Annotated in this window: 46 protein-coding genes (2 of these 46 cut by a window edge); 41 read left to right on the forward strand and 5 right to left on the reverse strand. The window is 32.6% G+C overall.

Going from position 1 to position 57,671, the window contains the following annotated elements; genetic code table 11:
* On the reverse strand, positions 1-1,432 hold the 5' portion of the coding sequence (gene porX, locus AC4FQ3_RS02665; RefSeq protein ID WP_471733318.1) for a T9SS response regulator signal transducer PorX. The gene continues 122 nt to the left of window position 1, outside the view; 1,432 of the gene's 1,554 nt are visible here — the first part of the coding sequence; it begins with the start codon at positions 1,430-1,432; its stop codon lies off the left edge, out of view.
* Positions 1,433-1,651: 219 nt separating this feature from the next.
* On the opposite strand from porX, the gene AC4FQ3_RS02670 reads away from it, so the two are divergent.
* From AC4FQ3_RS02670 to AC4FQ3_RS02775, 22 genes are all read left to right on the forward strand, one after another.
* Entirely contained in the window at positions 1,652-2,881 is a 1,230-nt protein-coding gene (locus AC4FQ3_RS02670) for an HD domain-containing protein (protein WP_491180763.1), read from the forward strand.
* Between the two features lie 39 nt (positions 2,882-2,920).
* Entirely contained in the window at positions 2,921-3,964 is a 1,044-nt protein-coding gene (gene lpxD / locus AC4FQ3_RS02675; RefSeq protein WP_073394158.1) for a UDP-3-O-(3-hydroxymyristoyl)glucosamine N-acyltransferase, read from the forward strand.
* The gene (locus AC4FQ3_RS02680; protein WP_491180764.1) at positions 3,957-5,345 is read left to right on the forward strand and encodes a bifunctional UDP-3-O-[3-hydroxymyristoyl] N-acetylglucosamine deacetylase/3-hydroxyacyl-ACP dehydratase; all 1,389 of its coding nucleotides are present in this window, start codon (positions 3,957-3,959) and stop codon (positions 5,343-5,345) included. The genes lpxD and AC4FQ3_RS02680 overlap by 8 nt, the downstream gene beginning before the upstream one ends.
* Before the next feature lie 72 nt (positions 5,346-5,417).
* The gene (gene lpxA / locus AC4FQ3_RS02685; protein WP_029270176.1) at positions 5,418-6,203 is read left to right on the forward strand and encodes an acyl-ACP--UDP-N-acetylglucosamine O-acyltransferase; all 786 of its coding nucleotides are present in this window, start codon (positions 5,418-5,420) and stop codon (positions 6,201-6,203) included.
* Between the two features lie 149 nt (positions 6,204-6,352).
* Positions 6,353-6,919, forward strand: coding sequence for an elongation factor P (gene efp, locus AC4FQ3_RS02690; RefSeq protein ID WP_042567042.1), 567 nt, complete (start codon positions 6,353-6,355; stop codon positions 6,917-6,919).
* Between the two features lie 137 nt (positions 6,920-7,056).
* Complete coding sequence (locus AC4FQ3_RS02695) at positions 7,057-7,986, forward strand: UDP-3-O-(3-hydroxymyristoyl)glucosamine N-acyltransferase (protein ID WP_491180765.1); 930 nt, start codon at positions 7,057-7,059, stop codon at positions 7,984-7,986.
* A gap of 1 nt (position 7,987) precedes the next feature.
* On the forward strand, positions 7,988-8,350 hold the full coding sequence (locus AC4FQ3_RS02700; protein WP_042567040.1) for a nuclear transport factor 2 family protein: 363 nt from the start codon (positions 7,988-7,990) through the stop codon (positions 8,348-8,350).
* 84 nt (positions 8,351-8,434) lie between these two features.
* Positions 8,435-9,307, forward strand: coding sequence for a succinate--CoA ligase subunit alpha (gene sucD / locus AC4FQ3_RS02705; RefSeq protein WP_007808093.1), 873 nt, complete (start codon positions 8,435-8,437; stop codon positions 9,305-9,307).
* Between the two features lie 139 nt (positions 9,308-9,446).
* Complete coding sequence (locus AC4FQ3_RS02710) at positions 9,447-9,875, forward strand: hypothetical protein (RefSeq protein ID WP_073394161.1); 429 nt, start codon at positions 9,447-9,449, stop codon at positions 9,873-9,875.
* A gap of 123 nt (positions 9,876-9,998) precedes the next feature.
* Positions 9,999-13,418 (forward strand): T9SS type A sorting domain-containing protein, encoded by a 3,420-nt coding sequence (locus tag AC4FQ3_RS02715; protein ID WP_491180766.1) that lies wholly within the window; start codon positions 9,999-10,001, stop codon positions 13,416-13,418.
* Positions 13,419-13,679: 261 nt separating this feature from the next.
* The gene (locus tag AC4FQ3_RS02720) at positions 13,680-14,288 is read left to right on the forward strand and encodes an RNA polymerase sigma factor (protein WP_491180767.1); all 609 of its coding nucleotides are present in this window, start codon (positions 13,680-13,682) and stop codon (positions 14,286-14,288) included.
* 90 nt (positions 14,289-14,378) lie between these two features.
* Positions 14,379-15,488 carry a FecR family protein gene (locus AC4FQ3_RS02725; protein ID WP_491180768.1) on the forward strand — a complete coding sequence of 370 codons (1,110 nt, stop codon included), beginning with the start codon at positions 14,379-14,381 and terminating at the stop codon, positions 15,486-15,488.
* A 203-nt stretch (positions 15,489-15,691) separates the two neighbouring features.
* On the forward strand, positions 15,692-19,420 hold the full coding sequence (locus AC4FQ3_RS02730) for a SusC/RagA family TonB-linked outer membrane protein (RefSeq protein ID WP_491180769.1): 3,729 nt from the start codon (positions 15,692-15,694) through the stop codon (positions 19,418-19,420).
* A 12-nt stretch (positions 19,421-19,432) separates the two neighbouring features.
* Positions 19,433-20,908, forward strand: a complete 1,476-nt coding sequence (locus AC4FQ3_RS02735) for a RagB/SusD family nutrient uptake outer membrane protein (protein WP_491180770.1) — start codon at positions 19,433-19,435, stop codon at positions 20,906-20,908.
* Positions 20,909-20,926: 18 nt separating this feature from the next.
* Entirely contained in the window at positions 20,927-21,787 is an 861-nt protein-coding gene (locus AC4FQ3_RS02740) for a substrate import-associated zinc metallohydrolase lipoprotein (RefSeq protein ID WP_491180771.1), read from the forward strand.
* Positions 21,788-21,797: 10 nt separating this feature from the next.
* Positions 21,798-23,144, forward strand: a complete 1,347-nt coding sequence (locus AC4FQ3_RS02745; RefSeq protein WP_491180772.1) for a DUF4302 domain-containing protein — start codon at positions 21,798-21,800, stop codon at positions 23,142-23,144.
* Between the two features lie 568 nt (positions 23,145-23,712).
* Positions 23,713-23,889, forward strand: a complete 177-nt coding sequence (locus tag AC4FQ3_RS02750) for a hypothetical protein (RefSeq protein WP_491180773.1) — start codon at positions 23,713-23,715, stop codon at positions 23,887-23,889.
* A gap of 254 nt (positions 23,890-24,143) precedes the next feature.
* Positions 24,144-24,890 carry a 3-oxoacyl-[acyl-carrier-protein] reductase gene (gene fabG, locus AC4FQ3_RS02755; RefSeq protein WP_491180774.1) on the forward strand — a complete coding sequence of 249 codons (747 nt, stop codon included), beginning with the start codon at positions 24,144-24,146 and terminating at the stop codon, positions 24,888-24,890.
* An 80-nt stretch (positions 24,891-24,970) separates the two neighbouring features.
* On the forward strand, positions 24,971-26,998 hold the full coding sequence (locus tag AC4FQ3_RS02760; RefSeq protein WP_491180775.1) for a hypothetical protein: 2,028 nt from the start codon (positions 24,971-24,973) through the stop codon (positions 26,996-26,998).
* Between the two features lie 45 nt (positions 26,999-27,043).
* Positions 27,044-27,829 (forward strand): hypothetical protein, encoded by a 786-nt coding sequence (locus AC4FQ3_RS02765; protein ID WP_042567028.1) that lies wholly within the window; start codon positions 27,044-27,046, stop codon positions 27,827-27,829.
* A gap of 5 nt (positions 27,830-27,834) precedes the next feature.
* On the forward strand, positions 27,835-28,731 hold the full coding sequence (locus tag AC4FQ3_RS02770) for a LysR family transcriptional regulator (protein WP_491180776.1): 897 nt from the start codon (positions 27,835-27,837) through the stop codon (positions 28,729-28,731).
* A 75-nt stretch (positions 28,732-28,806) separates the two neighbouring features.
* Positions 28,807-29,784, forward strand: coding sequence for a YeiH family protein (locus AC4FQ3_RS02775; protein WP_491180777.1), 978 nt, complete (start codon positions 28,807-28,809; stop codon positions 29,782-29,784).
* Positions 29,785-29,916: 132 nt separating this feature from the next.
* Here the strand turns inward: AC4FQ3_RS02775 and AC4FQ3_RS02780 are convergent, their stop codons facing one another.
* Positions 29,917-30,789, reverse strand: a complete 873-nt coding sequence (locus AC4FQ3_RS02780; RefSeq protein WP_491181009.1) for a hypothetical protein — start codon at positions 30,787-30,789, stop codon at positions 29,917-29,919.
* Between the two features lie 240 nt (positions 30,790-31,029).
* On the opposite strand from AC4FQ3_RS02780, the gene AC4FQ3_RS02785 reads away from it, so the two are divergent.
* Positions 31,030-32,028 (forward strand): zinc dependent phospholipase C family protein, encoded by a 999-nt coding sequence (locus tag AC4FQ3_RS02785; protein WP_491180778.1) that lies wholly within the window; start codon positions 31,030-31,032, stop codon positions 32,026-32,028.
* Between the two features lie 190 nt (positions 32,029-32,218).
* Here the strand turns inward: AC4FQ3_RS02785 and AC4FQ3_RS02790 are convergent, their stop codons facing one another.
* The gene (locus AC4FQ3_RS02790) at positions 32,219-34,312 is read right to left on the reverse strand and encodes an LTA synthase family protein (RefSeq protein ID WP_491180779.1); all 2,094 of its coding nucleotides are present in this window, start codon (positions 34,310-34,312) and stop codon (positions 32,219-32,221) included.
* A gap of 191 nt (positions 34,313-34,503) precedes the next feature.
* Between AC4FQ3_RS02790 and AC4FQ3_RS02795 the strand changes: the two genes are divergently transcribed.
* The 11 genes from AC4FQ3_RS02795 to hisIE all read left to right on the forward strand — a co-directional run bounded on the left by AC4FQ3_RS02795 (position 34,504) and on the right by hisIE (position 45,209).
* Positions 34,504-35,169 carry a response regulator transcription factor gene (locus AC4FQ3_RS02795; RefSeq protein WP_471733310.1) on the forward strand — a complete coding sequence of 222 codons (666 nt, stop codon included), beginning with the start codon at positions 34,504-34,506 and terminating at the stop codon, positions 35,167-35,169.
* Positions 35,170-36,549 (forward strand): sensor histidine kinase, encoded by a 1,380-nt coding sequence (locus AC4FQ3_RS02800; RefSeq protein ID WP_491180780.1) that lies wholly within the window; start codon positions 35,170-35,172, stop codon positions 36,547-36,549.
* Positions 36,550-36,878: 329 nt separating this feature from the next.
* Positions 36,879-37,736, forward strand: a complete 858-nt coding sequence (gene hisG / locus AC4FQ3_RS02805) for an ATP phosphoribosyltransferase (RefSeq protein ID WP_042567020.1) — start codon at positions 36,879-36,881, stop codon at positions 37,734-37,736.
* Positions 37,737-37,838: 102 nt separating this feature from the next.
* Entirely contained in the window at positions 37,839-39,122 is a 1,284-nt protein-coding gene (gene hisD, locus AC4FQ3_RS02810) for a histidinol dehydrogenase (protein WP_491180781.1), read from the forward strand.
* Positions 39,123-39,242: 120 nt separating this feature from the next.
* Entirely contained in the window at positions 39,243-40,292 is a 1,050-nt protein-coding gene (gene hisC / locus AC4FQ3_RS02815; RefSeq protein WP_491180782.1) for a histidinol-phosphate transaminase, read from the forward strand.
* Between the two features lie 281 nt (positions 40,293-40,573).
* Positions 40,574-41,710 (forward strand): bifunctional histidinol-phosphatase/imidazoleglycerol-phosphate dehydratase HisB, encoded by a 1,137-nt coding sequence (gene hisB / locus AC4FQ3_RS02820; protein WP_491180783.1) that lies wholly within the window; start codon positions 40,574-40,576, stop codon positions 41,708-41,710.
* An 82-nt stretch (positions 41,711-41,792) separates the two neighbouring features.
* Complete coding sequence (gene hisH, locus AC4FQ3_RS02825) at positions 41,793-42,383, forward strand: imidazole glycerol phosphate synthase subunit HisH (RefSeq protein WP_491180784.1); 591 nt, start codon at positions 41,793-41,795, stop codon at positions 42,381-42,383.
* Between the two features lie 89 nt (positions 42,384-42,472).
* Positions 42,473-43,198, forward strand: coding sequence for a 1-(5-phosphoribosyl)-5-[(5-phosphoribosylamino)methylideneamino]imidazole-4-carboxamide isomerase (gene hisA, locus AC4FQ3_RS02830; RefSeq protein WP_491180785.1), 726 nt, complete (start codon positions 42,473-42,475; stop codon positions 43,196-43,198).
* 107 nt (positions 43,199-43,305) lie between these two features.
* On the forward strand, positions 43,306-43,617 hold the full coding sequence (locus tag AC4FQ3_RS02835) for an NIPSNAP family protein (RefSeq protein ID WP_491180786.1): 312 nt from the start codon (positions 43,306-43,308) through the stop codon (positions 43,615-43,617).
* A gap of 99 nt (positions 43,618-43,716) precedes the next feature.
* Positions 43,717-44,472 (forward strand): imidazole glycerol phosphate synthase subunit HisF, encoded by a 756-nt coding sequence (gene hisF, locus AC4FQ3_RS02840; protein WP_042567012.1) that lies wholly within the window; start codon positions 43,717-43,719, stop codon positions 44,470-44,472.
* A 137-nt stretch (positions 44,473-44,609) separates the two neighbouring features.
* Complete coding sequence (gene hisIE, locus AC4FQ3_RS02845; protein WP_317043529.1) at positions 44,610-45,209, forward strand: bifunctional phosphoribosyl-AMP cyclohydrolase/phosphoribosyl-ATP diphosphatase HisIE; 600 nt, start codon at positions 44,610-44,612, stop codon at positions 45,207-45,209.
* 291 nt (positions 45,210-45,500) lie between these two features.
* Here hisIE and AC4FQ3_RS02850 read toward each other — a convergent pair whose 3' ends face one another.
* The gene (locus AC4FQ3_RS02850) at positions 45,501-46,199 is read right to left on the reverse strand and encodes a carbohydrate-binding family 9-like protein (RefSeq protein WP_491180787.1); all 699 of its coding nucleotides are present in this window, start codon (positions 46,197-46,199) and stop codon (positions 45,501-45,503) included.
* Positions 46,200-46,357: 158 nt separating this feature from the next.
* Between AC4FQ3_RS02850 and AC4FQ3_RS02855 the strand changes: the two genes are divergently transcribed.
* From AC4FQ3_RS02855 to AC4FQ3_RS02865, 3 genes are all read left to right on the forward strand, one after another.
* A complete protein-coding gene (locus tag AC4FQ3_RS02855; protein WP_491180788.1) occupies positions 46,358-48,013 on the forward strand; it encodes a M1 family metallopeptidase in 1,656 nt (551 codons plus the stop codon).
* A gap of 157 nt (positions 48,014-48,170) precedes the next feature.
* Positions 48,171-49,826: a M1 family metallopeptidase gene (locus AC4FQ3_RS02860; protein ID WP_491180789.1), complete on the forward strand. Its 1,656-nt coding sequence runs from the start codon at positions 48,171-48,173 to the stop codon at positions 49,824-49,826.
* A 314-nt stretch (positions 49,827-50,140) separates the two neighbouring features.
* The gene (locus tag AC4FQ3_RS02865) at positions 50,141-50,323 is read left to right on the forward strand and encodes a hypothetical protein (RefSeq protein ID WP_463461055.1); all 183 of its coding nucleotides are present in this window, start codon (positions 50,141-50,143) and stop codon (positions 50,321-50,323) included.
* Positions 50,324-50,418: 95 nt separating this feature from the next.
* Here the strand turns inward: AC4FQ3_RS02865 and AC4FQ3_RS02870 are convergent, their stop codons facing one another.
* A complete protein-coding gene (locus AC4FQ3_RS02870) occupies positions 50,419-51,963 on the reverse strand; it encodes a hypothetical protein (protein WP_491180790.1) in 1,545 nt (514 codons plus the stop codon).
* 155 nt (positions 51,964-52,118) lie between these two features.
* Here AC4FQ3_RS02870 and AC4FQ3_RS02875 point away from each other — a divergent pair, with 155 nt between their 5' ends.
* From AC4FQ3_RS02875 to ilvB, 4 genes are all read left to right on the forward strand, one after another.
* Positions 52,119-53,294, forward strand: coding sequence for a 2-isopropylmalate synthase (locus AC4FQ3_RS02875; protein WP_463461053.1), 1,176 nt, complete (start codon positions 52,119-52,121; stop codon positions 53,292-53,294).
* A gap of 97 nt (positions 53,295-53,391) precedes the next feature.
* Positions 53,392-54,510 (forward strand): 3-isopropylmalate dehydrogenase, encoded by a 1,119-nt coding sequence (gene leuB, locus AC4FQ3_RS02880; RefSeq protein WP_491180791.1) that lies wholly within the window; start codon positions 53,392-53,394, stop codon positions 54,508-54,510.
* A gap of 266 nt (positions 54,511-54,776) precedes the next feature.
* Positions 54,777-56,450: a dihydroxy-acid dehydratase gene (gene ilvD, locus AC4FQ3_RS02885; RefSeq protein ID WP_042567005.1), complete on the forward strand. Its 1,674-nt coding sequence runs from the start codon at positions 54,777-54,779 to the stop codon at positions 56,448-56,450.
* A 154-nt stretch (positions 56,451-56,604) separates the two neighbouring features.
* Positions 56,605-57,671: the 5' portion of a biosynthetic-type acetolactate synthase large subunit gene (gene ilvB, locus AC4FQ3_RS02890; protein ID WP_042567222.1), read on the forward strand. Its footprint extends 622 nt past the window's final position; the window shows 1,067 of its 1,689 coding nt (coding positions 1-1,067); its start codon is at positions 56,605-56,607; its stop codon lies off the right edge, out of view.

Genomic DNA, 57,671 nt, shown 5'->3' on the forward strand with positions numbered 1-57,671 from the left:
AATCATTTTTGGCAAAAATAAACGAACTGCTCATATTTATTGCAGGCAAACCAATTTTTTTAGGTTCTTTGACTACATAAACATCTTTTTGCTCGTAAGTCAAACTACGTCCCGTTTTGTAACGCAAATTTAAACTTGTATTTTTATCTCCAACAACTTTTGAAGGGTTTTTTACATTGATCGTTCCGTGATCTGTAGTCAGGATTAATTTGAAACCCAAAAGTTGAGCTTGTTGAATAATCTCTAATAACGGTGAGTTTTTAAACCAGCTCAATGTCAACGAGCGATAGGCTTTATCATCAGAAGCGAGCTCTTTTACAACATCCATTTCTGTTTTGGCGTGCGATAACATATCTACAAAATTGTAAACCACAGTTACCAAATCATTGCCTTTTAGGGCTTTAAAGTTTTCGGCTAATTTTTTACCACCAGCATAATTGGTGATCTTAAAATAATCTTCTTTTATATTTAAACCTAAACGTTTTAATTGTGCCGATAAAAATTCGGCTTCATAAAGGTTTTTTCCTCCGTCTTCAACATCATTTTTCCAATATTCAGGAAATTTTTTCTCCATTTCAACAGGCATTAAACCTGAGAAAATCGAGTTTCTGGCATATTGTGTTGCTGTTGGAAGTATGGAGAAATAGGGAACTTCTTTTTCTAACTTGTAATAATTAGCAACTACGGTTTCAAAAGATTTCCATTGATCGTAACGCAAATTATCAATTACAACAAATAAAACAGGTCTGTCTTTCTTTTTAATTTCGGGAACAACCAGTTCTTTAAATAAGTTATCAGATTGAATTGGCCTGTCGGCTTTTGGTTCAAACCAATCTTCATAATTTCTTTCAATATATTTTCCGAATTGAGAATTGGCTTCAACTTTCTGTGATTCAAGGATTTCAATCATTCCCTGATCGTTAATGTTTTCAAGTTCTAATTCCCAAAAAATCAATTTTTTGTATAATTCTACCCAATCTTCATAAGAATTAACCATGGCCAATTCCATAGAAATTTTTCTAAATTCTTTTTGATAGTCTAAAGTAGTTTTCTCTGAAATTAATCTTGAATGGTCCAGATTTTTCTTTAAACTCAGTAAAATCTGATTTGGATTTACCGGTTTTATCAAATAATCAGCAATTTTAGAACCAATAGCTTCTTCCATTATATATTCTTCCTCACTCTTGGTGATCATAATCATTGGGATAGCCGACTTTTTTTCTTTCATTTCAGAAAGGGTTTCCAAGCCGCTCATTCCGGGCATATTTTCATCCAAAAAAACAATATCATAATTGTCTTCATCAAATAAAGCTATGGCATCCAGGCCGTTATTACAAGTTGTTACTTTGTAGTTTTTCTTTTCCAGAAATAATATATGTGGCTTTAAAAGATCGATTTCATCATCAACCCAAAGTATTTTAATCTTATCCATAAACAAATTAATTTTAATGCAATTTAAAGGTATAGAACTTAAAAAGTATTAAAAATAGTATAAAATTCAGAATAACAAATTCAGTTTTTTTTCAAAATTAATTTTAGATCTATTTTAATTAAGGAAATTAATAAGGTGAAATCGCATTTTTTTAAGTTAAAAACCCAAAGCTGTTTATACTTAATTACTTATATTTGTTGACCAAAAAATAACCAAATAGTGACCCACATAAATAAATTAAAAATATTTAACGACCCCATTTACGGGTTTATTTCCATCCCAAACGAACTTATTTACGATTTAATTCAGCATCCGTATTTTCAGCGTTTGCGGCGTATTTCGCAAATGGGATTGTCTTATTTGGTATATCCGGGAGCAAATCATACTCGTTTTCATCATGCTTTAGGGTGTATGCATTTGATGCAAAAAGCTATTGAAACACTTCGATTTAAAGGAGTTGCAATTTCTCAGGAGGAAGAATGCGCTTTGCTGATTGCTATTTTGCTGCATGATATTGGACATGGACCATTTTCGCACGCCATGGAAAAAAGTATTGTAGAGGATGTAAATCACGAATCTATTTCCTTGCTATTCATGAATCAGTTAAATGATGAATTTGATGGTAAATTGAGTTTGGCTATTCAGGTTTTTAAAGGTGAATATCATAGAAAATTTATGTTACAACTGATTTCAAGTCAGTTAGATATGGATCGAATGGATTATCTTAAACGTGATAGTTTTTATACCGGAGTTGCAGAAGGAAACGTAAATTCTGAACGTTTGATTCAGATGATGAATGTTGTTGATGGCGTTTTGGTTATTGAAGAAAAGGGAATTTATTCTGTTGAAAAATTTCTGCTTTCAAGACGATTAATGTATTGGCAGGCATATTTGCATAAAACTAGTCTGGTTGCCGAATTAATTTTGATGAAGGTTTTAAAAAGAGCCAAAGAACTTACATTAAAAGGAGTGAATTTGCCTTGCAGTGAACCTCTTTTGTATTTCATGAAAAACAAAATTACATTAGAGAATTTTGATGCTGAAAAATTGGATTTATTCTCTCAATTAGATGATTTTGATATTATTAGCGCTTTAAAAGCCTGGCAAAAACAAGATGATTTTATACTTTCTACATTAAGTAAAATGATCATTAACAGAGATTTATTGAAGATAAAGCTGAGTGCAGAAAAGATTCCGATGGAAGAATCCCAATCTTTGAAAGAAGAGTTTGCAGAAGAACATCATATTTCGGCTGTAGATGCCGGATATTTTATTTTTAGAGGTAAAATAAAAAACCAGGCATACAGTAAAGAGGCAGAACCGATACGAATTTTGAAAAAAGATAAAACAATTGAAGACGTTGTTGAAGCCTCTGATCAGTTGAATTTGAAATCGTTATCTAAACTGGTCACAAAATATTACATCTGTTTTCCAAAACAACTTATCTAAAATTAACATTTAAAATCTATTTTTTATATTTTTGTCGCGATGAAATTTACAGCAGAACAAATAGCAGGAATTTTAGAAGGAGAAGTTGTTGGGAATCCCAATGCAGAAGTTTCTCGACTTTCTAAGATTGAAGAAGGCGAGGAAGGATCGCTTACTTTTTTGGCTAACCCGAAATATATCAACTACATATATACTACAAAAGCGAGCGTAACTATTGTTAACGACAGCTTTGTACCCGAAGCCGAAATCACTACAACTTTAATAAAAGTGGAGGATGCATATGCTTCCTTTTCTAAACTTTTGCATTTTTATAATCAGGTAAAATTGAATAAAAATGGAATTGAAGCTCACTCTTTTATATCTGAGGGTACTAAATATGGAGAAAATCTATACTTAGGAAGCTTTAGTTATGTAGGTCAGAATGTAGTTTTGGGGGATAATGTAAAAATATATCCAAACAGTTTTATTGGTGATAACGTTGTTATTGGCGATAATGTGTATATTTTTGCCGGGGCTAAAATATATTCTGAAACCGTAATTGGCAATAATTGCACCATACATTCAGGAACTATTATAGGTGCAGATGGTTTTGGTTTTGTACCAAATGAAGAAGGTGTATATAGTAAAGTACCACAAATTGGTAATGTTATTATTGAAGATAATGTAGATATTGGTGCCAATACTACAATAGACAGAGCAACTCTGGGTTCTACGATTATTAGAAAAGGAGTTAAATTAGACAATCAAATTCAGATTGCCCATAATGTAGAAATAGGTAAAAATACTGTAATTGCCGCTCAATCAGGCGTTGCGGGTTCTACAAAAATTGGCGAAAACTGCATGATTGGCGGGCAGGTTGGTATCGCAGGCCACTTAATAATAGGTAATAATGTAAGACTTCAGGCGCAGTCGGGAGTTGCAAGAAACATCAAAGATGATGAGATTTTACAAGGATCTCCATCGCTTGGATATGGTGATTTTAACAAATCATATGTTCATTTTAAGAATTTACCTAAAATTGTTGCCGAACTGGACGAATTAAAAAAACAAATAATAAACCCAAAAAATGGAAATAATGGTTAAACAGAAGACCATCAAAAATGAAATTTCACTAACAGGAGTTGGATTACATACTGGAAAAGAAGTTACAATGACTTTTAAACCTGCTCCAATCGATAATGGTTTCACTTTTGTTAGAATAGATTTGCAAGGTCAGCCAGTGATTGAAGCTGATGCTAATTATGTTGTTAATACCCAAAGAGGAACTAATTTAGAAAAATTAGGTGTAAAAATACAAACTCCTGAGCATGTTTTGGCAGCAGTTGTTGGTTGTGATTTGGATAATATTATTATTGAATTGAATGCCTCTGAACTTCCAATTATGGACGGTTCATCAAAATATTTTGTTGAAGCAATTGAAAAAGCAGGAATTGAGGAACAAGATGCAAGCCGTAATGTTTATGTTGTAAAAGAAGTTATTTCTTTTACTGATGAAGCAACCGGTAGTGAAATTCTTGTAATGCCAAGTGATGATTATCAGGTTACTACTATGGTAGATTTTGGTACGAAAGTATTAGGTACTCAAAATGCTACTCTTAAAAGCATTTCTGATTTTAAAGCTGAAATTGCAAATTCAAGAACTTTTAGCTTTTTGCATGAATTAGAATCTTTATTAGAGCATGGATTAATTAAAGGTGGAGATTTAAACAACGCTATTGTTTATGTAGATAAAGAAATTTCTGAATCTACAATGGAAAATTTAAAGAAAGCTTTTGGTAAAGAAGAGATTTCTGTAAAACCAAATGGAGTTTTAGATAACCTGACTTTGCATTATCCAAACGAAGCGGCACGTCATAAATTGCTTGATGTTATAGGAGATTTATCTTTAATAGGAGTTCGTATTCAGGGAAAAATTATTGCAAATAAACCAGGTCATTACGTAAATACTCAGTTTGCTAAAAAATTAGCTAAAATCATTAAAATAGAACAGAGAAATCATGTTCCTGTTTATGATTTGAATCAAGAACCATTAATGGATATTCACAAAATCATGGCGATGTTACCACACCGTCCACCGTTTTTGTTGATTGACAGAATTATAGAAATGTCTGACCGCCATGTAGTTGGTTTAAAGAATGTTACGATGAATGAAAACTTCTTCGTAGGACATTTTCCTGAAGCTCCGGTAATGCCGGGTGTTCTAATTGTTGAAGCTATGGCTCAAACAGGAGGAATTTTGGTTTTAAGCACAGTTCCGGATCCTGAGAATTATTTAACATACTTTATGAAAATTGACAATGTTAAATTTAAACATAAAGTATTGCCTGGAGATACATTAATTTTCAAATGCGAATTGATTTCTCCTATCCGTAGAGGAATCTGTCATATGCAGGCAAATGCTTACGCAAATGGTAAATTAGTTACTGAGGCAGAATTAATGGCACAAATTGTAAAAAAACAATAATAATTTAATCAAATTTATTGTTTACGTTTGTTGCCCAAATTAGATTATTTTAATAAAATATAAAAGATACAGATGAATCAACCATTAGCATATGTTCATCCTGGCGCTAAAATCGCTAAAAATGTTGTAATTGAGCCTTTTACAACAATTCACAATAATGTTGTTATTGGTGATGGTACTTGGATTGGTTCAAATGTGACCATTATGGAAGGCGCCCGAATTGGTAAAAATTGCAATATTTTTCCAGGAGCGGTAATTTCTGCGGTGCCACAAGATTTAAAATTTGGCGGAGAAGATTCTCTTGCTATAATTGGTGACAATTGTACCATTAGAGAATGTGTTACTATAAATAGAGGTACAGTTGCTTCAGGACAAACTATTCTGGGAAACAATTGTTTAGTAATGGCTTACGCACACATTGCGCATGATTGCGAGATTGGAAACAATGCTATTATCGTAAACGGAGTTGCTCTTGCAGGTCACGTTGTGGTAGGAAATCATGCTGTAATTGGAGGTTTGGCAGCGATTCATCAATTTATTCATATTGGAGATCATGCTATGATTTCTGGTGGATCTTTGGTTAGAAAAGATGTTCCGCCATATACAAAAGCAGCAAAAGAGCCATTGTCTTATGTTGGTATCAATTCGGTTGGTTTAAGAAGAAGAGGATTTAGTACTGAAAAAATCAGAGAAATTCAGGAGATTTACAGAATTTTATACCAAAAAAATTACAATACAACTCAGGCTTTAAGTATTATTGAAGCGGAAATGGAAGCTACTCCTGAGAGAGATGAAATTTTAGATTTTATCAGAAATTCATCAAGAGGAATCATGAAAGGTTATTCAGGAAATTATTAATTTTAGTCCCGATAGCTATCGGGATAGATTTCTGATTTTAGATTTCTAATCTAAATATTAAAAAATAAAATTATCAAAAAAATGAAATGTAAGATTGATTCTTTATTTAGAATCTAAAATCTACATTCTAAAATCTAAAATAAAAACAAATGGCATCTACATCAGATATTAGAAACGGATTGTGTATTAAATTCAATCACGATATTTATAAAATTGTTGAATTTCTTCACGTAAAACCAGGAAAAGGGCCGGCTTTCGTAAGAACAAAATTAAGAAGTTTAACTACAGGAAGAGTATTAGATAATACATTTTCTGCAGGACATAAAATTGACGATGTGCGTGTAGAAACACATAATTATCAGTTTTTATATGCTGAAGGAGATGAGTTTCATTTTATGAATACAGAATCTTATGAGCAAATCTCTTTGAATAAAAATATTCTGGATGCTCCGGGATTGTTAAAAGAAGGAACAAGTGTAATGGTTCAGGTGAATACTGAAACTGATTTGCCTTTATCTGTAGATATGCCATCTTCTGTAGTTCTTGAAGTTACTTATGCTGAGCCAGGAGTAAAAGGAAATACCGCTACAAATGCAACAAAATCTGCTACGGTAGAAACAGGAGCAACTGTAAACGTTCCTTTATTCATCAACGAAGGTGATAAAATTAAAATTGATACAGCTTCAGGTTCTTACATGGAGCGTGTAAAAGAGTAGTTTTTTAATTAGATAATTTGTCAATGAGTCAATTAGAAAATTGATGCAGCAGCAGAAAATTGAATAATTTTGTTTTCTAATTGACACATTTCCTAATTGACACATTCTCTAATTGACAAATTTTCTAATTATAAAATATGAAATTTCCAAAAGTTCACTCTTTACGAGAAATTGCAAATTTGCTTGACTGCGAATTTATAGGAGACCAAGACTTTCCGGTTTTAGGTATGAACGAAATACATGTTGTCGAACCAGGCGATATTGTTTTTGTTGATCATCCAAAATATTATGATAAAGCTTTACAATCTGCAGCGACTATTGTTTTAATTAATAAAAAAGTAGATTGTCCTGAAGGTAAAGCACTTTTGATTTCTGATGATCCTTTCAGAGATTTCAATACCTTAACAAAACATTTTAGACCTTTTCAGGCAACAACTGTCTCGATTGCTCTTTCTGCAACTATTGGAGAAGGAACTGTAATTCAGCCTAATAGTTTTGTTGGAAATAATGTAACAATTGGAAAAAACTGTATAATACATCCAAATGTTACTATCTACGATCATACTGTAATTGGCGATAATGTGATTATTCACGCAGGAACTATTTTAGGCGCTGATGCTTTTTATTATAAAAAACGTCCGGATGGTTTTGATCAGTTAATTTCTGGTGGTAGAGTGGTAATCGAAAACAATGTTGGAATTGGCGCTCTTTGTACCATAGACAAAGGTGTAACAGGTGATACAACAATTGGAGAGGGAACTAAGCTTGATAATCAGGTGCATGTTGGTCATGATACAGTTATCGGTAAAAAATGTTTAATTGCATCACAAACCGGTATTGCTGGTTGCGTTGTTATTGAAGATGAAGTAACTATTTGGGGACAAGTTGGTACCACAAGCGGTATTACGATAGGAGCGAAGGCTGTTATTATGGGGCAAACAGGTGTTACTAAATCTGTTGAAGGCGGAAAATCTTATTTTGGAACTCCAATAGAAGAATCAAGAGAAAAATTAAAACAATTAGCCAATATCAAAAAGATTCCTGAAATTCTAAGTAAATTGAAGTAATATGTCTATAAAAGAATTTGTTCAAAAATTTTATAAGTCGGATGCCTTAATTGATAGCGAAATCATGAAAACTTATTTGCATCCCGATGTAAAGTTGGATTGGAATAGTACCAAAGGATTGATTGAGATGGATTATGATTCGATGCTCGCAATGGCCAATGAATTAAGTCGTGCTTATGTGCGATCTAAGGTGAGAATTAGCCATATAATTGCCGAAGATGATTTAGTTTCAATACGTTACTCACATTTCGTGAAAACGATTGAAAACCCACGAGAAGAAATGTTATTAGCTCATTTTGCTACAATTTGGCAAATTAAAGATGACAAACTTTATCGCGGTTATCAAATGAGTCAATTTTCTTAATTTTTTTGATGACAAAAAGGTTAAAATAGATTACAAAACCTTATTTTTGCAACACAATTTTAAAAACTACATAAAATATATATCATGAGTGTTTTAGTTAATAAAGATTCCAAAATAATTGTTCAAGGATTTACAGGAAGCGAAGGAACTTTCCATGCTTCTCAAATGATTGAGTACGGTACTAATGTTGTTGGTGGTGTTACTCCGGGAAAAGGAGGAACTAGCCATTTAGATCGTCCGGTTTTTAATACAGTAAAAGATGCTGTAGATCAAGCTGGAGCTGATACATCTATCATTTTTGTACCGCCGGCTTTTGCTGCTGATGCAATTATGGAAGCTGCTGACGCTGGAATTAAAGTAATTATTGCTATTACAGAAGGAATTCCTGTAGCAGATATGATTAAAGCAAATAATTATGTTAAAGAAAGAAATTCTAGATTAATCGGGCCAAACTGTCCGGGAGTTATTACTCCGGGTGAAGCTAAAGTTGGTATTATGCCAGGTTTTGTTTTCAAAAAAGGAACTGTTGGTATCGTTTCTAAATCAGGAACTTTAACTTATGAAGCTGCAGATCAGGTTGTAAAACAAGGTTTAGGAATTACTACAGCTATTGGTATTGGTGGAGATCCAATTATTGGAACTACAACTAAAGAAGCTGTTGAATTATTAATGAACGATCCAGAAACTGAAATCATCATTATGATTGGTGAAATTGGTGGTCAATTAGAAGCTGATGCTGCTAAATGGGTTAGAGCTGATGGTAACCGTAAACCAGTTGTTGGTTTTATCGCCGGAGAAACTGCTCCTGCTGGTAGAACAATGGGTCACGCAGGTGCTATTGTTGGTGGTTCTGATGATACAGCTGCTGCTAAAAAACAAATTATGAGAGACAACGGAATTCACGTTGTTGATTCACCAGCTGAAATTGGTAAAAAAGTAAAAGAAGTATTGGGTTAATCTCCAATGTTTTAAATAACAAATTCCAAAAAAGTCTCAATATTTGTTGAGACTTTTTTACATTTTTAAAATGTAGAGGAATAAATTAAAAACTTAGCAACTCAGTTTCTTAGAACCTCAGAAGCTTAAAAAAAGAAATATGTACAAAGAATTAAAAAAGTTTAAAGTAAGCAACAGTTTTACTTTTACAATCGAAGATAGTTTAGAACAAGTTTGTAATGCTCCCGAAGGTGGTGCAGGAATTTTTGTTGTATATGCTGTTGAAGGTGATGCGAAAGAATTAATAATGGTTGCTTCTACAGGAACTGTTCAAAACGACGGGACTTTGAAAAGCAAAAATGGAGGTTTATACGATAAAATCGTAAACGGACACCAATTTGCAAAAACAGGAAGAAAATATTCATGGCCTGCACAAATGAAATTAGAAAGTATTGAAGCTCTTGAAGTAGTTTGGTACGAAACTTTTAATGCAGATGTAAAAGCAATTCCAACTGCAGTTGAAGGACAGGTTTTACAAAATTTCTTAGATGAAAATGCAAAATTACCAAGATGGAATGTAGCTTTCTAAAAGCTGTTTAAAATAAAATTTCACGAAAAGCCTTGCTATTTATTTAGTAAGGCTTTTTTTATTAAGTGTTAGGATTTAAATTTTGAGCGTCATATATTTAGCATCCAAAAACAAACCAAAAATATGATAAAAAACTACTTATTATTACTGGCTTTATGCTTTTTCTCTTCTATTAATGCTCAGATACTTAATATTCCTGATGCTAATTTTAAGACAAAATTGCTTCTTGCTAGTACATCCAATCAAATTGCATCAGATGTCAATGGCTTAAGCATGAAAATTGATACTAATGACAATAAAGAAATAGAGGTTTCTGAAGCGTCTAAAGTTGGATATTTAACACTTACTAATTCACAATTAAGCTCTTTAGAAGGAATCTCGAATTTCAGTAATTTAAAATCATTGCAATGTGGTTCTAATTCATTGACAAATCTAAATGTTACAAGTTTATCAAAATTAGAAATTTTAAGATGCGATCGTAATTTACTTACTTCTTTAGAAATAGGTGGCTTAACTGAACTTATAGCTTTGTTTTGTGATGGTAATAAGCTTACAAGCTTAGATGTGGCCGCATTAAGTAAATTGGAGGCAATAAATTGCGAATACAATAAATTGACAGAATTGGATTTGACTTCTTCAAAGAATCTTTATTATGTAATTTGTGCTTCTAATGTTTTAACTTCATTAAAATTATCAGGTTTGTCTAAGCTTAATAATATTGATTGCCAATTTAATACTCTTAGCACATTCGAAATTAAAAATTTGCCTGCATTGCAGCGTTTAAATTGTAAGGTGAGTTTCTCTACAGCAACAATAGATCTTAGCGGTGTACCTAATCTTACGTGGTTAGATTGTAGTTCTAATAAGTTTACTTCTTTGGATGTGAGTAATTTAACTAAATTAAAGTATCTGGATTGTGGCTCAAATAAACTGACAACACTAGATGCAAGTAATTTAAAAAGCCTTACTGAATTATTATGCTGGAGAAACGAATTAACTAGTTTAAATGTAAATGGACTTGCCTTATTGGAATCTCTTAATTTTTCTGAAAATAAATTTACATCATTTACAGGAACGGGGCTAAGTAAAATTAAAAGCTTAGATCTTAGAGGAAATAAATTGACAAGCTTGGATGTTTCATCGTCAACAAGCCTTGAATCTTTATTTTGTTCTGAAAATTTATTGACGTCTTTAAACATTACTGGTTTAAATAATTTAAAAATGCTTTATTGTAATAATAATAAATTTACCAATTTAGATGTTACCGGCGCAGGAAAACTGACTTTTTTCTATTGTAAAAATAATATTTTGACTGATATCAATGTAAAAAATTTAGCCAATTTAACAGAGTTATATGTAGATACTAATCAATTGACAACTATTGACTTAACGGGTTTGACGAATTTAAGTAAGCTTTCGTGTTCTGCCAATAAATTCGCCGATATAAATTTGTTGGGACTAAATAATTTAACCGCTTTTTATTGCACGAGTAACGAATTAACTAAAATTGATTTAACAGGTTTAAGTAAATTAACGATTTTAGCTTGTGGAAAGAATAAATTAACCCATTTAGACCTGTCAGGTTTAAGTAATCTTATTTCCTTAAATTGTAATTATAATCAATTTTCTACATTAAATGTTTCTCCACTTACCAATTTAAGAGATTTCTATTGTACTAATAATCAAATTACTGACTTAGATCTTACTGGTCTTAGTAATCTTGGATTGCTGGAATGTGATAATAATTTGTTGACAAAACTGAATGTTTTGGGACTAAAGAAATTACAAATGCTTTCATTCAAAAATAATACTGTTGAAAGTATTGATTTAACTGGATTGCTAAATATTATAAAATTCGATTGTACAAACAATAAGTTAACTAATTTAGATTTTTCGACTGTTATTTACACTCCACAAGATGGTTATATGGGGCCGGGGACTTATATCTATGAATATGCAGATGGAAGTGCTATTTTTACTACTATGTGCGATTATAATTTAAATGATAATCAATTTGATTTTATTAATTTAAAAAACAGTAATGACTTTGATGCTGCATTTTTAAACAATCCGACTTTAAAATATATTTGTGTAAATGATAATAAAATCCAGGATATTGAAAAATCTATTAGTAAATATGGATATACAGATTGTCATGTAAACTCTTATTGTTCATTTAAGCCAGGAGGGACAAACTATGTTATTCAGGGAAATAGTAGAATAGACAGTAATAATAATGGCTGCGATGCTTTAGATATTCCAGCTTCCAACCTTAAATTTGTTATAGATGATACAATTAAAAACGAAAGTATTATTAATAATGTAACAGGCAACTACTTAATTCCCGTTTCAGAGGGAAGTTATAAAGTAACACCAACATTAGAAAGTCCTGATTATTTTACGGTTTCACCAAGTTTTGTAAATGTAATTTTTCCATCGATGGCGAGTCCTTTTGCCCAGGATTTCTGTTTAGTACCTAATGGTTCACATACAGATTTAGAAATCAATATATTACCAATTCAACCGGCAAGACCTGGTTTTGATGCTAAGTACAAAATCATTTATAAAAATAAAGGAAATGTAACGCAATCTGGTTCAGTAAATCTTGCTTTTGACGATTCTACTTTGAATTTTGTTTCTTCCAATGTTACTTTTTCCAGTCAGACAACCGGGGTTATTGCCTGGGATTTTACAAATTTAAAACCTTTTGAGTCTAAGGAAATTGAAATTGTCTTAAAAGTAAATACTCCAACACAAACTCCTGCAGTAAATAATAATGATATTTTAAGATACACTGCTAAAATAAATTCTGCTAATGCAGATGAAATAGAAACGGATAATACTTTTGAGTTAAACCAAACAGTTGTAGGTTCTTATGATCCAAACGATAAAACGTGTCTGGAAGGAAATGTGATTAAACCGGAATTAATTGGACAATATGTTCATTATATGATTCGTTTTGAAAATACCGGAAATTATCCTGCTGAAAATATTGTGGTAAAAGACATGATCGATTTATCGAAATTTGATATTGCAACTTTGGTTCCCACAAGTTCAAGTCATTCGTACACCACTAAAATTTCTGATGGAAATAAAGTAGAATTCATCTTCGAAAAAATAAAACTTCCATACGACGATGCTCATAATGATGGTTATATTGCTTTTAAAATTAAAACATTGCCAACATTATCCGTAGGCAATTCGTTTACAAATGAGGCAAATATTTATTTTGATTATAATTTTCCAATCTTAACTAATAAAGCAACTTCTACATTCAAAACTCTTGGCACTAAGGATTTCGATTTTTCTAATTATTTTAATATATATCCAAATCCTGCAAAGGACGTTTTGAATATTTCCTTAAAAAATAATATTGAAATAAATTCTATGTCAATTTATGATGTATTAGGACAATTGATAATTGCTGTTCCAAATCGTAAAAACGTTTCTACCATTGATGTTTCAAGATTGAGAGCAGGAAATTATTTATTGAAAATTAAAACAGACAAAGGGTCTTCTGTTGCAAAATTTATTAAGGAATAAACTTATAGAACTATCTGTAAAATCTCACAATTGTAAGGTTCTTCAAATAAAAATATTTTTTAACATTTATTTAAGAACCCTGATATAGTCAAAGGTAAGGAGCGGTTTCTAGATTAAGAAACCGCTCCTTTTTTGTAAATAAATTGCTTTTATATTTTTGCTTTTATATATTTATCGAACAATACGAAAGAATAATGTTAAAATACTATTCTGTTTGTATTAAGAAAAGCCTGTTTTGATAATTCCCACGCCTCGATAAATATGAAAAGCCAAACTTTAAACAATAAGTTTTTAGATGATAATACTCTTTGGAGTAATTTAAAAGCCGGTGATGAAAAATCTTTTTCCCAACTTTTTGAAAGATATTATAAGGATTTAGTTAGTTATGGAAATTCTCTTTCTCCTTTTGAAGAAAAGGTGCAGGACTGCGTTCAGGATGTTTTTGCAGATGTCTGGGTATATAGAACTACATTGCAGGAAAATGTTGTTGTAAAGGCGTATTTATTATCGAGCGTAAGAAAAAGAATTGCCCGTTTATTTCAAAGAGATCATATTTTTCGCAAAACAACTTCGACAGAAGCAATCGAATTTCTTTTTGACTTTTCTATAGAAAATGAACTCGTTGAAGATGAAGTGACTGCAGAACGTGTTTTATATTTGAATAAATTACTTAACGATTTACCTCCACGTCAAAAAGAAGCATTATATCTGCGATATCATCAGGGTTTGGCTGTAGAGCAAATTGCAGAATTATTAGATGTTAATTATCAATCGGCAAATAACTTATTATACCGTGGATTATTGAGCCTTCGTAAGGAATGGAAAGGCAATTTGTCCTATATTTTACTGCTATCTTCAGGCCTTTTTTGAATTTCTTAAAAAAAACTTAAAAAAAATCATAATTAAGTGAGTATACAATAAGAAAAGTGTCCTCTATGTTTTTGTAACCCTAATTCTAAGATGCAAAAACGTAATACTTATACCGAAATCGAAGATCTTTTAGCTGATCAGTCATTTCAATTGTGGATTTTATCTAAAATTGATGAACAAGGCTGGGAGGAATGGACTTTAGAAAATCGTCAACGAGCCAAATTAGTTGAAGATGCCAGACTTTTATTGTTAGCGATGAAAGTTACCGATGTTAATCTGTCTCAAAATGAGATTCATGAGGCATTGGAATCTACCTGGAAAAAAATCGAAGAAAAAGAAGATTTTAATAATACGAGATCAAAAATTTTCTATCTAAGAAAATATTGGCTAAGCGGCGTAGCTGCTCTTTTAATCATTTCATTATCATCAGTTTTAGCTTTTAGAAATAATAGCATGATTAACAATACTGTTGTCACCTATAATGAATTAATAGAAGAAAATAATGAGGGATTGGTGGAACAGACTAATAATTCAGATATTTCTCAAACTATCACATTATCTGATGGAAGTTCGGTTTTATTACAGCCAAAAAGTAAATTAAGTTATCCTAAAATCTTTACCGGGAATGAAAGAAAGGTGTATTTATCCGGCGAAGGTTTCTTTGAAATTAGTAAAAATCCCAAAAAGCCTTTTTTTGTTTACGCAAACGAAATTGTAACAAGAGTTGTTGGTACTAGTTTTAGAATTAAAGCTTATCAGGACCAGCAAAATGTTGAAGTTCTTGTTCGCACCGGTAAAGTAAGGGTAAAATCAAATAGTTTAATTTCGAATGCTACAGATCATGAAGTCGTACTTCTTCCAAATCAGGCACTTCGGTTTATTCGTAAGGATTTGGTTTTTAATAAAATAACCAATATTACAAAAGATGAAGCTTTGGTTCGTAGTGTAGGAAACATTGAACAATTAAGTTTTGAGTTTAACGATATTCCGATTGCTCAAATTTTCGAAACTATAGAACAAGCTTATTTAGTTGATATTGATTATCCTAAAGATAAATTAAATGATTGCCATTTGACCACATCACTTAGCGATCAGCCACTGCCGGAGAAACTTAAAATTATTTGTAAAAGCATTGGTAACGATACGAGTTTTGAAATGAATGGAAATCAAATTACCATAACATCAAAAGGCTGTAACTAAAAAATATTATTCAAGAAATTTAATTAAAACCCCTTAAACTAAAAATTTATAAATGCCTATGTAAGAATAAAATACATAAAAAAAGTGCCGAAATGCTGTAACATTATCGACACTTAAATTAATTGAATTGCTTTCTGTAAAAAGTAATTCATAGTGTTTCTTAAAATACACTCGAACAGTATTAATCAAAACAAACCAAAATTATGAAAAAACCAGTTGTTAAACAACGATTACTCCACCGAATCATGAAAATAACGCTATTTCAGTTTGTCTTAGCACTTGTATTTTCAAGTGTTACAATGGCGAACAGTGTAAATGGACAAAGAAAACTAGATACAAAAGTTACGATTACTGTTTCAGATTTAACTTTAGATAATGCTTTATCTAAATTGCAAAAATCTGCACATGTAAAGTTTTCGTACAATTCAAGATTGCCGCAATTAAACCAAAAAGTTACAATTGAGGCCAATCAGGAAGTTTTGTCTAGTGTACTTAATCGAATTTTAAAACCCTTTAATATTACTTTCTCTGAGGTAAGTAATCAGATTATTTTACAGAAGGACAATTCATTAGAACCTTTTTCGAACTTAGATAGTAATAATTCTTTATTTGATGCGCTAATGGCAGGGCCCATCATTAAAGGAAAAGTTACTGATCCGTCTGGTGTGCCGCTTCCTGGCGCAACGGTTATGGCTAAAGGAACTAAAGTTGCTGTATTAACAGATTTTGACGGAAACTTTTCTATCGAAATGCCTGCAAATAGTACCGCTTTAGTAATTTCTTATGTTGGAATGGAAACCAAAGAAATTGGTATTGAAAATACTTCTCCTACTGTAATTTTGAACGAATCAGGCCAAAACCTGAAAGAAGTGATAGTTACAACAGGTTATGAAAAAACATCGAAAAGAACTTTTACAGGAGCAATCAGTAAAATTTCGGGAGCAGAATTAAAAGTAGACGGAGTTGTAGATGTGAGCAGAATGATTGAAGGTAAAGCTGCTGGTGTAACAGTACAAAACATTACAGGAACATTTGGTACAGCTCCAAAAATTACAGTTCGTGGATCTTCTTCTATTTTTGGAGATACAAAACCGCTATGGGTAATTGATGGTGTTGTTCAGGAAGATATTATCAATTTGACATTTGCAGATTTAGCGTCTGGTAATTCAGAGACTTTATTGAGTTCGTCTATTGCTGGTTTAAATGCCAATGATATTCAAAATATTGAAATTTTAAAAGATGCTTCAGCAACTTCTATTTATGGTTCAAGATCATTAAATGGAGTTGTGGTTATTACTACAAAACAAGGTCGTAGAGATGCACCTTTAAAAGTGAGTTATTCATTGGAACAAACTGTTAGAGCAGTTCCAAATTACAGCCAGTATGATATCCTGAATTCTCAGGAATCTATGAGTATTTTCAAAGAAATGGAATCTAAAGGATATCTGGATTTACCTTCAACAGTAAATGGAAGATACGGAGGAGCTTACAATATTTTAGGTAGAGCAATAAATACTTATGTGCCAGAAACAGGTGGTTATTTGGTTAATAATGATCCTGTTAGCCGTAATAATTTCTTAAAGAAATACGAACAGGCAAATACAGACTGGTTTAGTGTATTATTTAGACCATCTATTACACAAAATCACTCTTTGAGTTTTTCTGGAGGTGGTAAAAACAATACATTTTATGCTTCTTTAGGATATTATACAGATCCGGGATGGACTATTGCTGATGATGTCAAACAAATTTCATCAAATATTAAAGGTACATTTTATGTAAATGACAGATTAAATGTAACGCTTTCTACTATGGCTTCGGTTCGTGATCAAGGTGCACCGGGAAGTTATGAAAGCGAAAAAGATGTTGTTTTTGGTAAAGTAACCCGTGATTTTGATATCAACCCATTTAACTATGTATTAAATACAAGTAGAACTTTAAGACCATATGATGAAAATGGTAATCTGGAATACTACAGAAACAACTGGGCTAAAATGAATATTATCAATGAATTGGCAAACAATTTCATGGAAATTCAGGTTAAAGATATTCGTTTTCAATTGGATTTAGATTATAAAATTAATCCACACTTAAACTATAATTTAACAGGTTCTGCACGTTTTGCAAACACAAGTCGTGAGCACAAGATTATGGAAAATTCAAACGTAGTTGGAGCTTATAAAGCTGGAACTCCGGATGGTGAAGACGGTGTTAATACATTGGTTAGAGATCAAAATATATTTTTATATCAAGATCCAAATGATTTAACGGCTCCTAAAGTTTCTGTATTGCCAAATGGTGGTTTCTTAAGAAAATTTACAAATGACATGACTTCTTATAACTTAAGAAATAGTGTTAGCTATAGAAATACATTAGATGATAAACACGAATTAGAAGGTTTATTTGGTACAGAATTAAGAGTTGTAGACAGAGGCAGTGATAATTTTACCGCTGCAGGTTTACAATACGACAGAGGTTTAACTGCTTTTACAGACCCAAGATTAATTGAAAAAATTATCAACGGAGGAGATTCTTATTATGGATTTAATGAAGAAAAAGAAAGAACAGTAGGTTTCTTCGGAAAAGTTGGTTATACGTACGATCGTCGTTATACAGCTTCTGTTACAGGACGTTATGATGGATCAAACAGACAAGGGAACAGTGATTCATCAAGATGGCTGCCAACTTATACTTTTAGTGGAAAATGGAATGTTGCCGAAGAAAAGTTCATGAAAAATGTTGAATCTGTAAATACTTTAGCTTTAAGAGCTTCTTACGGACTTACTGCAACTGCAGGACCTGCAACAAACTCATTGGCGATTTACAAAAGTTATATCACAGATCGTTTTGGTCTTGACGACAGAGAATCAGGGATTAATATTGAAGAATTACAAAATGGAAATTTAACATGGGAAAAACAATTCGAAACCAACATTGGTGTTGATCTTGGAATGTTTAACAACAGAGTACAGTTTACTTCGGACATTTACAGCCGTAAAGCTTTTGATTTGGTTGATTATGTAATCACTTCAGGAATTGGAGGTCAAAGAATCAGACAAGGAAATAATGCTGATATGGAAACCAAAGGTCTTGAGATTGGTTTTACAACAAAAAATATTGATAATCGTGATTTTAAATGGTCTACAACACTTAATTTTTCTGTTTATTCTCAAAAAATCACAAAACTTGAAAATACACCAACCGCATTTGATTTAGTTGATGCAAATGGAGGAAATTCAATTGGTCATCCAAGAAATTCATTGTATTCTTATCAATTTACGGGTTTAAATAATCAGGGATTACCAACTTTTATTCTACAAGACGGAGCAGATAATAATATTACAGAAGCGAATTTTCAGGACAATTTGGATGTGACTAAATATTTGAAATACGAAGGTTCTATTGAGCCAAATAAATCACTTGGTTTAGCCAATACATTTACATACAAAAATTGGTCTTTATACGTATTCTTTGTAGGATCAGGAGGTAACAAAGTACGTTTAAATCCTATTTATGATAGTACTTATGATGATTTAACAGTATTCACTAAAGATTTTACAAACCGTTGGATTAATCCGGGTGATGAAAACTTTACAAATGTACCTGTTATTGCAGACAGACGTTTGAATGCAAATTATGGCGGGGAACGTACATTGGCAAGAGCTTATAATACCTATAATTATTCTGATGCCCGTATTGCCGATGGAGATTTTGTAAGGCTTAAAAATATTTCATTAAGCTGGGAGTTTCCTAATGATTTCAAGAAAAAATTAGGATTAAGCACATTTACTTTAAAAGGATCTGCAGTTAACCCATGGTTAATTTATTCAGACAAAAAATTAAATGGTCAGGATCCTGAGTTCCGTAATTCTGGAGGTGTTGCCATGCCGGTTACGTCTCAATACACTTTTACTTTAAACATTTCATTATAATAGTTCAAAAACATGAAAAAATTAAAAATAACTTTATCGCTATTAATACTTATGAGTATTACTAGTTGTGATGATTTCTTGTCAGAGAAGCCAGATAACAGAACTGAAATAGATACCCCGGATAAAATATCAGAAATATTAGTGGGAGCTTATCCTCAAATGAGTTATTTTGATATTGCTGAAACAATGTCAGATAATGTTTTTGATAGTGGTATGGCAGAAACATTAATAAAAAACGAACAAAATTATAACTGGGAAATTCAGACAGAAACTACTGATATTGATACTCAGGCCTATTACTGGGATGCTTGCTATAAAGCAATTGCACATGCAAACAAAGCTTTGGAAGCAATAGATCAATTGGGAAATACTGCTGACTTAAATCCTCAAAAAGGAGAAGCACTTATAGCTAGGGCTTATGCTCATTTTATGTTGGTTTCATTATGGTCGCAACGCTATAACCCTGCAACAGCTTCGACAGATTTAGGTATCCCGTATGTTACAAAACCTGAAACAGAATTAATAACAAAATACACAAGAAATACTGTAGCAGAAGTTTTTAAGTTTATTGAAAACGATATTGAAGAAGGTTTAAAATATGTAGCCAACGACTACAAAGAACCAAAATTTCATTTTACTAAAAATGCTGCAAAAGCTTTTGCAAGCCGTTTTTACTTAGTAAAAGGAGATTGGGACAAAGTAATTTCTTTATCTGATGATTTAGGAAACAGACCTGTTGGCAAACTAAGAAATCATTTAGTATATGAAGGTATAGGTGTAAATGATCAGAGATTAGCTTATGCAAGTAGTGATGCCGAAACAAATCTATTGATAGTTTCTGCAAACTCTATTGTAAGCAGATCGTATTACTCAAACCGTTTTTATCTTTCAGGCCCGCGTTATCAACAAATATTTGGACCGGCGACTAATATTTTTGCAAAGGCTTGGTATTATAACTTTTATTCATCAAATAGTAGTATAACTGTATTTCAGCCTAAATTTTACGAATATTTTAAATACTCAAATGTTACGGCAGGAATTGGAGATCCTTATGTTGCTGAAGTTTTATTAAGCAATGACGAATTTTTCTTAAATAGAATTGAAGCTCACGTAATGAAAGGCGAAATTAATGTTGCCAATGATGAGCTTGAATATTTCTGGTCAACAAGAACTGTAGGCTATGCAGCAGCCGATAAAGTTACAGAAGCTAAAGTGGTAGCAAAATATCCGGTTATTGCCGATGAATATACGCCATTTTACGCAATAACTCCTGTACAAACTTCATATGTAAAAGCAATTGCAGAAACAAGACGAAGAGATTTTGTGCACGAAGGAATGAGATGGTTTGATGTAAAACGTTTCAACATTGTTGTTAATCATGAAACAGCCAACAAGCCCGTAAATACATTAGTAAAAGATGATAAGCGAAGAGCATTGCAAATTCCGCTTCATGCAACAAATACAGGTGTAGAGTTAAATCCTAGATAATATTAAAAGCAAATTCTTATGAAACTAATAAAATATAAAAATATAGCATTATTGCTTCTTGTTTCAATAGTTGCAATTTCATGCGCACAAGATGAGCAGCCGGGTGATAGTCAATTAGATTATACGCAGCCTGAAAAAACAGCATTGGATAACTGGATTGCAACCACTTATTTAAATCCATACAATATTAATGTACAATATAAATGGAATCAAAATACAGTAGACAATAGTCGATTTTTATTTCCTCCAACAGTAGAAAAAGTTCAGCCAGCGCTTGAAATTGTTGAGACAATATGGCTTAAAAGTTATGCCACAGTTGGTGGTGCAGATTTTGTTAAAAAAATTGCTCCAAGAGAAATTGTTTTGGTAGGAGGTGTAAACTTGAATAGCGTAGGAACCAGAACACTTGGTATTGCAGAAGGAGGACAGCGTGTTACTTTGTTTGAAACAGATTATATAGATCAATCAGATCGTGAGAATGTTTCAGAATTTATTCATACAATACAACATGAGTATATCCATATTTTGAATCAGCACAAACCTTTTGACGAAAAATCATGGTCGGCCATAACTCCGGGAGGATACGTAGCAGATTGGTACAATTATGAAATTCCCGAATCAAACGAAATTGGATTCATTACAAGTTATGCAAGATCAAATATTAATGAAGATTTTGCCGAAACAGCTTCAATGATATTGATATATTCAAAAGATGAGTATGAAGCTTTCTTGGATGGCATTCAAGATCCAACAGCTTATGCAGCATTAAAAGCAAAAGAAGCATTGGTAGTGAAATATTTTAAAGAAGCATTTGATATGGATTTTTATGCATTACGAGATGCAGCCGAAATCAATACAAGTACTGTAATAACTAATTAAACCAAGTATTATGAAAATTAAAAACATATATAAGTTCTTATTTGCATCATTTTTGGCACTGCAATTGAGCGCCTGCGACAATAATACTGATGCAGAACCAAAATTTGATCAAACACCAACTGAACGATTAAATGCCCAGAAAGCAGAATTAAATGAAGCATTACTTTCTTCTCCGGAAGGCTGGAAAGCAGTTTATTTTACAGATAACACCGTTTTAGGCGGTTATACGCATTTGTTTAAATTTGCTGCTAATGGAACTGTCGAAATGGCTTCTGATTTTGATGATGTTTCAAAAACTTATTTAAGTGAAGTTAGTGAATATCAAATACAGCTAGGAAGTACTGTAAGTTTAGTATTTACAACAAAAAACAAAATACACTTATTATCTGACTCAAACGATTATCCAATTGATGCTTTAACATCAGAGGGATATCGTGGAGATTTTCAGTTTTTGTATTACGGACAAGAAAATGGTGAAATTATTTTCAGAACAAATAGAAACAACCAGGAGTTGCGTTTTGTAAAAGCAACAAAAGAAGATTGGGATGATTTAGTCTTAAATTTTGATATGATCCCAAATATTATTGGAGATCCAACATTAGGACTTTACAGAGGTTTGGAAGTAAATAACGGAACAACTAAAACAACTTACGATTTTAATCCGTTTTCTACAGTAACACGCCACACTACAATCACCGATGCCGCAGGTTCATATGATATGGGTATTGGTTATGCTCCAAACGGTTTGGTAGTTAGTCCTCCCGTAGTTGTTGGAAATCAGAAACTAAGCAATTTTATTTTTAATGAAACAGATGGAAGTTTTACAGCTACAGGAACAAATGGTGTTAGCGCATCAATTAAATATTCTGATGTTCCATTTTTACTTACTGATGATTATAAAATATTACTTTCAGGAAGAGCATATTCGAGATTTGGTTACTATACAGATGATTATACTGTAGATGCACCTACTAATTCAGCATTGTTTAATGAAGAAATAGCAAAAATAGATGCCAGTTTACCTGCTGGTCAGTATATTACAGGGGTGCAGTTGTATATGAACCACTCACTTGGAACTTTCATTTACTACACTTTCGCTGGACGAGGAGCACTTCAGCATTTTGTTGATGTACAGGAAGATGTAGCTGGTAAAAAGATCATTTTAAAACATAAATCATGGAATGGAAATACAACAGCAGCAACGCCTGCATTTCTTGCTAGTTTCGATAATTATTTAATGGATACTAACGGAATCTATGTTAAAAAAGAAAGCTTTAAATTAGGATATTCAAATACGGTTTACACATTTAAAAGTTTATCAAGCACATTTAGAATGACTACTTGGCAGCTTAATTAATAGTTTTAGTTTTTATTTATTTTGAAGAAAAAGCAGCTCAAATTTTGGGCTGCTTTTTTAACTTAAACATGTGCGTTATAAATATGAAAAAGTATATCACACAAACAAATATCACTTTATTTTTATGGGGTCCAATACTCCTTGTGATATCAAGGTTCTATCCGGATTATACAAGATATTATTTATATCTCTCCATAATCGTCATGATTACATTTATGGTTTTAAAGATGATAAAACAAAGAAAGGAAGACAAACTAAATGATACAAAAGAGTTTCGGGCATCTGTTTATAAAATGTTTTTTATGATGGTAGTATTGCTAATAGTTTTCTTTTTCATAACAAAGCAATAATATTCGAAAGTTTTAGTCTTGATTTATTTTGAAAAAAGCAGTCAATTTAGGATTGTTTTTTGATTTTTATTTATGAGAAATAAAATTTTATATTTTGATATTTAAAACGACTATTTTTCTTATATTTAGCCTGAAAACTAAATGTTTGCATTTATTTTCTGTCTGAAACTCAACAGATAAAAACGATTGAGAATACAAAAACAAACAACCTGATTATTATGTTAAAAACAATTTTAAATTTTGAAGGAGTTGAAGTATTAAGTATGAAGGAACAAAAACACACAGTTGGAGGCGATCCGTATCAGACAGTTTGCACAATACCATGGACGGCATTTCCTTATTCAGGCCCATGCGTTATGCTTCCGCAAGATTCACCTGGACCCGCTCCTTTATAATAAAGTAATTAATAGCTTAAAAAAAATACCAGTAGAAAGAAACTACTGGTTTTTTTATGTGTTTTTTTAAAGAGAAAAAATATTGATTCTTAGATTCAAAAGGATTTTTCAAAGCTTATTGCAGTTCTTATTTTTTTTAAAAAAGGAATTATCATATATTTGACGTATCATTCAAAGACCCCGAATGATTCAGATTTTTCTGTAATATATAATTACAGAAATAACTAAAATAAATATTAATATTAATTTTGAATATGAAATTACTAGAAGGAAAAGTTGCCATCATTACAGGCGCTAGTCGTGGAATTGGAAAAGGAATTGCTGAAGTTTTCGCTAAACATGGTGCAAACGTCGTTTTTACATACAGTTCATCTGTAGAGTCAGCTCAGGCTTTAGAAGCAGAATTGAACGGTTTAGGAGTTAAAGCAAAAGGTTACCAATCAAATGCAGCTGATTTTAATGAAGCGCAAACTTTTGTTGACGCTGTTTTGGCAGATTTTGGAACAGTTGATATTTTAATTAACAACGCCGGAATCACAAAAGATAATTTATTGATGCGTATGTCAGAAGCTGATTTTGATCAGGTTATAGCTGTAAATCTAAAGTCAGTATTTAATATGACAAAGGCAATTCAAAAAACATTCTTAAAACAACGCGCAGGTTCTATTATCAATATTAGTTCAGTAGTTGGAGTTTCTGGAAACGCGGGACAAACAAATTATGCAGCCTCAAAAGCCGGTGCAATTGGTTTTACAAAATCTGTAGCATTAGAGTTGGGTTCACGCAACATTCGTTGCAATGCAATTGCTCCGGGATTTATCGAAACCGAAATGACTGCAAAATTACCAGAAGATGTAGTAAAAGGATGGAGAGACGGAATTCCGTTAAAACGTGGCGGAACTACAGAAGATGTAGCAAACGCATGTCTTTTCTTAGCTTCAGATTTAAGTGCTTATGTTACAGGACAAGTACTTAATGTTTGTGGAGGAATGCTTACTTAATATGTTAATTGTTAATGGTTTGTTGTTTATTGTTCTTCAACCAAAAACTATAAACTCAAAACTATAAACTTAAAATATATATGACTACAAATACGATTCTGTTAATATTACTATCTTTAGTAATCGCTGGTGGCTTGTCGTATTTTCAATATTTTTTCAAAGCCAAAAACAAATCCAATGTGATTTGGTTTTTGGCTTTTTTACGTTTTTTAGCTATTTTCGGATTATTGCTTTTATTGATAAATCCAATAATGACCAAGAATTCCCTTGAAATTACCAAAACACCTTTGGCAATTGCAGTTGATAATTCAAGTTCGATAGTTGCCTTAAAATCAGACGAAAAAACTGCCGAATTATATAAAGCCTTGATTTCAAATCCGGCGCTTAAAGAAAAATTTGAAATTCAGTCCTATCAATTCGACGCAGATTTTAAACCTTCAGATAAATTTGATTTTAAAGGAAAACAAACCAACTTAGATGAAGTTGCCAAAAACTTAAAAAGCATCAACAAAAACCTGATTTTTCCAACCGTTATAATTACTGACGGAAATCAAACTACAGGAAACGATTATGTATATCGCTTTGATCCTGTCAATAAAGTTTATCCTTTGGTTGTAGGAGATACAACTACATTTTTAGATTTAAAAATCAATCAGTTAAACGTAAACAAATACGCTTTTCACAAAAATAAATTTCCGGTTGAAGTTTTTCTGCAATATGCCGGAGATAAAAGCATCAACGCCGATTTTACCATTTCGCAAGGAAATACGATTGTAGCAAAAGAAAAAATTTCTTTTTCGCCTTCTAAAAAAACAGCCACTTTAAATTTACTTTTACCAGCAGATAAAGTAGGCTTACAAATTTTTAAAGCCACCGTTTCTGCCAATACAAAAGAGAAAAACAGTTACAATAACGTCAAGAATTTTGCAGTCGAAATTATCGATCAAAAGTCGACAATTGCAATAGTTTCATCAATAAACCATCCTGATATTGCTGCTTTAAAACGTTCGATAGAAGTTAATGCACAACGTAAAGTGATTTTGGTTAAACCAAATGATATTAATCAGTTACAAGATGTTTCTGTTTTAGTTTTGTACCAACCAACAACAGCTTTTAAGGCTATTTTCGACAACAATAAATTAGCCGGAACAAATACCTTTATAATCACTGGAAACAATACCGATTTTAATTTTTTAAACCAACAACAAAACAATTTGGTTTTTAAAATAAGCAATCAAAGAGAAGATTATTTAAACGAATTTCAATCGCAATTTAATTTATTTGCGATAGATAATATCGGATTCGAAAATTTTCCGCCGTTGCAAAATCCATTCGGGACGATTACAACAAACGGAAATGTATCTGTTTTACTTTCGTCTAAAATTAGAAACGTATCTACAAATGCTCCTTTATTGGCTTTCGCCGAAAATCAAGGAAAACGAACCGCTTTTCTTTTAGGAGAAAATAGCTGGAAATGGCGTATGCAAAGTCATATCGACAATCAATCCTTTGATAAATATGATGTTTTTGTAGATAAGATAATTCAATTTTTGGCAACATCAACTTCAAGAAAATCATTAGTTGTAACACATGAAAGTTTTTACAATTCAGGAGAAGCCATTGTGATTAACGCGCAATATTTCAACAAAAATTACGAGTTCGACGAAAAAGCAAGATTAACAATCACCGTTACCAATGCCGAAACCAAACAAGTTAAAAACTACGATTTATTAAAAGGAAATAATTCTTTTTCAGCAAATCTGGACGGTTTACAAGCCGGAAAATATAATTTTACAGTAAAAGAATTAAACTCAAATACTGTTTATTCAAGCCATTTTGAGATTTTAGATTTTGATATCGAAAAACAATTTGTAAATCCTGATGTTGTAAAACTAAAACAATTAGCGCTACAAACAAACGGAACAGCTTTTTTCCAAAACCAGGTTGATGATTTGATTAAAACTTTAATAGAAAACAAAGAATACAAATCAATCGAAAAAAATATCTCAACAAAAACACCGCTTATTGATTGGGTTTGGTTGTTGATTTTGATTGCCGTTTTATTGACTACGGAATGGTTTATTAGAAAATATAATGGATTGTTGTAGCTTTGGATAAACATTTAAATTAAGTAAATCTAAAATTTTTAATATATGCTAGATTCATTCAAAAGTAATAGTAAAGAAGATGTTGTTTTTAATAAGTTTAAAATACAACTTGAAAACAAAGGCTTAACTATTGATTCTATTGATAAAGATGGATTTATTCTTATAAATGTAGAAGAATCTGAATTAAAAGTAAGTTTAGATAATATTAGGCGCAATTACGAAAGAGATAATGATGATAGTTATATTACCGATTTAGTTAATACAATTGTTTCACATTCATCAAAAAAAGAAGATTGGGAGAATATAAAAGATAAAATTTACGTACAATTTTTCCCTAATGACTTTGAGTTTGAAAACCTGATATATGAAAAGGTAACAAATGAATTTAGTAAAGTTTTTATGCTAAATACTAATAATAATTTTTCATTTATTTCTGATGATGATTTGATAGACTGGAACTTAGACTTAGAAGAACTAAAAAATCAAGTTGATTTAAATTTAGATACTTTTTTAGATAAAGTTCAGATAGAGATTGAAGATGTTGATAATCATAAACTAGGAATGATTCATATTGAAGAAGTTTGGCTTAAAAGTGCTTGTCTCTTTTCATCAAAAATTAAGGATTTAGTTAAAAATAATATTGGTTTCCCATTTTATGCTGTTATTCCTGTGAGAGATTTTTGTTATATCTTTGGAGAACAAGATTTTGGGTATTTTTCTGAACGTCTTGGTTCTGTCGTAGTTGAAGAATATGAGAAATCAGGATATCCAATTACAACTGAAATTTTGAAATTTTCAGAAACTGGAGTTGAAGCAATGGGAAAATATTAAATAACATGGATTTCCGCCTAAAAGTATTTTACACCGTTGCACTCCGCCTTAATTTTACTAAAGCGGCAACAGAATTGTACATTACACAGCCGGCAGTTTCGAAACACATTCAGGAACTCGAAGAAACCTACAAAACCAAACTTTTTGAACGAAACGGTTCTAAAATTGCGTTGACTCCAGCCGGAGAAATTCTGCTAAAACATACCAAAAATATTTTCGAAGTTTATCGTAAAATCGACTTTGACATGAGTTCGTTTAGTAGCGAACGTCAGGGATTGTTAAGGTTAGGAGCAAGTACAACCATTTCACAATATATTATTTCTCCCGTTTTAGCACGATTTCACCAAAAACAGCAAGATATAAAAGTCAATTTACTGAACGGAAATACAGAACAAATCGAAAATTCTTTAATCAACAAAGAAATAGAAATTGGCATTGTAGAAGGACAATCAAAAAATCAGTCTATAAAGTATATTCCGTTTTTAAAAGACGAATTGGTTTTGGTTTGCAGTAGTAAAAATCCTTTAGTAAAACAAAGTGAAATTACTGTAGATGATTTAAAATCAATGAAATTCATAACCAGAGAACGTGGATCAGGAACACTTGAAGTTATAGAATTTGCTTTAAAACAAGTTGGGGTAAAATTAACTGACTTACAAATCGAAATGCAGTTAGGAAGCACGGAAAGCATAAAATCCTATCTTTTAAATTCAGATTGTTTTGCTTTTATGTCAATTCATGCTGTAGATAAAGAATTGAAAAACAAAGAATTGATTGTTTTGGATGTTGAAAAATTATCTGTTGAAAGATATTTTTATATCATCACATTACTCGGAAAATCAGACGCCTTGTCTGAATTATTCATTCAAAATATTTCTTCTTACTATAACCTGAAGTTATAGCCGATTGTATTTTACGATTGGCGTTTTCAATATAAAGGGCAGACCTTTGTAAGGTAAAATATCAAGTACCTTATTTTGAAAACGAAACAACATACAGCAGCACATTTATTTGAAGTTAACCTTTATATCCAACAAGCCGTTTTTGCCTTGGTGATTATTTTGTGTTTGTTTTCGATTATTTCTCCGGCAATTGCTTTGCTGTTGGGCGTTTTGATCGTAAATGTTTTCGGAAATCCATTTATTGCATTCAATCATAAAGCGATTACTTATTTATTGCAATTTTCTGTGGTTGGTTTAGGTTTCGGGATGAATGCAGCATCTGCCATTTCAGCCGGAAAAGAAGGTTTTTTATTGACTATACTTTCTATTTTCAGCACTTTAGTTTTTGGAACGCTCTTAGGGAAATGGTTAAAAACAGATAGAAAAACATCACATCTAATTGCATGCGGAACTGCAATTTGTGGCGGAAGTGCCATTGCAGCGATTTCTCCCGTAATTAAATCAAACGAAAATCAAACTTCGATTGCCCTCGGCGTTATTTTTATTCTGAATTCTATTGCGTTATTTGCCTTCCCATTTATTGGACATCAGCTGGATTTGTCACAAAAAGAATTTGGTTTATGGTGTGCGATTGCCATTCATGACACAAGTTCTGTAGTTGGTGCGGCAAATAAATATGGCACTGAAGCTTTACAAATTGCAACAACTGTAAAGTTAGCCAGAGCCTTATGGATTATTCCAATTTCGCTTTTAACAGCTTTACTTTTTAACAAAAAATCTGAAAATAGCGGAACAAAAATCAAAATTCCTTATTTTATTGGTTTGTTTATTCTGGCAATGCTTTTTAATACTTATGTACCTGCAACAGCAATCATAGCGCCTCAAATTGTGGGTATTGCTAAAATTGGTTTAACAATAACTTTGTTTCTAATTGGTGCAACATTAAATATAAACACATTAAAATCAGTAGGAGTGAAGCCTTTATTTCAGGGAATATTTTTATGGATTTTTATTGCAGGTTTAAGTTTAACCGCAATTCTATATCTGAATTAATTTTTTATTTCACCATATAAGTTATATAAGTTCATTTAATATATTATTATTTGCTGCTTTTATTAAAAAAAGAATTCAAAAAACAAATAAAGCTTTAATATGAACTTATATAACTTATATGGTAAAAAAAGATTATTTTATTTTCACAACAGGTTTACCAACAACCTTATAACGTTTGCCGCTAAAAGTATATCGTTTTTCTATAGTAAACGTAAATTGCTTTTTTGTTTTAGTCATTGCATTAACTTCATCCGGTAAACTAACTTCAAATTCTGCATCAGCTCCCGGTTTATGGTAGGTACCAGTTGTAGTGATAAGAATATCTCTAAAATATTTTTTATTGTTATCATTTACAACCTTATACGAACTTGACCAGCTTATGTCTTCAACATTTGTAAGCTGATATTGAAAAGCTTCCATGATAGGTTGGTATTTTCCATCCAAACCAACAACGAGATACAAAGTTCCGTCAAACGGTCCGCCGCCGCCGCCATTTACATGCAACAACGTAAAAGCGTATTGATCTTCTCCAATTTCTAAAAGTTTAGGTTTAGGAGATTGCGCAAAAGCCCCGAATGCAGCAACAGCTGGTTGAAAAGATCTCATTTCCCACAGTTTATCATTCTTGGCAAATTTAGCAACGCCTAAAAGACCACCAGTAAATCTGCTGGTTTGTAAACCATCTTCATCATAAACTGAATGATTAAAAAACAATAATTTAAATTGATTTCCTTTAGAATCCGTATAATCAATATTAGAAAGAAGCCTGGTGGCAACACCTTGGTTATAAGGAAATAACGGATCCGCTTCTTCACCATTAACATCAACGTAAGAAGTAGGTTTGCAGCTTTTGCATTTCCAGCTTAAAAATGTATTATGGTCAGAAAGATTGTATAGTTTTCCGGGAAATAATTTTTGCATTGCTTTTGCAGGATCCAACGGATCAGCAATAGACAAAGTTCTTTTGGGATTTAAAATGGTATCGCTAACACTTTTCAATTGCACAATATCATCTTGTGCGGAACAAATAGAGGTAAATATCAAAAAAAGAAAACTCAGGCGAATAAGGCGCATATATTTAATTTAGAATAAAAAGAAAACGAAGTTACAAAGAAACTTTTAATATGAACTTATATCATTTATAGGTTCAAAAAATTATAAAAATTAAATTTACACAATATTTGCAAGTATTCTTTTGAATTATATTTAAATGAGATAAATTTGCCCCCTCAAACAAATTTACAAATGAAAAACTTTAAAATGAAATCAAAACTAATCGCTTTTTTTGCATTAGGGATTGGATTTTTGACATTATCATGGGGAATCGTTGGCCATGAACGTATTAACAAAGCTGCAGTTATGGCTTTGCCTCATCCACTGCAAGTATTCTTTTATAATCATATTGATTTTATTACACAGGAAGCTTCGGTTCCGGACATTCGTAAATACGCCCTGAATTATAAAGAGGAGAATCCGAGACATTATTTTGATATGGAAAATTTTGGTCCGGCAGATACCTGGCCACAAACTATGGAAGAGGCAAAGAAAAAATACGATGCCAAATTCTTGAACGACAACGGAATATTGCCTTGGTATATTGAAGATTTAATGGTTAAATTAACCAAAGCTTTTAAAGATAAAAACAGAGCAGAAATTTTATTTCTTGCTGCAGATTTAGGTCATTATGTTGGTGATGCGCATATGCCATTACATACGTCTGCAAATCACGACGGACAATTGAGCGATCAAAAAGGGATTCATTCACTTTGGGAAAGCAGATTGCCGGAATTGTTCGCAAAAAATTACAAATTAAATGTCCCTCAGGCGCAATATTATGAAGATGTTCATAAAACAACCTGGGATATGATTAATGATACACATAGTTTAGCCCAGCCTTTATTGGATATTGATAAAAAACTAAGAACTGCAACTCCTGAAAATGAGGTTTTTAAAATGGATGCAGATGGAAAAGTATTGAAAACCAAATACAATACGGCTGTTTTTTCTGATGAATATGCTAAGAAACTGCATAAAGATTTAAATGGAATGGTTGAAAGCCAAATGAGAAAAGCCATCACAGCAACTGCAAGTTATTGGTATACGGCTTGGGTAAACGCCGGAAAACCAGATTTAAGCGATTTAGACTCACCAGCGGTTACACAAAGAAACAATCAGGCATTAAAAGACGATTTAAAACTATATCAACAAGGAGATCTTTTTGGTATGAAAAATCAGAACGACTAAGAAAAAGTTTTTTTAGTTTCAAGTTTCAAGTTGAAATACGAATAATAAATGCTGAAAATTCTATCTAAACAAAAGAGTCTCAAATTCATTTGAATTTGAGACTCTTTTGTTTTAGCTCTTTCTCTCCGTTTATCAGAAATGACAAAATTATACGGTTAAATTGGAATTTGTAATTTTAAAAAATTGGAATTTAAAATTTTTGATATTTTTTATTCTTCAACATATATGAGGCCGATTGATAAAAAGAAACCGCATTATTTACTAAATCAGTTCTTTCTGTTTTCAACGGAATTTCATCATAATAAATTTGATAATCATCCTGAACACCAGCTTTTGGCTTTAATTTTAAATTGAATTGCCTTACTACTTTTTTCGGAGATAAAATGGTCAAAACATTATCTTTTATCAAACCTAAATCCTGATAAGTTGCAATAAATGCACGTGGTTTATAATCAGGTTTTAAAACGTCCTGACCGAAAAATTTACTTTCATAATCAAAATGTAAAAGTCCGAAAAGCGTTGGCATTAAGTCAATCTGCGACATTAGTTTATTGCATTTTTCTGGTTTTATATCAGAATTGTATATAAAAGCCGGAATTCTGTATTTGTCTAACGGAAGTTGTGTTTTTCCGGCACTTGAAGCACAATGATCTGCAACAATTACAAAAACGGTATTCTTAAACCACGGTTGCTTACTGGCCATTTCAAAGAATTTTTTCAAAGCAAAATCTGTATATTTTACACCACCATCACGCGATTTAATATCACCCGGAATATCAATTTTATTATTCGGATAAGTAAACGGCCTGTGATTACTCACCGTCATAATATGATTGAAGAAAGGCTTATTTTCTTTCGCCTCGGCATTCATTACTTTCACAGCCTTATTGTACATGTCTTCATCACAAACGCCCCAAACGTTTGAAAATGTGATTTCTTCGGGTAAAAAACTCGATTGATCTACAATTGTATAACCATTTCCGGAATAGAAATCCTGCATATTATCAAAAAAAGCATCTCCACCGTACATGAATTTTACGTCATATCCTTTTTGTTTAAAAATAGAACCTGTAGAAAATTTATTTTTATTGTCTTCTCTTTTTACAACACTTTCGCCGGCGGTAGGTGGTAAACATAAAGTGACAGCCTCAAGTCCTCGTACAGTTCTGTTTCCAGCTGCATACAAATTCGTAAACTGTAAACTTTTTTGGGATAAACTATCCAAAAATGGCGTTATATTTTGTTCATTTCCATATGATTTCATGAAATCTGCACTCAAACTTTCTATCGTAATTAATACTACATTTTTATGATTTTCAGTAGAATCACAACTTATTGTTTGCTTTGTGTTTTCTTCAGTAATAGTAGGAAATTGTTGTTTTAAAACAGAAAAGGCTTCTTTTTCGGGAATGGTTTTGTAAAACTTAAAATAATCTAATTTGTTATTTTCAAATGCAAGATAAAATTTATATAATCCATTTGATTGGAGTTCGTTAACAAAAATATTTTTTGAATTCTCAGTTTTGGCAAAAGTGGGAATAGCAATTAGGGAAACTGAAAATAAACCCAAATATAGGACTGTAAGTTTTATTTTTTCGCTTAATGTTGGAATCTCATTGATGAAATTTTTAGAATTTTTAAGAATGAAATAGGTAACAATTCCGGTAATCAGAAATAAAGCTGAAAATAGAGGAATGACAGGATAAGACTGCATAATATTTCCAATAACTTCATTGGTATAGATAAGATAATTTACAGCAATGAAATTGTATTTTACTCCAAATTCGTTCCAAAAGAAATATTCGCTTAAACCATTTTGAAGAATCAGAAAAACATATAAAAAGATCACAAAAGCAAAGAGACAAAATCTTATTTTTGCTCTTAGTTTTGGCAAAAAAAGCAAAAGGGCAAAAAGTATTGTTTTAATTCCGATAAAAATTAAAACAATTTTAGGCAAGGCACCTCCATATTCATCAAAAATACTTTTGCCCGAAGCCACATATAGAAATAATGCAATAAAAATTCCAAGAATAATATATCCAGAAGGTTTGTTGTATTTTAAATTTGAGATAAAAATCAAATACATCCATAAAAATATACTGGCAACAATAAAAACAAAAACATCAGATATTAATCCTAAAGTAAAGATTTTCAGGCTTTCAAAAATTGTAAATGAGCTTTGTGTTATCGGATGGAAAAACAAAACAATTCGCAACACAAAACTAATAATGAAATAAAACAAAGCAAGGCTGCAAAAGGGAGAAAGCTTCTTATATAAAGTCATGATACTATAATTTGTGCAAAATTAATTTCGGTAAATTAATTCAGGATTAAGCTGGCTTTTACCTTACTTAGTATTATCTTAATATTTGCTTAAGATCATTGAATTTGGTGTATCAGGGTGAATTTTAGGTATTTCTGAATTATCTTTGGTTATAAAAAAAGGAATACATTATAATCTTAATTAAAAATTGGATGCATATTTTAATAGTTGAAGATGAGTTAGGAATTGTTCAGTTCCTGCAACAGGGTTTACAAGAAGAAGGCTATCAGATTACTACGGCAAATGATGGCTCAAAAGGCTTTGAATTAGTTCAAAATCAAAAGTTTGATTTAATTCTTCTTGATTGGATGCTGCCCAAAATTAATGGTCTGGATTTATGCAAAGCCATTCGATTTAAAGATCAAAAAACGCCTATTATTTTTCTGACCGCAAAAGATACTGTTCAGGAAACAATAGAAGGTTTAAAAGCCGGTGCCAACGATTATATTAAAAAACCTTTTAGTTTTGAAGAACTGGTAGAACGAATAAAAATTCATTTTAGAAACCCTAAAGAAGCTGAAATTCTGACTTTAGGCACAATAAAAATCGATTTATCAAAACATATTGTTCTCAAAAATGAAGAAGAAATTTCGCTAACCCAAAGAGAATTTGAGTTACTGACTTATTTAATCAGGAATAAGGGAAAAGTTTGTAGCAGAAATCAGATTTTAAAAGATGTTTGGGATATTAATTTTGAATATGACACTGGTGTAATTGATGTTTTTATGAATGCTATTCGCAAAAAACTCAATTTAAAAATTGAAGAAGATTATATAAAAACAATTCGCGGTATTGGTTATATCGCCAACGATCTGTAAATGAAACAACTTTCTTTTAAAAATAGAATTGCCTTAAATTATATTATTACAACTGGTTTACTAATTTTAGTAGTTTTCTCAGTCATTTATTCTATTGTAAAACATACTGTTTACAGCGATATTGATGAAAATCTAAAAACTGAAATTAAAAACCATCTAGCAGAAATTAAAGTCGAAGGAAACAAAGTAATCCTAATTGATAAAGAAGAGTGGGATGAACGTGAACACAATACAGTTGATGTAAATCCTGTTTTTGTTGAATTCCTGGATTTAAATAAAAAAATTATTGAAAAAGCACCCAATTTAAAGTCTCAGGCACTTGAATTTAATGATTCTGTAGAAGATTACGAACTTTTTGATGCCAAAATGGGAGATCACGAGATCAGGCAAATTCAGGTTCCACTACATGTAAAAAAGAAAAAAATAGGATATATAATTGTAGCTATGTCATTGGCGGATTCAAAATCGGTGCTTAATAACTTGTTTGACATTATGTGTTTGTCGTTTCTGGCGATTCTATTATTGCTGTTTTTTATAGCGAGATTCTTCGCTGGCAGAAGTATAAAACCCATAAATTCGATAATTAATACTTCGAGAATTATTACAAAAGATAATTTAAAAATACGGATTCCGCTGCCTAAAACACGGGATGAATTATATACGCTTTCAAAAACAATAAATCATTTATTAATTCGAATTGAAGATGCAATTGAGCGCGAAAAACAATTCACATCTGATGCTTCACATGAATTAAGAACGCCTTTAACTGTTATTAAAGGAACACTTGAAGTATTGATTCGCAAACCTCGTGATAACAATGAATACGAAGAAAAAATAAATTATTGTATTAAAGAAGTAGATCATTTAAATACACTCGTAGATCAGCTTTTATTGATGGCTCGTTACGAAAATCAAAAGCAGAATATACAAACAGAATCGGTATATCTGAATGCTATTATTCTGGATGTTTTAACCTTAAATGCAGAGAAAATAAGGGTCAAAAATATCAACATTAAATTTGATGCCCAACAGGATTTTTATGTCAAATCAGATAATTTTTTAGTAATTACTATTTTAAGAAACTTATTATCGAATGCTTTAAAATATACGAATGATAATGGCGAAGTTTCAATTTTACTTTCGGAACAGAATAACAAAACAGTCTGTAAAATTTCTGATAACGGAATCGGGATTGAAAAAACAGATTTAGAATCGGTTTTTAGTCCTTTCTTTAGATCTGGTTCTACTGAACATCCGGAAATTAAGGGAACAGGATTGGGACTGTCTATCGTAAAAAGAATTACAGAATTGCTTCAGGTAGAGTTTAAAATTGATAGTAAAATAGGAGAGGGAACCACGGTAATTTTAATATTCAGCTAAATTTTGAAAACGTTATAGTAAATTGAAAAAATGTAATAAAACTAGTAGCTGTGAACTTTTTTAACAATAAACTATCGTTAAGTTAAATTAAAAATTGCTTTTTTATGAAATTATCTTTTATATTTGCAACCGAATCAAAGAATAAAACAAAACACAAATCATGATTTCAATTCAATTACATCATCATCATTTTCATTATTGCTCTCAGGCGATGTGTTAATGGTATGCATGTAAATCATCATATTTTAAAACCCGTTTGAGTACATCAAACGGGTTTTTTAATTCTTATCCTTTGTACTCAAACTATTAATTCAACAAAAACTAAAAAAATGAGTACTTTAAAAATTGCAATTCAAAAATCAGGTCGTTTAAACGAAGACAGCATTCAGATTCTAAAAGATTGCGGAATTTCGATCAACAACGGAAACGATCAGTTAAAAGCAGAAGCTTCCAATTTTCCTTTAGAAGTTTTATACTTGAGAAACTCAGACATTCCTCAGTATTTAATTGATGGAGTAGTAGATCTTGCCATTGTTGGTGATAATTTATTAGTAGAAAAAGGAAAACATATTGAAGTAATCCAAAAACTGGGATTCTCAAAATGCAAAGTTTCTGTAGCTGTTCCTAAAACTTTTGAGTACAATTCGATTCAGGATTTAGCAGGTTTACGTATTGCAACTTCATATCCAAATACAGTAAACGAATACTTTAATTCTTTTGGTTTAAGCGTTGATATTCACCAAATTTCTGGCTCTGTAGAAATCGCACCAAACATTGGTCTTGCAGATGCTATTGTTGATATTGTTTCTAGCGGAAGCACTTTATTCAAAAACAATTTGAGAGAAGTCGAAGTGATTTTGAAAAGTGAAGCTGTTTTAGCCGTTTCACCAAAAGTGTCTCCTGAGATTCAAAAACACATCGATACTTTAAAATTCAGAATACAATCTGTTTTAAGAGCCCGAAATTCAAAATACATTTTAATGAACGTACCAAACGATAAAATCGATGAAATTGGAAAGATTTTACCGGTTTTACGAAGCTTAACCGTTTTGCCATTGGCTCAGGAAGGCTGGAGCAGTGTACACTCTGTAATTGATAAAGACACTTTTTGGGATGTAATCGATAAACTAAAAGAAGCCGGAGCCGAAGGAATTTTAGTTTGCCCAATTGAGAAAATGGTTCTTTAGGGCTTTGCCCGCTTTAGGCTTTAGGCAATATGCTTTAAGCCAAAAAAACATAAAGTTAATAAAGCTTAAAGCCTACAGCTTATAGCTTAAAGCAAAAAATAAATGAATAAAATAGACAATCCAAAACCAGAAACCTGGTCAGAAATATTAAAAAGACCAACCAAAACAATCGATGATATCGAAGTTACGGTAAAAGAAATTTTTAAAGAAGTACAGAAAAAAGGAGATGAAGCTGTAGCAAAATACACTTCAATTTTCGACGGAATTACTTTAGAAAATTACGCAGTTACTCCTGCAGAAATTGAAGAAGCCATTAGTTTGATTTCAAACGAATTAAAAGAAGCGATACAGTTAGCAAAAGACAATATTTATAAATTTCACGCGGCTCAAAAAACGGATAGAATTTCTATAGAAACAATTGAAGGAGTAAATTGCTGGCAGGAAAAACGTCCAATTCAGAAAATAGGATTGTATATTCCGGGTGGAACTGCACCTTTGTTTTCGACCGTTTTGATGCTTGCTGTTCCTGCAGAAATTGCTGGTTCTAAAGAAATTGTATTATGTTCGCCACCGGATAAAAACGGAAAAATAAATCCTGCAATTTTGTATGCAGCCAATTTGTGCGGCGTTACCAAAATATTAAAAGTAGGCGGGATTCAGGCGATTGCCGGAATGACATTCGGAACGAAATCAATCCCAAAAGTATACAAGATTTTTGGACCTGGAAATCAGTTTGTAACTGTGGCAAAACAATTGGCAACTCAGTTTGGTGTTGCGATTGATATGCCGGCAGGGCCATCAGAATTGTTAGTTGTGGCCGATGATACTGCCGTTCCAGCATTTGTGGCTTCAGATTTATTATCTCAGGCAGAACACGGAACAGACAGTCAGGTTATTTTGGTTTCGACTTCGAAACGATTAATTGATGCTGTCGAAAAGGAAATTCAAACTCAAATTGAAGAACTTCCGAGAAAAGAAATTGCAAAAAAAGCAATCGAAAATTCAAAATTGATTTATGTGCAAAACGATCAGATTGCTTTGGATTTAATCAACGAATATGGACCGGAACACTTTATTATCTGTTCAGAATTTGATGATTTTTATTGTAATGGAATCATAAATGCAGGTTCGGTTTTTATTGGAAATTACACGCCCGAAAGTGCAGGAGATTATGCTTCGGGAACCAATCATACTTTGCCAACAAACGGATATGCAAAGAATTACAGCGGTGTTAATCTGGATAGTTTTATGAAATCAATGACTTTTCAGAAAATAACAGAAAAAGGAATTCAAAATATCGGGAAAGCGATCGAAGTTATGGCAGAAGCCGAAGGTTTGCAGGCGCATAAAAATGCTGTTACTTTGAGATTACAATCGTTGAAGTAATCGTTATCCTGCAAGGTTTTCAAAACCTTGTAGGTATAGCATGCCAGACTTATAATTTTGATTCCTATAATAAACATACCTACAAGGTTTGAGAAACCTTGCAGGAGTAAAACTTAAAATATGAGCACTTTTGATATAAATACAATAACACGTGAAAACGTAAAAACATTAAAGCCGTATTCTTCTGCGCGAGATGAGTTTGAAGACTTTGACACGGCACAAATGATTTTTTTGGACGCCAATGAAAATCCGTTTCAAAATGGTGTAAATCGTTATCCTGACCCGCAGCAGAGTTCTGTTAAGGCGATTTTGGCAAAGAATAAAATGGTAAAATCAAGTCAGATTTTATTAGGAAACGGAAGTGATGAAGTTTTAGATTTACTTTTCAGAGCTTTTTGTGAGCCAAAAATTGATAATATTATCTCACTACCGCCAACTTATGGAATGTACGGTGTTTTGGCAAATATTAATGCTGTAGAAAATAGAGAAATTTTGCTTTCGACAGATTTTCAGCCACAAGTAGAGAAAATTTTAGAAGCTGTAGATGAAAATACAAAAATCATTTTTTTATGTTCGCCAAATAACCCAACAGGAAATTCTTTTTCTGATGAAAGCGTGGTAAAATTGCTTCAGAATTTTAAAGGTTTGGTTGTAATTGATGAAGCTTATATTGATTTTTCGGGCAAGGAAAGCTGGTTAACAGAAATTGATGAATATCCAAATTTGGTGATTACACAAACACTTTCAAAAGCATACGGTTTGGCTGGAATTCGTCTGGGAATTTGTTATGCTTCTGAGGCTGTAATTTCAGTTTTAAACAAAATAAAACCTCCTTACAATGTAAACGAATTAACGCAGCAAAGAGCAATTGAGCGTTTGAAAGATTCGGATAAAATAAAACAGGAAATAGCTTCTATTATTGAACAAAGAGAAGAGCTACTTAAAGTTTTACTTGAAGTAAGTTTTGTTGAAAAAGTATATCCAACAGAAGCTAATTTTGTCTTGGTAAAAGTAGATAACGCCAACAAAAGATACGATGAATTAATTGCAAAAGGAATTGTAATTCGTAACAGAACTACACAGCCTTTATGCGAAAACTGTCTGCGTTTTACGATTGGAATTCCTGAGGAAAATGCTATTTTGATTAAAGAATTAAAATTATTAAGCTAAAAAAATATAGCCACAGATGACACAGATTAAAATGATTTTTTCACGCAGATTTGGCAGATTAAAGCAGATTTATTTTTGATCTTTAATTGTAAAAAATCTGTGTGCATCTGCTCAAATCTTTTAAAATTCTGCGTAATTAGTGGTAAAAAAATTGAATTGATAAATATCTCGAAAACCGTTTTGCGTGAGGGATAGAGGCGGTATCCTTTTGTGAAGTGAAAACGGAACAAAAGATATAGCCGAAAGCCCGACCCAGAGGGACACGCCCAAAATAATAAAATATGAAAAAAGTACTTTTTATCGATCGTGATGGAACGATTGTTTTAGAACCTGAAAATTACCAGTTAGATAGTTTGGAAAAACTAGAATTTTATCCAAAAGCTTTTCAATATTTGGCTAAAATTGCCAGTGAATTAGATTACGAATTGGCAATGGTAACCAATCAGGACGGTTTGGGAACGGATAGTTTTCCGGAAGATACGTTTTGGCCAACGCAGAATTTTATTTTAAAAGCCTTTGAAAATGAAGGAGTTTTGTTTGATGAGATTTTTGTAGACCGATCTTTTCCGGAAGATAACGCACCAACACGCAAGCCAAGAACAGGAATGCTGACAAAATATCTTGATAATCCGCAATACGATTTGGCGAATTCTTTTGTTTTGGGAGACCGTTTAACGGATGTTGAATTGGCGAAAAACCTTGGCGCAAAAGCGATTTTCATGAATATGACTGACGGAATTGGAAGTAATGAAATTTCGACGAAAAGAGAGGAACTGAACGATACAATTATCTTGCAGACAACAGATTGGAAGAGAATTTATGAGTTTTTAAAACTCGAAGCGCGTTCAGCATCGATTACGCGTAAAACCAATGAAACGGATATTTTTATCGATTTGAATCTGGACGGAACCGGAAAAAGTAAAATCGAAACCGGAATCGCTTTTTTTGATCATATGTTAGATCAGATTTCGCGTCACGGTCAAATGGATTTGGAAATTTTGGTAAAAGGTGATTTGGAGGTTGATGAACACCACACGATTGAAGATACCGCAATTGCTTTAGGCGAAGTTTTTGCCAAAGCATTAGGGAATAAATTAGGAATCGAACGTTACGGATTTTGCCTTCCGATGGATGATTGTTTAGCGCAGGTTGCGATTGATTTTGGCGGTAGAAACTGGCTGGTTTGGGAAACGGAATTTAAACGCGAAATGGTAGGTAAAATGCCAACAGAGATGTTCTATCACTTCTTTAAGTCCTTCTCTGACGGTGCAAAAGCAAACATCAACATCAAAGCCGAAGGAACAAACGAACATCACAAAATTGAAGCGATTTTTAAAGCTTTTGCGAAAGCGATAAAAGTAGCGGTGAAAAGAGATACAGAAAAAATGATTTTGCCTTCGACAAAGGGAATGCTTTAGGTTAAAAATTGTTTCAAGTTTCAAGTTTCAAGTTCTGCACAGCAACCTGAAACCTGAAACTTGAAACCTGAAACAAAAGATAATGAAAATAGTAATTATAAATTACGGAGCAGGAAATATTCAGAGCATTATGTTTGCTATTGAAAGACTGGGTTTTAAGGCGGTTTTGAGTAATAATACGGAAGAGATTCTGGCCGCTGATAAAGTAATTTTTCCAGGTGTAGGCGAGGCGAGTTCGGCAATGGCTAAACTTAGAGAAAGCGGTTTGGATAATTTGATTCCGAAATTGACACAGCCGGTTTTGGGTATTTGTCTTGGCATGCAATTAATGTGTAAATCATCTGAAGAAGGAAATACCAAAGGCTTGGGGATTTTTGATGTTGATGTGATTAAATTCACATCTAAAGTAAAAGTGCCACAAATGGGGTGGAACCAGATTTATGATTTAAAATCGGATTTGTTTAAAGGAATTTCGGAGAATGAATTCATGTATTTGGTACACAGTTTTTACGCCCCAAATTGCGATGAAGCCATTGCTACTACGGATTATGAACTGGAATATGCATCTGCTTTGCAGAAAAATAATTTTTACGGAACTCAGTTTCACCCGGAAAAAAGCGGAGCTGTTGGGGAGAAAATACTGGATAACTTTTTGAAAATTCCAATTTCTTAAATTCCAAATTCCAATTGCAAAAATCAATTTCAATATCAAAAATCATCCCGATAGCTATCGGGACTAAAATCATAAATCTAAAATAGAATATGAGAATAATACCAGCCATAGATATCATCGACGGAAAATGTGTTCGCTTATCAAAAGGGGATTACGATACCAAAATAATTTACAACGAAAATCCGCTTGAAGTAGCGAAATCATTTGAAGCGCACGGAATCGAATATTTACATTTAGTAGATCTTGATGGAGCGAAATCGAGCAAGATCGTTAATTATAAAATATTAGAACAAATTGCGAATCAAACCAGTTTGAAAATTGATTTTGGCGGAGGCTTAAAATCAGATGACGATTTGAGAATTGCTTTTGAAAGCGGTGCAAACCAAATAACAGGCGGAAGCATTGCCGTAAAAAATAGAGCGATTTTCGAAAAATGGATTTCAGAATACGGATCGGATAAAATTATTTTGGGCGCTGATGCAAAAGACGAAAAAATAGCGGTTTCGGGTTGGCTAGAAGATTCAAATGAAGATTTATTTCCGTTTATTCAGGATTATCAAACCAAAGGAATTCAGTACGTTATTTGTACCGATATTGCAAAAGACGGAATGTTAGAAGGTCCAAGTTTTGATTTGTACGAGAAGATTTTAGCAGAAGCAAAAGGTGTAAAACTAATTGCTTCGGGAGGAATTTCAACTTTTGACGAACTCCCAAAATTAGCCGAATTAGGCTGTGAAGGAACAATCATTGGGAAAGCAATTTATGAAGGTAGAATTACTTTGAAACAATTGGAGAACTATATAATTAGAAAATGAAAATTAATTAGAAAATGAGATAATTAGTCAATTAGATAATTTTTTGGATTGCGCTTAGAATTATCAAATTTTCTAATTGGCACATTAACACATTAAACAACAGATTTATGATAACTTGTCACTTAAAATACGTTATAGATCCTTATCAATTAAACGCTTTTGAGGATTACGGCAAAAGATGGATTAAGATTGTAAATCGTTTGGGAGGCCAACATCACGGTTATTTTATGCCATCGGAAGGAGCAAATAATATTGCTTATGCATTGTTTTCTTTTCCGAGTTTAACAGCTTATGAAAATTACAGAAAACAAATGTTTTCAAAAGATGATAAAGAATGCGTGGAAGCTTTTAAACTTGCAGAAGACACAAGATGTATTATTAGTTACGAGAGAACTTTCTTGAGTCCTGTATTCGAGTAAAGAAAATTAGATAATGAGAAAATTAGATAATTAGATAATTTTATGCGTTTCGTGAAAAATTATCTAATTATCTAATTCTCAAATTAACACATTAAATTAATGTTAGCAAAAAGAATCATTCCTTGTTTGGATATAAAAAACGGAAGAACCGTAAAAGGCGTTAATTTCGTTGACCTGCGCGATGCGGGAGATCCTGTAGAACTGGCAGAAATTTATTCGGCTGAAGGTGCAGATGAATTGGTTTTTCTGGATATTTCGGCAACGGAAGAACGCCGAAAAACGCTGGTGAATATGGTGCGAAGTGTAGCGGAAAAAATCAATATTCCGTTTACGGTTGGAGGTGGAATTTCATCTGTTGAAGATGTTGAGATCTTGCTGAATAACGGCGCTGATAAAGTCTCCATTAATTCATCGGCAGTAAAAAATCCGCAATTGATTAATGATTTGGCTCAGAAGTTTGGAAGCCAATGTGTTGTCGTCGCTATAGATGCTAAACAAATTGACGGACAATGGATTGTGCATTTGGTTGGCGGAAAAGTTCCAACTGAATTAAATCTATTCGATTGGGCGGTAGAAGTGGCAGAACGTGGTGCAGGTGAAATTTTATTCACTTCGATGGATAATGACGGCACTAAAAACGGTTTTGCAAACGAAGCTTTGGCTAAATTATCAACTTTAATTAATATTCCGATTATTGCTTCTGGCGGAGCGGGAAATATTCAGCATTTTGTTGATTCTTTTAAAGAAGGAAAAGCAGATGCGGCTTTGGCGGCGAGTGTTTTTCACTTTAAGGAGATTGAAATTAAGGCGTTGAAAGAAGAACTTAGAAAGAATGATATTGAGGTAAGGATTTAGAAGCAAGAAGCAAGAGAATAGAATAAAGAGAATAGAATAAAGAATTTAGCTGGGAGATTTAAAGCCGAAAGTCGAATTCTAAAAGAAATAATCATAGAGTGTAGAAATCTAAAATCTGAACTCTAAAATCTAAAATAATTATGAACATAGATATTAAAAGCTCACACGGATTGATTCCGGCAATAATTCAGGATTCTGAAACAAAAAATGTTTTGATGCTGGGTTATATGAACGAAGAATCGCTTCAAAAAACAATAGAAACGCAAAAAGTAACTTTCTTTAGCCGTTCTAAGCAAAGACTTTGGACAAAAGGCGAGGAGAGTGGCAACTTTTTGAATCTGGTAAGTATCAAAAATGACTGTGACGGCGACACACTTTTAATTCAGGCAAAACCTGTTGGTCCAACCTGTCACACAGGCGCAGATACTTGTTGGCAAGAAGAAAACAAAGAAAACTATGGTTTTATTTCTGATCTTGAAAACACGATCAAAATTAGAAGAGAAAACGCCGATTCTGAGAAAAGTTATGTAGCTTCCTTATTCGAAAAAGGAATCAATAAAATTGCTCAAAAAGTGGGCGAAGAAGCTGTAGAAGTTGTGATTGAAGCTAAAGATGATAATGACGATTTATTTCTTAGCGAAAGCGCTGATTTATTGTTTCACTATTTGATTTTATTGCAGGCAAAAGGTTTTCAACTGAATGATGTTGTAGATGTTTTGAAAAAGCGTCAGAAGTAGTTTAAAGAAAGTAATTAATCTTTGTCATGGTACGCAGATGACACGGATTTGCTTTGCAAAAACGCGGATTGACACGGATTTATTTTAATTCAAAAAACGTCATTTGTAGCGTGGTTGAGTGTCAGGCTGAGCGGAGTCGAAGCCACACAAAATGATTTAGCAAACGGGACTTCGACTCCGCTCAGTCTGACAATTCGACTCCACTCAGCCTGACAATAATAAAAAGAAAAACCCGTGTTAATCTGCGTTTTCGCTTTAGCGAATCCGCGTCATCCGCGTCCCATTTCATCGCTATTCCATAAACTCAAAAACCGCAAATTCCTGCGGTTGATGAAAACCAAATTTTAAACTCTTATAATATTGTAATGCAAGATATTCTGTTGTGTTACCGTAATCAATTCTAAAAGCATTTCCATTCCATTTTGTTCCGGCTTTCGGCTGAGTAAAATTGCCGTTTTTTATCTTTTCTAAACTCAAAAACGGAATTTTAATTTCGGTACAAAATCCTTCGGGAGTTGTTTTGCTTACGACTTCCAATTCTGAAACATCAAAAGTCATAGAAGCTTTCCAGCCGCCGCAATTTGCTGACGGACATTTGATTAGCATATCGTAATTTGCAGAGAAAGCATTTACGCCAATTTCAAGATAATTTTGCCCGTTTGCGTCGGGATCCAGAAAAATTTCTACCAAATCATCCGTTTCATATATTTTAGAATCTTTCTTTTGTAAACTTCCAATTATTGTAGAATCTTCAGTACGATAGGCGATATAAAGATTTTTGTCATTCCACGAAAGTGAAACAAATGTGTTTTGAGTAGCTTTTTCTCCCGAATTGTGAATTACAAACGGACCCAAAAAAGGTTTTTTCCAATCTGATAAATCACCGTCGACAATTATTTTTTCATTCGTTTTATAAATCGGGATGGTTTGAGCGTAGTTTATTAAAGAAAATATTAAAAATAAAAAAGTGACAATTTTTTGAATTTTCATAAGGCGTGTAAATATTTTAGTTGACTAAAAACAAGTAAAATTTAGTATTAAGTTTTCTGAAGATAAAATGCAAAATTATTAAAAAATTGATTCGAATGTTTATTTTTGTTGAAGACTAAATTCAGTTTAACAGCTTATTTATCCCAAATTTATCAATAATGAAAAAATACTTCGTTGGCGTTTTTATCGCTTTTTTGATTGGTTTTTCTGCCAATGCTCAAGGACTTTTAAAAAAGTCCGGAACAGTTTTTACACATCAGGATACACTTCGCGGAAGCATCACAAAAGAAAGAGCCTGGTGGGATTTGAAATACTATCATCTTGATATTAAAGTAAATCCGGCTGAGAAAACCATTACGGGGTCTAATACGATTCGTTATGCTGTTTTAGCAGAAAATAATACGATGCAGATTGATTTGCAGGAACCAATGCAAATTTATAAAGTGCTTCAAAATGGAAAAGAATTAAAATTTGAAAGAAATGGAAATGCATTTTTTATCAATTTAATTGAAAATCAAAAAGTAGGAGAAACAAAAGAGGTTATAATATTTTACGGAGGAAAACCAAAAGAAGCCATTCGCCCGCCGTGGGATGGAGGGCTTACGTGGAAAAAAGATAAAAACGGAAAAGATTTTATTGCTTCAACTTGTCAGGGATTGGGCGCGAGCGTTTGGTGGCCGTGCAAAGACCATATGTATGATGAAGTGGAAAATATGCTGATTAGTGTAAATGTTCCCGAAGATTTAACGGATGTTTCTAATGGAAGATTGCAAAGTGTGAAAAAGCAAAAAGATGGAACCAGAACGTTTAATTGGTATGTTTCGAACCCAATAAATAATTACGGAGTGAATATTAATATTGGAGATTACGTAAATTTCTCTGAAAAATATAAAGGAGAAAAAGGCGATTTAGACTGTAGTTATTATGTTTTACGTGATAATTTGGCTAAAGCCAAAGAACATTTTAAGGATGCACCAAGAATGCTAAAAGCGTTTGAAAACTGGTTTGGACCTTATCCTTTTTATGAAGACAGTTACAAGTTGGTAGAAGCGCCGTATTTAGGAATGGAGCACCAAAGTAGCGTGACGTATGGAAATAACTATACAAAAGGATATAATGGTACTGATATTAGCGGAAGCGGCTGGGGATTGAAATACGATTATATCATTATTCACGAATCCGGACACGAATGGTTTGCCAATAATATTACTTATAAAGACATAGCCGACATGTGGATTCATGAGAGTTTTACAACTTATTCTGAAGCACTTTTTGTGGAATATTATTATGGAAAAGAAGCTGCGAATGAATATATAAGAGGAATTCGAAAAATGATTACCAATAAAAAACCAATTATTGGTTATTACGATGTCAACGTTGAAGGATCTGGAGATATGTATCCGAAGGGAGCCAATATGATTCATACGATACGTCAGGTGATAAACGATGATGCAAAATGGAAATCAATTTTAAGAGGCTTGAATAGTACATTTTACCACCAAACGGTTACTACAAAACAAATTGAAGATTACATCAGTACACAAGCAGGAATTGATTTTAGTAATGTCTTTGATCAATATTTAAGAACGCCTCAGGTACCTACTTTTGAATATTATTTTAGGGATCAAAAATTAGTTTATCACTGGATAAATTGTGTAGAAAAATTTGATTTGCCATTAAAAGTAACTTTAAACGGAGTTGAAACCTGGCTAAAACCAACATCAGATTGGAAAATGGAAGATGTAAAAGGAGATAAACCAACTATAGTCGTTGATAAAAACTTTTATATCACAGAATTTAATATTACAAATTAGATTTTTGAATTCATAACAAAACAAACCCTACAAATGATAAAATTGTAGGGTTTCTTTTTTATCCCTAAATCATAAAATTTGAGAAAACTTAATTCGAATGTTTACTTTTGTGAAGATTAAGTTCTATAAATACGTTATTATTTCAATTTCTACCATTATGAAAAATTACTTTGGAGGCTTTTTTATTGCCTTTTTGGTTTGTTTTACTACAAATGCCCAAGGACTTTTAAACAAGTCTGAAACGGTTTTTACACATCAGGATACACTTCGCGGAAGCATTACAAAAGAAAGAGCCTGGTGGGATTTAAAATACTATCATCTTGATGTTAAGGTAAATCCTTCTGAAAAAACGATTACAGGTTCAAATACCGTTCGTTATACTGTTTTGACTTCGTATAATAAAATGCAGATCGATTTGCAGGAGCCAATGCAAATTTACAAAGTAACACAAAACGGAAAAGAATTGAAGTTTAAAAGAGACGGAAATGCTTTTTTTATAGATTTAGCAGCTGCTCAAAAAGTAGGTGAAACGAAAGAAATCGTAATTTCATTTGGCGGAAAACCTAAAGAAGCTATTAAACCACCATGGGACGGAGGAATTACATGGAAAAAGGACAAAAACGGAAAAGATTTTATAGCTTCATCTTGTCAGGGTTTAGGCGCAAGTATTTGGTGGCCAAACAAAGATCATATGTATGATGAAGTCGAAAATATGTTGATTAGCGTAAATGTTCCGGGAGATTTAACGGATGTTTCGAATGGAAGATTACAAAGCGTTAAAAAACAAAAAGACGGAACTAAAACCTTTAATTGGTATGTTTCGAACCCAATTAATAACTATGGTGTAAACATCAATATTGGCGATTACGTTAATTTCTCTGAGAAATACAAAGGTGAAAAAGGCGATTTATATTGCAGTTATTACGTTTTGCGTGATAATTTGGCTGTAGCCAAAGAACAATTCAAAGACGCGCCAAGAATGCTAAAAGCGTTTGAAAACTGGTTTGGACCTTATCCGTTTTACGAAGACAGTTACAAGTTGGTAGAAGCGCCCTATTTAGGTATGGAGCACCAAAGCAGCGTAACTTACGGAAATGAATATAAAAACGGTTATTTAGGCCGTGATTTAAGCGGAACTGGCTGGGGTTTAAAATTTGATTTTATTATTATTCACGAGTCTGGTCATGAATGGTTTGCAAACAATATTACATACAAAGACATTGCAGATATGTGGATTCACGAGAGTTTTACCAACTATTCTGAAAGTCTTTTTGTGGAATACTATTATGGTAAAGAAGCCGGAGCTGAATATGTAAGAGGATGCAGAAAAAACATTCATAACGACACGCCAATTATTGGACATTATGATGTAAATAATGAAGGATCTGGCGATATGTATCCAAAAGGTGCAAATATGCTGCACACGATTCGTCAGATTATAAATGATGATGCAAAATGGAAATCGATTTTGAGAGGTTTAAACAGTACGTTTTATCATCAAACTGTTACTTCTAAACAAATTGAAGATTATATCAATACACAATCTGGAATTAATTTCAACAGAGTTTTTGCTCAATATTTGACTACAACTCAAATTCCGGTTTTTGAATATATTTTTAAAAACGGAACATTAGGCTATCATTGGACAAATTGTGTTTCGAAGTTTGATATGCCGGTAAAAGTAAAAATTAACGGGGTAGAAATATGGTTGAAACCAACTACAGAATGGCAATCAGAAAAAACAACAAATGAAAACAGAACTTTAGAAGTTGATAAAGATTTTTATGTAACGAGCTCTAATATTGTTGAATAAACTTTTTTTTAAAATTCCAATTTTTAAATCCCAAATTCCAATTGCTGGAGTTTGGGATTTTTTTTTTGGACAGTTTTACGCAAAGACCTTTGTCAAAGTTTAAAACTTTGGCAAAGGCTGGAACGCAAACCATTTGGAATTTGACCCCGAAGCTTCGGGATTTATTGAAATTTCACATGAATGTTAATTATATTATTTGTACGAATATTACCGTTTTATTTTTCTACTTTAGATTCTATTAATCTGAAAATGAATAAATAAAGCGTAATCCGAAAAGCTTAAGAGTAGGAAACAAAAATCAAATCAAACAAATTATGAAAAGTTTAAAAAACCTAAAAAACATTGAAATTTTAAGTAAAAATGCTCAAAAATCTATTTCGGGAGGTATTCCTTTATGTGTTATACTATGCGGCGAAGCTGGAGGAGTTATTTCGAATACGCCAGGCAGAGGAGATGTATGTCAGCCTGGAACTACGGTTTGTTGCTATTGCAGATAAAACGCCTTAAAAGTTAAACCCGACAGGTTTTAAAAACCTGTCGGGTTTCTCATATGCGTTGGAATTTGGAATTTAAAAAATTGGAATTTTATGGATCAACGACTATTCAACTTCGCTTTTTCCTTAATAATATCAGCAATTTTTCTATTCTCGATTTTGCTTTCCAGCCAGGAAATAATGTCTAAATAAAGGAAAGCCCTTTTTTCGTAAGTGTTTTTTTCAAGTTCCACAAAACGGGTGTGCATTTTTTTAAATTCCTTTTTAATATCGGCAGGATAAAGGTTATTCAGACTTCTCAGGAACTTAATAATCTCTTTTTGAACTTCGTGTAAGTCGTTCATTTTTATTAGAAACTTATAAGTGTTTTTTATATTATTTTCTAAATAATAATCTTTTCCTAATTCATAATGTGCGATCAACGACAAAAGTCTGGCGAAACACATTAAGTCTTCGCGCATGGTTAAGTTTTTGTTATTAATGATTTTATCTAAATAATAAATGCATTCTGTGTATTTCTCGTTTCCAAAATAAATAGAAGCAATTTTATAGAAAAACAACATTTCGTGATGTTCATCGAGATGTTCGCTGTGAATTTTTAATTTTTCTAAAATCTCCGGAATCAAATATTCGCTTTCGGCAAAAGTACCTTCGAGAATATGTAAATTGAGTTTGTTATTGTAGATATATAAAAATGATAGCGATGCAATGTTGTCATTTACAGGAAATTTAGGATCCTCAATGGTTTCCTCCATAAGAGTCAAATATTTCTTGAAATTCGATTTGTATTTCAACATATATAAAGACTCTAAAAAGTAATGATTTCCTTTTAGAAAAAACACCGGATTTTGATAAATCATATTCGGATTATCATAAAATAAGGTAACCCATTTATAAGCGTATTTGTAACTCGCCAAAAAATCCTGAACAAGGAAACTGCGCCAAAGATTGGCATTGTAAAACCAGTATTTTTCACGGAAACCAAATTTGCTTTCGTCTAGTTTTGCAATATGTTTATTAAAATAATCGTCAATATATTTATATTCTTCATCGCTTTTTACGTAACCAGTTTTAAGCATGATTCCGTATAATTGCAGTGATAAATTAGATAATTTGCTTGAGATTGTATTTCTGTAATTCAATTCTTTTGCCTGAACAACCAATTCATCGGCGCGACCTTGAATACTTCGTGTAATATATTGGGATTCTATTAGTTTTTCGAACTCAACAATTTCATACGCCATATATTTTTCATCATTTTCAAGCGCAACGATTTTTGTTTTATCCAGAATTTTCAAACTCTGTTTATACAATCCTTTATTATAAAGAATAACGGCAAAATCTATTTGTTCACGCAATTGATACCGAATATTCTGGCTGGGAATATTGAGTCGAATACTCACTAAAATTTGTTTGTACAAATATGATTTTAAGTTAGATAGCTGTACTTTTTTGATGATTCCGCTTTTTAAAATAAGCTTTTCATCGTAGGTTTCAGATTTATCTAAAATATTGAATAATTCGATGAATTTGGTGTTCGAACTTGTTTCTAATCGGCTTGCAAAAATTTTAAACTGTCTTTTTTCAGATTTCGAAAGCGATTTTATTAATACAAATAAGAAATCTTTTTGATGGTTAGCCATTGTAAAATATAATAGTGTAACTTGTTGGTTTTTAGTTATTTAATACGTTATAAATTGTGTTATAAACAGTATAATTTCATTAAAATGAATTTCGTACTGTAGAAGTACAATATATATTTGTTATCAAGATGTGAAATTACATTAAATAAATGAATATGAATAGAGAGAAAGTTCAAATTTTTGACACCACTTTGCGCGATGGTGAACAAGTTCCAGGATGTAAGTTAGATACTAAACAAAAATTAGTTATCGCAGAACGACTTGACAAAATGGGAGTTGACGTTATCGAAGCGGGTTTTCCTGTGTCAAGTCCGGGCGATTTTTTATCGGTCTCTGAGATTTGTAAAATTGTAGAAAATGCAACCGTCTGCGGACTAACAAGAGCCGTGAAAAACGACATTGATGTTGCTGCAGCAGCTTTAAAGCATGCTAAAAGACCTAGAATCCACACCGGAATCGGAACATCGCAATCTCATATACTCCACAAATTAAATACCACACCAGAAGATATTATTGCAAGAGCAAAATATGCTGTAGCACATGCAAAATCTTATGTAGAAGATGTTGAGTTTTATGCAGAAGATGCCGGAAGAACAGATAATGCTTTCCTTGCAAAAGTTTGCGAAGAAGTAATTAAATCGGGCGCAACCGTATTAAATATCCCTGATACCACAGGATATTGCCTGCCTGAAGAATACGGAGCAAAGATTAAATATTTAAAAGAAAACGTAAAAGGAATCGAAAACGTAATCCTTTCATGTCACTGTCATAATGATTTAGGAATGGCAACTGCAAACTCTATTGCAGGTGCGATAAATGGAGCTAGACAAATAGAATGTACTATTAATGGTATTGGTGAAAGAGCCGGAAACACAGCACTTGAAGAAGTGGTAATGATTTTCAAACAGCATCCTTACCTTAATTTAGATACAAACATCAATACAAGAGAATTGAACGAAATGAGTCGTTTGGTTTCTGAAAGTATGGGAATGATCGTTCAGCCAAACAAAGCAATTGTTGGTGCAAACGCTTTTGCACACAGTTCAGGAATTCACCAGGATGGTGTTATAAAAAACAGAGCAACTTACGAAATCATGGACCCGCTTGATGTGGGTGTAAATGAATCATCAATTATCCTTACAGCAAGAAGCGGAAGAGCTGCTTTGGCTTACCGTGCTAAAAAAGTAGGTTACGAGCTTACAAAAGTACAATTAGACATTGTATACATCGAGTTTTTGAAATTTGCCGATATCAAAAAAGAAGTTGTTGATGCTGATATTCATCAGATTATTGAAGCTGCTAAGATTCAGGATGAATTAGTTAGAAGCTAGTTGGGAAGAATATAGAATATAGACGAAAGAGAATAGAAGAAAGACGAAAGAACAAAGACAAAAAATAAAGATTTAAATACATAAAGAACGAGACGTTATGAATTTGAAAATAGCAGTTTTACCTGGAGACGGAATTGGACCGGAAGTAATTTTACAAGCCAAAAAAGCTTTATACGCTATTGGCGAGGTGTACAATCATGAATTTGTTTTTGAAGAAGCGCTCATGGGAGCAATCGCAATTGATAAAACAGGAAATCCGTTGCCGGAACAAACGCTAAATCTTTGTTTAAATACTGATGCTGTTTTATTTGGCGCTATTGGCGATCCTAAATATGACAATAATCCAAATGCAAAAGTTCGTCCGGAGCAGGGATTATTAAAGCTTCGTAAAGAACTGGGTTTGTTTGCCAACATTCGTCCTATAAAACCTTATAAATCATTACTTGATGCTTCTCCTTTAAAAAGAGAAATTATCGAAGGAGCTGATTTTACTATTTTCAGAGAATTAACAGGTGGAGCTTATTTTGGAGCAAAAACATTAAATGAAGAAGGAACACACGCTTCGGATTTATGTGAATATTCAGAAGAAGAAATCACTAGAATTGCACATTTAGCTTTTAAATCGGCACAAAACCGACGCAAAAAGCTGACAATGGTAGACAAAGCGAATGTTTTGGAAACCTCAAGATTATGGAGAAAAGTAGTTCAAAAAGTGAGCGAAAATTATCCGGATGTTGCTTTAGACTTTTTATTTGTGGATAACGCAGCCATGCAGATTATTTTAAATCCGAGACAATTTGATGTGATTTTGACAGAGAATTTATTTGGAGATATTTTATCAGATGAAGCCAGCGTTATTACAGGTTCTATTGGTTTATTGGCATCGGCATCTTTAGGAGAGAAAAATGCTTTGTTTGAGCCAATTCACGGTTCTTATCCTCAGGCAAAAGGAAAAAATATTGCCAATCCAATTGCTTCTATTTTATCAGCAGGGATGTTGTTAGAGCATTTCGGATTATTTAAAGAAGCTAATGTGATTTATAAAGCTATTGAAAAAGCAATTGAATATAAAGTAGTTACTGTTGATTTAAAACCAGATTCAAAATTCGGTACAAACGAAGTAGGGGAGTTTGTTTCCAATTTTATTTTCAGCAAAGACGATCTGTTATATTTTAGAAATGACAACGTTCATATCGGGCAATCGACGATTGTTTAATTTTTTTATTAAAAAATTGAAATAAATAACAAGAAGTACTGTAAATGTTGAGATTTTATTTTTTTAGTTCTTAAAGTTTTCATACTTTTGTAACACTAAAAAATAAATGATGCAAATCTCAATTATTATTACTTCTGTCATTGTTGTCAATGTGTTTAGCACATCTGCATCGGGAATGGTATAAATATAATTGAAAAACTATATTAGAAACCTTCCAAATACTGGAAGGTTTTTTTTTGAATAAAAATTAAAAAAATAATACAATAATGGAATTAAATAAGTACAGCAAAACCATCACTCAAGATCAAACACAACCTGCAGCGCAAGCTATGTTGTACGGGATTGGTTTAACTGAAGAAGATTTGAAAAAAGCACAAGTTGGTATTGTTAGCATGGGCTACGATGGAAATACTTGTAACATGCACCTGAATGATTTGGCAAAAGATGTCAAAAAAGGTGTCTGGGATGCAGATCTGGTCGGACTTATTTTTAATACCATTGGTGTAAGTGACGGAATTTCAAACGGTACCGAAGGAATGCGTTATTCATTGGTTTCTCGTGATGTTATTGCAGATTCTATTGAAACTGTTGTGGGAGCGCAATGGTACGATGGTGTAATTGCAATTCCGGGTTGTGATAAAAATATGCCAGGAGCCTTAATCGCAATGGGAAGATTAAATCGCCCGGCGATGATGGTTTACGGCGGATCAATTCACTCTGGAAAATGGAAAGGTGAATCTTTGAATATTGTATCTGCTTTTGAAGCTTTAGGAAAAAGAGTAAAAAACGAAATTACTCCCGAAGATTTTAAAGGAGTTATTCAAAATGCATGCCCCGGTGCTGGTGCTTGTGGCGGAATGTATACAGCAAACACCATGTCTTCTGCAATTGAAGCATTAGGAATGAGTTTGCCATACAGTTCTTCAAACCCGGCTTTGAGTCAGGAAAAAAGAGACGAGTGTCTGGCTGCAGGAGAAGCAATCAAAATTTTATTAGAAAAAGATATTAAGCCAAGAGATATCATGACTCGTAAGGCTTTTGAAAATGCTATTACAATTGTAGCAGTTTTAGGAGGTTCTACAAATGCAGTTATGCACTTAATTGCAATGGCGCATGCGGTTGATATCAAAATTACTTTAGATGATTTTCAGGCAATTAACGACAGAACACCAGTTCTGGCTGATATGAAACCAAGTGGTAAATATATGATGGAAGATATTCATGAGGTTGGAGGAATTCCTTCTGTAATGAAATATTTATTGAAAGTAGGATTGATTCATGGAGATTGTTTAACAGTAACCGGAAAAACAGTTGCTGAAAATTTAGCTTCAACTCCGGATTTACAAGATGGACAAGAAGTAATTCACGAAATTCAAAAAGCATTAAAACCAACAGGAAATATTCAGATTTTATACGGAAATCTTGCTTCTGAAGGTGCTGTAGCAAAAATAAGCGGAAAAGAAGGAGAATATTTTGAAGGTCCGGCTGTAGTTTTTGAAGGAGAATTTGAAGTAATTCCAGGTTTACAAGCCGGAAAAATAAAACCAGGCAATGTAGTCGTCATCAGGTATTGTGGACCAAAAGGTGGTCCGGGGATGCCTGAGATGCTAAAACCAACATCGGCAATTATTGGTGCCGGATTAGGAAGCAGCTGCGCTCTTATTACAGACGGCAGGTTCTCTGGAGGTTCACATGGCTTTGTCGTAGGACACGTTACACCAGAAGCTTTTGATGGTGGTGGTATTGCACTTGTAAAAGATGGTGATTTGATTGCGATCGATGCAGTAAAAAATACTATCGACCTGAAAATATCTGACGAAGAATTTGCAGCGAGAAAAGCGGCTTGGGTACAACCGCCGTTAAAAGTTACAAAAGGAGTTTTACTTAAATATGCCAGATCGGTTTCAAGCGCTTCAACAGGTTGCGTTACCGATAATTAATTAAATAACAATATCAAATCAATGACAATTACAATATCAAAAATCAAATAGCAATAAATCAAAAATCAATTTAAAATTTATAATTAAAATTGAATTTTGCCATTGCCATTGAATTTTGAAATTGATTTTTGACATTGATAAAACAAAATATACTATGAAAATATCAGGGGCAGAAGCCGTTATAAGATGTTTATTAGCAGAAGGAGTAGACTTGGTTTATGGATATCCGGGAGGAGCAATCATGCCGGTTTACGACGAATTATATAAATTTCAGGACCAATTACACCACGTATTGGTTCGTCACGAACAAGGCGCAACACACGCAGCTCAGGGATTTGCAAGGGCTACAGGAAAAGTAGGAGTAGCAATTGCAACTTCTGGTCCGGGAGCTACAAATTTAGTAACCGGAATTGCAGATGCGCAAATCGATTCTACACCAATGGTTTGTATTACAGGTCAGGTGGGGAAACATTTATTGGGTTCTGATGCTTTTCAGGAAACGGATATTATCGGAATTTCAACTCCGGTAACAAAATGGAATTACCAAATTACGGAGGCTTCAGAAATTCCGGAAATCATTGCAAAAGCATTTTACATAGCACGTTCTGGACGCCCAGGACCAGTTTTGATTGATATTACTAAAAATGCTCAATTTGATGAGTTTGAATTTAGTTACGAAAAATGTACTTCAATCAGAAGCTATATTCCGGTTCCGAAATTGAAATTAGATAAAGTTGCCGAAGCTGCAGCCATAATCAATAGCGCAAAAAAACCTTTTATTGTTTTTGGTCAGGGAATTATTTTGGGTCAGGCCGAAGAACAATTAAAAGCTTTTATTGAGAAATCAGGAATTCCGGCAGGATGGACAATTTTAGGACTTTCGGCTTTGCCAACAGATCATCCTTTAAACGTTGGAATGCTAGGAATGCACGGAAATTACGGTCCAAATTTATTGACCAACGAATGTGATGTTTTAATCGCTTTGGGAATGCGTTTTGACGACCGTGTAACCGGAAATTTAAAGACATATGCCAAACAGGCAAAGGTAATTCACTTTGAAATTGATCCTGCAGAAGTAGATAAAAACGTAAAAACAGAAGTTGCTGTTTTAGGAGATGTAAAAGAAGCTTTAAATGCTTTATTACCTTTAATTGATGCGAAATCTCATGATTTATGGCATAATGAATTTAAGGAATTACATAAAATAGAAGTAGAAACGGT

It is taken from the genome of Flavobacterium sp. AK-345, from assembly GCF_058310175.1.

What these genes read in the sequence shown, in the direction of transcription:
- lpxD (WP_073394158.1), top strand. Translation starts at nt 2,921, where the DNA reads ATGAAATTTACAGCAGAACAAATAGCAGGAATTTTAGAAGGAGAAGTT.
- AC4FQ3_RS02680 (WP_491180764.1), top strand. Translation starts at nt 3,957, where the DNA reads ATGGTTAAACAGAAGACCATCAAAAATGAAATTTCACTAACAGGAGTT.
- lpxA (WP_029270176.1), top strand. Translation starts at nt 5,418, where the DNA reads ATGAATCAACCATTAGCATATGTTCATCCTGGCGCTAAAATCGCTAAA.
- efp (WP_042567042.1), top strand. Translation starts at nt 6,353, where the DNA reads ATGGCATCTACATCAGATATTAGAAACGGATTGTGTATTAAATTCAAT.
- AC4FQ3_RS02695 (WP_491180765.1), top strand. Translation starts at nt 7,057, where the DNA reads ATGAAATTTCCAAAAGTTCACTCTTTACGAGAAATTGCAAATTTGCTT.
- AC4FQ3_RS02700 (WP_042567040.1), top strand. Translation starts at nt 7,988, where the DNA reads ATGTCTATAAAAGAATTTGTTCAAAAATTTTATAAGTCGGATGCCTTA.
- sucD (WP_007808093.1), top strand. Translation starts at nt 8,435, where the DNA reads ATGAGTGTTTTAGTTAATAAAGATTCCAAAATAATTGTTCAAGGATTT.
- AC4FQ3_RS02710 (WP_073394161.1), top strand. Translation starts at nt 9,447, where the DNA reads ATGTACAAAGAATTAAAAAAGTTTAAAGTAAGCAACAGTTTTACTTTT.
- AC4FQ3_RS02715 (WP_491180766.1), top strand. Translation starts at nt 9,999, where the DNA reads ATGATAAAAAACTACTTATTATTACTGGCTTTATGCTTTTTCTCTTCT.
- AC4FQ3_RS02720 (WP_491180767.1), top strand. Translation starts at nt 13,680, where the DNA reads ATGAAAAGCCAAACTTTAAACAATAAGTTTTTAGATGATAATACTCTT.
- AC4FQ3_RS02725 (WP_491180768.1), top strand. Translation starts at nt 14,379, where the DNA reads ATGCAAAAACGTAATACTTATACCGAAATCGAAGATCTTTTAGCTGAT.
- AC4FQ3_RS02730 (WP_491180769.1), top strand. Translation starts at nt 15,692, where the DNA reads ATGAAAAAACCAGTTGTTAAACAACGATTACTCCACCGAATCATGAAA.
- AC4FQ3_RS02735 (WP_491180770.1), top strand. Translation starts at nt 19,433, where the DNA reads ATGAAAAAATTAAAAATAACTTTATCGCTATTAATACTTATGAGTATT.
- AC4FQ3_RS02740 (WP_491180771.1), top strand. Translation starts at nt 20,927, where the DNA reads ATGAAACTAATAAAATATAAAAATATAGCATTATTGCTTCTTGTTTCA.
- AC4FQ3_RS02745 (WP_491180772.1), top strand. Translation starts at nt 21,798, where the DNA reads ATGAAAATTAAAAACATATATAAGTTCTTATTTGCATCATTTTTGGCA.
- AC4FQ3_RS02750 (WP_491180773.1), top strand. Translation starts at nt 23,713, where the DNA reads ATGTTAAAAACAATTTTAAATTTTGAAGGAGTTGAAGTATTAAGTATG.
- fabG (WP_491180774.1), top strand. Translation starts at nt 24,144, where the DNA reads ATGAAATTACTAGAAGGAAAAGTTGCCATCATTACAGGCGCTAGTCGT.
- AC4FQ3_RS02760 (WP_491180775.1), top strand. Translation starts at nt 24,971, where the DNA reads ATGACTACAAATACGATTCTGTTAATATTACTATCTTTAGTAATCGCT.
- AC4FQ3_RS02765 (WP_042567028.1), top strand. Translation starts at nt 27,044, where the DNA reads ATGCTAGATTCATTCAAAAGTAATAGTAAAGAAGATGTTGTTTTTAAT.
- AC4FQ3_RS02770 (WP_491180776.1), top strand. Translation starts at nt 27,835, where the DNA reads ATGGATTTCCGCCTAAAAGTATTTTACACCGTTGCACTCCGCCTTAAT.
- AC4FQ3_RS02785 (WP_491180778.1), top strand. Translation starts at nt 31,030, where the DNA reads ATGAAAAACTTTAAAATGAAATCAAAACTAATCGCTTTTTTTGCATTA.
- AC4FQ3_RS02790 (WP_491180779.1), bottom strand. Translation starts at nt 34,312, where the DNA reads ATGACTTTATATAAGAAGCTTTCTCCCTTTTGCAGCCTTGCTTTGTTT.
- AC4FQ3_RS02795 (WP_471733310.1), top strand. Translation starts at nt 34,504, where the DNA reads ATGCATATTTTAATAGTTGAAGATGAGTTAGGAATTGTTCAGTTCCTG.
- AC4FQ3_RS02800 (WP_491180780.1), top strand. Translation starts at nt 35,170, where the DNA reads ATGAAACAACTTTCTTTTAAAAATAGAATTGCCTTAAATTATATTATT.
- hisG (WP_042567020.1), top strand. Translation starts at nt 36,879, where the DNA reads ATGAGTACTTTAAAAATTGCAATTCAAAAATCAGGTCGTTTAAACGAA.
- hisD (WP_491180781.1), top strand. Translation starts at nt 37,839, where the DNA reads ATGAATAAAATAGACAATCCAAAACCAGAAACCTGGTCAGAAATATTA.
- hisC (WP_491180782.1), top strand. Translation starts at nt 39,243, where the DNA reads ATGAGCACTTTTGATATAAATACAATAACACGTGAAAACGTAAAAACA.
- hisB (WP_491180783.1), top strand. Translation starts at nt 40,574, where the DNA reads ATGAAAAAAGTACTTTTTATCGATCGTGATGGAACGATTGTTTTAGAA.
- hisH (WP_491180784.1), top strand. Translation starts at nt 41,793, where the DNA reads ATGAAAATAGTAATTATAAATTACGGAGCAGGAAATATTCAGAGCATT.
- hisA (WP_491180785.1), top strand. Translation starts at nt 42,473, where the DNA reads ATGAGAATAATACCAGCCATAGATATCATCGACGGAAAATGTGTTCGC.
- AC4FQ3_RS02835 (WP_491180786.1), top strand. Translation starts at nt 43,306, where the DNA reads ATGATAACTTGTCACTTAAAATACGTTATAGATCCTTATCAATTAAAC.
- hisF (WP_042567012.1), top strand. Translation starts at nt 43,717, where the DNA reads ATGTTAGCAAAAAGAATCATTCCTTGTTTGGATATAAAAAACGGAAGA.
- AC4FQ3_RS02850 (WP_491180787.1), bottom strand. Translation starts at nt 46,199, where the DNA reads ATGAAAATTCAAAAAATTGTCACTTTTTTATTTTTAATATTTTCTTTA.
- AC4FQ3_RS02855 (WP_491180788.1), top strand. Translation starts at nt 46,358, where the DNA reads ATGAAAAAATACTTCGTTGGCGTTTTTATCGCTTTTTTGATTGGTTTT.
- AC4FQ3_RS02860 (WP_491180789.1), top strand. Translation starts at nt 48,171, where the DNA reads ATGAAAAATTACTTTGGAGGCTTTTTTATTGCCTTTTTGGTTTGTTTT.
- AC4FQ3_RS02865 (WP_463461055.1), top strand. Translation starts at nt 50,141, where the DNA reads ATGAAAAGTTTAAAAAACCTAAAAAACATTGAAATTTTAAGTAAAAAT.
- AC4FQ3_RS02870 (WP_491180790.1), bottom strand. Translation starts at nt 51,963, where the DNA reads ATGGCTAACCATCAAAAAGATTTCTTATTTGTATTAATAAAATCGCTT.
- AC4FQ3_RS02875 (WP_463461053.1), top strand. Translation starts at nt 52,119, where the DNA reads ATGAATAGAGAGAAAGTTCAAATTTTTGACACCACTTTGCGCGATGGT.
- leuB (WP_491180791.1), top strand. Translation starts at nt 53,392, where the DNA reads ATGAATTTGAAAATAGCAGTTTTACCTGGAGACGGAATTGGACCGGAA.
- ilvD (WP_042567005.1), top strand. Translation starts at nt 54,777, where the DNA reads ATGGAATTAAATAAGTACAGCAAAACCATCACTCAAGATCAAACACAA.